This window comes from Citrobacter sp. Ce129 (assembly GCF_030334545.1).
Taxonomy (GTDB): Bacteria; Pseudomonadota; Gammaproteobacteria; order Enterobacterales; family Enterobacteriaceae; genus Citrobacter; species Citrobacter europaeus.
Window position 1 is genome coordinate 57,672 of the sequence record NZ_JAOWDS010000051.1, and the last position, 57,671, is coordinate 115,342.

53 protein-coding genes and 1 riboswitch (1 of these 54 only partly in view) are annotated in these 57,671 nt (G+C 53.8%); of the genes, 22 read left to right on the forward strand and 31 right to left on the reverse strand.

The genetic code is table 11. From position 1 onward, the window contains the following. Positions 1-97 carry the 3' portion of a mechanosensitive channel protein gene (gene ybiO, locus OGV77_RS02340; protein ID WP_043015694.1) on the forward strand. 2,141 nt of this gene lie to the left of the window's left edge, so 97 of the gene's 2,238 nt are visible here — the last part of the coding sequence; its start codon lies off the left edge, out of view; it ends in the stop codon at positions 95-97. Here the strand turns inward: ybiO and rlmF are convergent. Then, positions 94-1,020: a 23S rRNA (adenine(1618)-N(6))-methyltransferase RlmF gene (gene rlmF, locus OGV77_RS02345; RefSeq protein WP_043015693.1), complete on the reverse strand. Its 927-nt coding sequence runs from the start codon at positions 1,018-1,020 to the stop codon at positions 94-96. The genes ybiO and rlmF overlap by 4 nt on opposite strands. A 210-nt stretch (positions 1,021-1,230) precedes the next feature. Here rlmF and mcbA point away from each other — a divergent pair, with 210 nt between their 5' ends. The 5 genes from mcbA to ybiJ all read left to right on the forward strand — a co-directional run bounded on the left by mcbA (position 1,231) and on the right by ybiJ (position 5,695). Next, the gene (gene mcbA, locus OGV77_RS02350) at positions 1,231-1,491 is read left to right on the forward strand and encodes a DUF1471 family periplasmic protein McbA (protein WP_043015692.1); all 261 of its coding nucleotides are present in this window, start codon (positions 1,231-1,233) and stop codon (positions 1,489-1,491) included. 294 nt (positions 1,492-1,785) lie between these two features. Beyond that, positions 1,786-4,071 (forward strand): catecholate siderophore receptor Fiu, encoded by a 2,286-nt coding sequence (locus OGV77_RS02355; RefSeq protein WP_286502598.1) that lies wholly within the window; start codon positions 1,786-1,788, stop codon positions 4,069-4,071. 43 nt (positions 4,072-4,114) lie between these two features. Then, positions 4,115-4,792, forward strand: coding sequence for a PKHD-type hydroxylase YbiX (ybiX, locus tag OGV77_RS02360; RefSeq protein WP_080625523.1), 678 nt, complete (start codon positions 4,115-4,117; stop codon positions 4,790-4,792). A gap of 75 nt (positions 4,793-4,867) precedes the next feature. Next, positions 4,868-5,134, forward strand: coding sequence for a DksA/TraR family C4-type zinc finger protein (locus OGV77_RS02365; protein WP_003035233.1), 267 nt, complete (start codon positions 4,868-4,870; stop codon positions 5,132-5,134). A 300-nt stretch (positions 5,135-5,434) separates the two neighbouring features. Continuing rightward, positions 5,435-5,695 carry a DUF1471 family protein YbiJ gene (gene ybiJ, locus OGV77_RS02370; RefSeq protein WP_003831561.1) on the forward strand — a complete coding sequence of 87 codons (261 nt, stop codon included), beginning with the start codon at positions 5,435-5,437 and terminating at the stop codon, positions 5,693-5,695. Between the two features lie 96 nt (positions 5,696-5,791). Here the strand turns inward: ybiJ and OGV77_RS02375 are convergent, their stop codons facing one another. The 5 genes from OGV77_RS02375 to OGV77_RS02395 all read right to left on the reverse strand — a co-directional run bounded on the left by OGV77_RS02375 (position 5,792) and on the right by OGV77_RS02395 (position 13,173). Further along, on the reverse strand, positions 5,792-6,877 hold the full coding sequence (locus OGV77_RS02375) for a malate/lactate/ureidoglycolate dehydrogenase (protein ID WP_087051512.1): 1,086 nt from the start codon (positions 6,875-6,877) through the stop codon (positions 5,792-5,794). Between the two features lie 162 nt (positions 6,878-7,039). After that, on the reverse strand, positions 7,040-8,008 hold the full coding sequence (gene ybiB, locus OGV77_RS02380) for a DNA-binding protein YbiB (RefSeq protein WP_043015689.1): 969 nt from the start codon (positions 8,006-8,008) through the stop codon (positions 7,040-7,042). 29 nt (positions 8,009-8,037) lie between these two features. Beyond that, entirely contained in the window at positions 8,038-10,188 is a 2,151-nt protein-coding gene (gene dinG / locus OGV77_RS02385; protein WP_087051513.1) for an ATP-dependent DNA helicase DinG, read from the reverse strand. 177 nt (positions 10,189-10,365) lie between these two features. Then, complete coding sequence (locus tag OGV77_RS02390) at positions 10,366-11,787, reverse strand: DASS family sodium-coupled anion symporter (RefSeq protein ID WP_043015687.1); 1,422 nt, start codon at positions 11,785-11,787, stop codon at positions 10,366-10,368. A gap of 33 nt (positions 11,788-11,820) precedes the next feature. Continuing rightward, a complete protein-coding gene (locus tag OGV77_RS02395) occupies positions 11,821-13,173 on the reverse strand; it encodes a class-II fumarase/aspartase family protein (protein ID WP_043015686.1) in 1,353 nt (450 codons plus the stop codon). 202 nt (positions 13,174-13,375) lie between these two features. Between OGV77_RS02395 and OGV77_RS02400 the strand changes: the two genes are divergently transcribed. Further along, positions 13,376-14,110 carry a GntR family transcriptional regulator gene (locus tag OGV77_RS02400; protein WP_087051514.1) on the forward strand — a complete coding sequence of 245 codons (735 nt, stop codon included), beginning with the start codon at positions 13,376-13,378 and terminating at the stop codon, positions 14,108-14,110. A gap of 67 nt (positions 14,111-14,177) precedes the next feature. Here OGV77_RS02400 and rhlE read toward each other — a convergent pair whose 3' ends face one another. Continuing rightward, positions 14,178-15,518, reverse strand: coding sequence for an ATP-dependent RNA helicase RhlE (rhlE, locus tag OGV77_RS02405; protein ID WP_087051515.1), 1,341 nt, complete (start codon positions 15,516-15,518; stop codon positions 14,178-14,180). A gap of 221 nt (positions 15,519-15,739) precedes the next feature. Between rhlE and cecR the strand changes: the two genes are divergently transcribed. The 5 genes from cecR to OGV77_RS02430 are packed head-to-tail and all read left to right on the forward strand — an operon-like array spanning position 15,740 to position 21,381. Beyond that, the gene (gene cecR, locus OGV77_RS02410) at positions 15,740-16,417 is read left to right on the forward strand and encodes a transcriptional regulator CecR (RefSeq protein ID WP_003035216.1); all 678 of its coding nucleotides are present in this window, start codon (positions 15,740-15,742) and stop codon (positions 16,415-16,417) included. Then, positions 16,414-17,409 (forward strand): secretion protein HlyD, encoded by a 996-nt coding sequence (hlyD, locus tag OGV77_RS02415; RefSeq protein ID WP_047412484.1) that lies wholly within the window; start codon positions 16,414-16,416, stop codon positions 17,407-17,409. Before cecR ends, hlyD begins: the two co-directional genes overlap by 4 nt. Next, positions 17,402-19,138 (forward strand): ATP-binding cassette domain-containing protein, encoded by a 1,737-nt coding sequence (locus OGV77_RS02420; protein WP_043015683.1) that lies wholly within the window; start codon positions 17,402-17,404, stop codon positions 19,136-19,138. The genes hlyD and OGV77_RS02420 overlap by 8 nt, the downstream gene beginning before the upstream one ends. Continuing rightward, positions 19,131-20,264, forward strand: a complete 1,134-nt coding sequence (locus OGV77_RS02425; RefSeq protein ID WP_043015682.1) for an ABC transporter permease — start codon at positions 19,131-19,133, stop codon at positions 20,262-20,264. Before OGV77_RS02420 ends, OGV77_RS02425 begins: the two co-directional genes overlap by 8 nt. A 10-nt stretch (positions 20,265-20,274) precedes the next feature. Next, on the forward strand, positions 20,275-21,381 hold the full coding sequence (locus OGV77_RS02430) for an ABC transporter permease (protein WP_008784194.1): 1,107 nt from the start codon (positions 20,275-20,277) through the stop codon (positions 21,379-21,381). Here OGV77_RS02430 and OGV77_RS02435 read toward each other — a convergent pair. After that, the gene (locus OGV77_RS02435) at positions 21,343-21,753 is read right to left on the reverse strand and encodes a YbhQ family protein (protein ID WP_087051516.1); all 411 of its coding nucleotides are present in this window, start codon (positions 21,751-21,753) and stop codon (positions 21,343-21,345) included. The genes OGV77_RS02430 and OGV77_RS02435 overlap by 39 nt on opposite strands. A gap of 131 nt (positions 21,754-21,884) precedes the next feature. Between OGV77_RS02435 and OGV77_RS02440 the strand changes: the two genes are divergently transcribed. Genes OGV77_RS02440 through OGV77_RS02450 form a run of 3 tightly spaced genes read left to right on the forward strand, consistent with a single transcriptional unit; the run spans position 21,885 to position 24,846 of the window. Then, the gene (locus tag OGV77_RS02440; RefSeq protein WP_047412486.1) at positions 21,885-22,646 is read left to right on the forward strand and encodes an endonuclease/exonuclease/phosphatase family protein; all 762 of its coding nucleotides are present in this window, start codon (positions 21,885-21,887) and stop codon (positions 22,644-22,646) included. After that, on the forward strand, positions 22,643-23,884 hold the full coding sequence (clsB, locus tag OGV77_RS02445; RefSeq protein ID WP_043015680.1) for a cardiolipin synthase ClsB: 1,242 nt from the start codon (positions 22,643-22,645) through the stop codon (positions 23,882-23,884). Before OGV77_RS02440 ends, clsB begins: the two co-directional genes overlap by 4 nt. Continuing rightward, positions 23,884-24,846: a lysylphosphatidylglycerol synthase domain-containing protein gene (locus OGV77_RS02450; protein WP_087051517.1), complete on the forward strand. Its 963-nt coding sequence runs from the start codon at positions 23,884-23,886 to the stop codon at positions 24,844-24,846. The genes clsB and OGV77_RS02450 overlap by 1 nt, the downstream gene beginning before the upstream one ends. Before the next feature lie 90 nt (positions 24,847-24,936). Here the strand turns inward: OGV77_RS02450 and OGV77_RS02455 are convergent, their stop codons facing one another. From OGV77_RS02455 to moaA, 6 genes are all read right to left on the reverse strand, one after another. Beyond that, a complete protein-coding gene (locus tag OGV77_RS02455; protein ID WP_003831536.1) occupies positions 24,937-25,641 on the reverse strand; it encodes a Bax inhibitor-1/YccA family protein in 705 nt (234 codons plus the stop codon). Between the two features lie 41 nt (positions 25,642-25,682). After that, positions 25,683-26,135, reverse strand: coding sequence for a molybdopterin synthase catalytic subunit MoaE (gene moaE / locus OGV77_RS02460; RefSeq protein WP_043015678.1), 453 nt, complete (start codon positions 26,133-26,135; stop codon positions 25,683-25,685). Position 26,136: 1 nt separating this feature from the next. Further along, complete coding sequence (gene moaD, locus OGV77_RS02465) at positions 26,137-26,382, reverse strand: molybdopterin synthase sulfur carrier subunit (RefSeq protein WP_043015677.1); 246 nt, start codon at positions 26,380-26,382, stop codon at positions 26,137-26,139. Then, entirely contained in the window at positions 26,375-26,860 is a 486-nt protein-coding gene (moaC, locus tag OGV77_RS02470; RefSeq protein ID WP_003035188.1) for a cyclic pyranopterin monophosphate synthase MoaC, read from the reverse strand. The genes moaD and moaC overlap by 8 nt, the downstream gene beginning before the upstream one ends. Positions 26,861-26,862: 2 nt before the next feature. Beyond that, positions 26,863-27,375 (reverse strand): molybdenum cofactor biosynthesis protein B, encoded by a 513-nt coding sequence (moaB, locus tag OGV77_RS02475; RefSeq protein WP_043015676.1) that lies wholly within the window; start codon positions 27,373-27,375, stop codon positions 26,863-26,865. A gap of 19 nt (positions 27,376-27,394) precedes the next feature. Further along, positions 27,395-28,384 (reverse strand): GTP 3',8-cyclase MoaA, encoded by a 990-nt coding sequence (moaA, locus tag OGV77_RS02480; protein WP_043015675.1) that lies wholly within the window; start codon positions 28,382-28,384, stop codon positions 27,395-27,397. Then, positions 28,372-28,517, reverse strand: a riboswitch (molybdenum cofactor riboswitch). It overlaps the preceding gene by 13 nt. Before the next feature lie 329 nt (positions 28,518-28,846). Here moaA and yvcK point away from each other — a divergent pair. Next, positions 28,847-29,755, forward strand: a complete 909-nt coding sequence (yvcK, locus tag OGV77_RS02485; protein WP_286502599.1) for a uridine diphosphate-N-acetylglucosamine-binding protein YvcK — start codon at positions 28,847-28,849, stop codon at positions 29,753-29,755. Between the two features lie 154 nt (positions 29,756-29,909). Here the strand turns inward: yvcK and uvrB are convergent, their stop codons facing one another. Next, positions 29,910-31,931 (reverse strand): excinuclease ABC subunit UvrB, encoded by a 2,022-nt coding sequence (gene uvrB / locus OGV77_RS02490; protein WP_075144956.1) that lies wholly within the window; start codon positions 31,929-31,931, stop codon positions 29,910-29,912. A 769-nt stretch (positions 31,932-32,700) separates the two neighbouring features. On the opposite strand from uvrB, the gene OGV77_RS02495 reads away from it, so the two are divergent. Continuing rightward, complete coding sequence (locus OGV77_RS02495; protein WP_043015671.1) at positions 32,701-33,423, forward strand: ABC transporter ATP-binding protein; 723 nt, start codon at positions 32,701-32,703, stop codon at positions 33,421-33,423. Here the strand turns inward: OGV77_RS02495 and bioD are convergent. The 4 genes from bioD to bioB are packed head-to-tail and all read right to left on the reverse strand — an operon-like array spanning position 33,389 to position 37,013. Further along, positions 33,389-34,087, reverse strand: coding sequence for a dethiobiotin synthase (gene bioD, locus OGV77_RS02500; protein WP_043015670.1), 699 nt, complete (start codon positions 34,085-34,087; stop codon positions 33,389-33,391). The genes OGV77_RS02495 and bioD overlap by 35 nt on opposite strands. Next, positions 34,080-34,835, reverse strand: coding sequence for a malonyl-ACP O-methyltransferase BioC (bioC, locus tag OGV77_RS02505; RefSeq protein ID WP_087051519.1), 756 nt, complete (start codon positions 34,833-34,835; stop codon positions 34,080-34,082). Before bioC ends, bioD begins: the two co-directional genes overlap by 8 nt. Further along, entirely contained in the window at positions 34,819-35,976 is a 1,158-nt protein-coding gene (bioF, locus tag OGV77_RS02510) for an 8-amino-7-oxononanoate synthase (RefSeq protein ID WP_087051521.1), read from the reverse strand. Before bioF ends, bioC begins: the two co-directional genes overlap by 17 nt. Next, the gene (gene bioB, locus OGV77_RS02515; RefSeq protein WP_087051522.1) at positions 35,973-37,013 is read right to left on the reverse strand and encodes a biotin synthase BioB; all 1,041 of its coding nucleotides are present in this window, start codon (positions 37,011-37,013) and stop codon (positions 35,973-35,975) included. Before bioB ends, bioF begins: the two co-directional genes overlap by 4 nt. A 76-nt stretch (positions 37,014-37,089) precedes the next feature. On the opposite strand from bioB, the gene bioA reads away from it, so the two are divergent. Further along, positions 37,090-38,379 carry an adenosylmethionine--8-amino-7-oxononanoate transaminase gene (gene bioA / locus OGV77_RS02520; RefSeq protein WP_043015666.1) on the forward strand — a complete coding sequence of 430 codons (1,290 nt, stop codon included), beginning with the start codon at positions 37,090-37,092 and terminating at the stop codon, positions 38,377-38,379. A gap of 57 nt (positions 38,380-38,436) precedes the next feature. After that, complete coding sequence (locus OGV77_RS02525) at positions 38,437-38,913, forward strand: kinase inhibitor (protein ID WP_043015665.1); 477 nt, start codon at positions 38,437-38,439, stop codon at positions 38,911-38,913. A gap of 95 nt (positions 38,914-39,008) precedes the next feature. On the opposite strand, the gene hutH is transcribed toward OGV77_RS02525, so the two are convergent. The 5 genes from hutH to hutI form a co-directional block, all read right to left on the reverse strand. Next, entirely contained in the window at positions 39,009-40,529 is a 1,521-nt protein-coding gene (gene hutH / locus OGV77_RS02530; protein WP_087051523.1) for a histidine ammonia-lyase, read from the reverse strand. A gap of 1 nt (position 40,530) precedes the next feature. Next, complete coding sequence (hutU, locus tag OGV77_RS02535) at positions 40,531-42,216, reverse strand: urocanate hydratase (protein ID WP_087051699.1); 1,686 nt, start codon at positions 42,214-42,216, stop codon at positions 40,531-40,533. 212 nt (positions 42,217-42,428) lie between these two features. After that, positions 42,429-43,148 (reverse strand): histidine utilization repressor, encoded by a 720-nt coding sequence (locus OGV77_RS02540; protein WP_043015663.1) that lies wholly within the window; start codon positions 43,146-43,148, stop codon positions 42,429-42,431. An 87-nt stretch (positions 43,149-43,235) separates the two neighbouring features. Continuing rightward, positions 43,236-44,177 carry a formimidoylglutamase gene (gene hutG / locus OGV77_RS02545; RefSeq protein ID WP_043015662.1) on the reverse strand — a complete coding sequence of 314 codons (942 nt, stop codon included), beginning with the start codon at positions 44,175-44,177 and terminating at the stop codon, positions 43,236-43,238. Next, positions 44,174-45,397: an imidazolonepropionase gene (hutI, locus tag OGV77_RS02550; RefSeq protein ID WP_087051524.1), complete on the reverse strand. Its 1,224-nt coding sequence runs from the start codon at positions 45,395-45,397 to the stop codon at positions 44,174-44,176. Before hutI ends, hutG begins: the two co-directional genes overlap by 4 nt. Before the next feature lie 223 nt (positions 45,398-45,620). Here hutI and OGV77_RS02555 point away from each other — a divergent pair, with 223 nt between their 5' ends. Continuing rightward, positions 45,621-46,904 (forward strand): putative acyl-CoA thioester hydrolase, encoded by a 1,284-nt coding sequence (locus OGV77_RS02555; protein ID WP_087051700.1) that lies wholly within the window; start codon positions 45,621-45,623, stop codon positions 46,902-46,904. Between the two features lie 54 nt (positions 46,905-46,958). Here OGV77_RS02555 and OGV77_RS02560 read toward each other — a convergent pair whose 3' ends face one another. From OGV77_RS02560 to OGV77_RS02570, 3 genes are all read right to left on the reverse strand, one after another. Next, the gene (locus OGV77_RS02560; protein ID WP_087051525.1) at positions 46,959-49,220 is read right to left on the reverse strand and encodes a hydratase; all 2,262 of its coding nucleotides are present in this window, start codon (positions 49,218-49,220) and stop codon (positions 46,959-46,961) included. A gap of 68 nt (positions 49,221-49,288) precedes the next feature. Next, positions 49,289-50,722: an anion permease gene (locus tag OGV77_RS02565; RefSeq protein WP_087051527.1), complete on the reverse strand. Its 1,434-nt coding sequence runs from the start codon at positions 50,720-50,722 to the stop codon at positions 49,289-49,291. Between the two features lie 82 nt (positions 50,723-50,804). Beyond that, complete coding sequence (locus OGV77_RS02570; RefSeq protein WP_087051528.1) at positions 50,805-51,857, reverse strand: 4-oxalomesaconate tautomerase; 1,053 nt, start codon at positions 51,855-51,857, stop codon at positions 50,805-50,807. Positions 51,858-52,035: 178 nt separating this feature from the next. On the opposite strand from OGV77_RS02570, the gene OGV77_RS02575 reads away from it, so the two are divergent. Continuing rightward, on the forward strand, positions 52,036-52,986 hold the full coding sequence (locus tag OGV77_RS02575) for a LysR family transcriptional regulator (RefSeq protein ID WP_100194117.1): 951 nt from the start codon (positions 52,036-52,038) through the stop codon (positions 52,984-52,986). Between the two features lie 55 nt (positions 52,987-53,041). On the opposite strand, the gene pgl is transcribed toward OGV77_RS02575, so the two are convergent. Further along, complete coding sequence (gene pgl / locus OGV77_RS02580; protein WP_087051531.1) at positions 53,042-54,037, reverse strand: 6-phosphogluconolactonase; 996 nt, start codon at positions 54,035-54,037, stop codon at positions 53,042-53,044. A 165-nt stretch (positions 54,038-54,202) separates the two neighbouring features. Here pgl and OGV77_RS02585 point away from each other — a divergent pair, with 165 nt between their 5' ends. Beyond that, entirely contained in the window at positions 54,203-55,021 is an 819-nt protein-coding gene (locus OGV77_RS02585; protein ID WP_043015658.1) for a pyridoxal phosphatase, read from the forward strand. Here OGV77_RS02585 and modC read toward each other — a convergent pair whose 3' ends face one another. Genes modC through modA form a run of 3 tightly spaced genes read right to left on the reverse strand, consistent with a single transcriptional unit; the run spans position 55,022 to position 57,545 of the window. Further along, entirely contained in the window at positions 55,022-56,080 is a 1,059-nt protein-coding gene (gene modC / locus OGV77_RS02590) for a molybdenum ABC transporter ATP-binding protein ModC (RefSeq protein WP_043015657.1), read from the reverse strand. A 2-nt stretch (positions 56,081-56,082) separates the two neighbouring features. Further along, a complete protein-coding gene (gene modB, locus OGV77_RS02595; RefSeq protein WP_032942750.1) occupies positions 56,083-56,772 on the reverse strand; it encodes a molybdate ABC transporter permease subunit in 690 nt (229 codons plus the stop codon). Next, the gene (gene modA, locus OGV77_RS02600) at positions 56,772-57,545 is read right to left on the reverse strand and encodes a molybdate ABC transporter substrate-binding protein (protein WP_032942749.1); all 774 of its coding nucleotides are present in this window, start codon (positions 57,543-57,545) and stop codon (positions 56,772-56,774) included. The genes modB and modA overlap by 1 nt, the downstream gene beginning before the upstream one ends. Positions 57,546-57,671 lie beyond the last annotated feature (126 nt).

A 57,671-nucleotide genomic window follows, 5' to 3' on the forward strand; every position in this document is an offset into this window, starting at 1 on the left:
CGCCCCGGTACAAACGTATCAGGTCTTGCCTGCACCGGTGAATGGCCCTGTATCGACGGCAAGCGAACCGCTGCCGCCAACCGAGCCCACGCTTTAGCGTTTACGCGCCATAAAACGTCGGCGCTGATCGTTATCCATAAAGGTCCAGGCAATAAAGCGGCTCTGCTTTTGCCCCTGGGCCATCTCTTTCTTGACGACTTTCACCGCGCCCGCATCCGTTAATGCATGGTACAACGGCGGCAAATTCTCACCGCGCGAAACCAGCGTGGTGAACCACATCACCTGACGTCCAAAGGCCTGGCTTTCGGCGATCATTTTTTTGATGAACGCCACTTCGCCGCCTTCACACCACAGCTCCTGCTGCTGTCCACCAAAATTCAGCGCATCATCTTTATCCTGGCCCAAGTTACGGCGCTTGCGCTCGCTTCCGGCGCGGGCTGAGGCCGCAGAATCATGGAATGGCGGGTTACATAATGTGGCTTCATACTGCTCATTTTTGTGAATGATACCGTTGAAGATTGCCGTAACATCTTTCTGGCGACGCAGGCGAATAGCACGGGTTAACCCCGGATTGGCATTTACGATCGCCTGAGCGCTGTTAAACGCTTCGTTGCTGGTCTCACTCCCGGTGAATCGCCAGCCGTATTCATGCACGCCGATCAGCGGATAAATACAGTTGGCCCCTACTCCCACGTCCAGTACGCTCGCATTTGCCGGAATGGTTCCATTGGTTTCACCTAACAGATCGGCCAAATGGTGGATATAGTCTGCACGACCAGGAACCGGCGGGCACAGAAAACCGTCTGGAATATCCCAGTGTTTCACCGCATAAAAATGCGCCAGCAGTGCTTTATTGAGCGCCTTCACTGCCTGCGGATTCGCGAAATCAACACTCTGCTCGCCGCCGGGCGTGAGGGTGAGAAATTGCGTCAGCTCGGGCGTAACCTGGCATAAAGTCGCAAGATCATAACGGCCATTGTGGCGGTTGCGTGGGTGTAATCCCGGTTTCTGGGCGGACATAGCATTCTCCTTTTAACAGCGGCGTAAGATACCCGCATAACGCCACGCGGTAAACACACACAACAAGGAAATTTGATTTTTTACGCCTGTTTGACGCTTTGCTAATCGTTCAAAAAACAGACAGGTCATCACCAGTTTTTTGCGGTAAATGTCCTGTGCTGACGACCTAAACTTATCAGGCACACCTGTTGTTTTTCAGAGGATATCACTATGAAGAAATGCCTCACATTACTTGCCGCTACCGTCCTGACCGGCATGACATTTGCGTCCTTTGCTGCACAGCCCTACACCAGCCCTGCTACCGGTCAGCTACAGGCTTCCGGCACAGTTTTCGCTACCGGCGCCTCTAACCTGAGCGATCTCGAAGACAAGCTGGCTGAGAAAGCGAAAGAGCAAGGCGCCAAAGGCTTTGTCGTCAATTCTGCGGGCGGTAAAAACCAGATGTACGGCACCGCAACTATCTATAAGTAACCCCCTCATCTTAGCCCAACTGCATTCATCCCGAATGCAGTTTGCTGTCCGCAATTCACGTCATTCCCGGTGCGAATTGTAATCACCGTGTAGTAATTTTGAATCCAATGTAAACAAATGTATTTATTTTTGAAGTAATGAATGCTAAAACATCGCACTGATTAGTAATGCTTATCAAAATCATTATCAATTACAAGTCCACTTCCGCGAGGCCTGCAGGGTATAACATCCATAGAGATGTCCCTTCGCGCGAGTGAAACCGTTTACTCAAACAATAATAAGTCACTCATTAACATGGATAAAAATCGCAACTTGCCGTCCAGTAGTTTTCACTCACTGACTTTTTTTGCCGGTCTTTGCATTGGTCTGTCCCCGGTAGCTCAGGCTGTCGCCGCGGGCAATCAGGATAAAAAACAAGAAGACACTCTGGTTGTTGAAGCGGCCAAACCTTCGCTGTACGCCCCAACGCAGTCTGCCGATCCTAAATTCTCCCGCCCGGTGGCGGATACCACCCGCACTATGACGGTGATTTCTGAACAGGTGATTAAGGATCAAGGCGCAACAAATCTGACCGATGCGCTGAAAAACGTACCGGGCGTTGGCGCATTTTTTGCCGGTGAGAACGGAAACTCCAGCACAGGCGACGCGGTTTACATGCGTGGTGCGGATACCTCGAACAGTATTTATATCGACGGTGTTCGTGATATTGGCAGCGTCACGCGCGACACCTTCAATACAGAACAGGTGGAAGTGATCAAAGGTCCTTCCGGTACCGACTATGGACGTAGCGCGCCGACGGGTTCCATCAATATGATCAGCAAACAGCCGCGCACCGATTCCGGGATCGATGCGTCAGCCAGCGTCGGTAGCGCCTGGTTCCGTCGTGGTACGCTGGACATTAACCAGGTCATCGGCGAGACCACCGCCGCACGTTTAAACCTGATGGGTGAAAAAACCCATGATGCGGGTCGCGATAATTTTAAGAATGAACGTTATGGTGTGGCCCCCTCTCTCGCTTTTGGCTTAGGGACTGAGAACCGACTGTACCTGAACTATCTTCATGTCACCCAGCACAACACGCCGGATGGCGGTATCCCTACCATTGGCCTGCCGGGGTATTCCGCACCATCCGCGGGGACTTCTGCACTGAATCATTCAGGAAAAGTAGATACGCATAACTTCTACGGCACCAACGCGGATTACGACGATTCGACGACCGATACCGCAACGATGCGTTTTGAACATGACCTGAACGACAGCACCACTATTCGCAACACCACCCGCTGGTCGCGTATTAAACAAGATTATCTGATGACGGCGGTGATGGGCGGCGCGTCTAACATCACTCAACCAACCAGTAGTGTCGATACCTGGACCTGGTCACGCCTGGCAAATACCAAAGATGTCAGCAATAAAATCCTCACCAACCAGACTAATCTGACCTCAAAGTTTTACACGGGATCCATCGGTCACGACATCAGTACCGGCGTGGAGCTAACGCGCGAAACGCAAACCAATTATGGCGTGGCGCCGATCACCCCACCACCGGTGAATATCTATCATCCCGACAGCAATGTGAATATCGGCGGATTGTCGCGTAACGGCGCCAACGCTAACGGACAAACCGATACCTTCGGTATATACGCTTTTGATACGCTACAAGTTACCCGTGAGTTTGAGCTAAACGGTGGTATTCGCCTCGACAATTACCGCACTGAATATGACAGCGCCACCGCTTGCGGCGCCTCCGGGCGTGGCGCTGTCGCGTGCCCGACAGGTGTGGTCAAAGGTTCCCCGGTCACCACTGTGGATACAGCCAAATCAGGCAATCTGGTTAACTGGAAAGCGGGTGCGCTGTATCACCTGACCGATAATGGTAACGTGTATATCAACTATGCCGTTTCTCAGCAACCGCCAGGCGGCAGCAACTTTGCCCTTGCCCAGGGCGGCAGCGGTAACAGTGCGAACCGTACCGATTTCAAACCGCAGAAAGCGAAAACCAGCGAGATCGGCACCAAATGGGAGGTGCTGGATAAGCGCCTGCTGTTAACCGCCGCGATTTTCCGCACGGATATTGAAAATGAAGTTGAGCAGAACGACGACGGAACATATTCCCAGTACGGAGAGAAACGCGTTGAAGGCTACGAGCTCTCGGTAGCAGGCAACATCACCCCCGCATGGCAGGTTATTGGTGGCTACACCCAGCAACGCGCTACCATCCACAGTGGTAAAAACGTTGCTCAGGATGGGTCTTCATCCCTGCCGTATACGCCTGAACATGCGTTCACGCTGTGGAACCAGTATCAGGCTACCGATGATATCTCTGTTGGCGCGGGCGCTCGTTACGTGGGCAGCATGCATCGCGGTTCCGACGGTGCGGTCGGTACGCCATCCTACACTGAAGGTTACTGGGTCGCCGACGCCAAACTGGGCTATCGCGTGAATCGCAATCTCGATTTCCAGCTAAACGTCTATAACCTGTTCGACACCGATTACGTATCCTCCATTAACAAGAGCGGATACCGTTACCATCCGGGCGAGCCAAGAAACTTCCTGCTCACTGCAAATATGCATTTCTGATCTTTTACGTGGGGCGTCAGCCCCACTTTCAGGAGAAACACTGATGATGTACCACATTCCCGGCGTTCTGACAGCGCAGGATGTTGCCTGGTTTCGCGAACAGTTGGACGCTGCCGACTGGGTTGATGGCCGTGCAACCACCGGCGCTCAGGGCGCACAGGTTAAAAACAACCAGCAGGTGGATACGCAAAGTGCGAGTTATGGCGTTTTACAACAGGCGGTACAAACTGCGGTGAATAGCAGCGCACTATTCTTCGCCGCAGCATTACCGAAAACACTCTCCACACCGCTGTTTAATCGCTACCAGGACAACGAGACTTACGGTTTTCACGTTGACGGCGCGGTGCGTAGCCATCCGCAAAACGGCTGGATGCGCACAGATCTTTCCGCCACCTTATTCCTGAGTAATCCTGATGATTATGAAGGAGGAGAGTTGCTGGTCAATGATACCTACGGCCAGCATGCGGTAAAGCTGCCGGCGGGCGATCTGGTGCTTTACCCTTCCAGCAGCCTGCACTGCGTCACGCCGGTGACCCAAGGCGTTCGTGTGGCGTCATTTATGTGGATCCAGTCGATGATCCGTGACGACAAAAATCGCGCCATGCTTTTTGAACTGGATAAAAACATCCAGTCCCTGAAAACACGTCATGGGGAGAGTAGCGAGATCCTCTCGCTTCTCAATCTCTACCATAACCTGCTGCGCGAATGGTCTGAAATCTGATAGTGGTAACGCGTGGTCGTTTTTCAGCCATCACATTCGCTATACTTATTCTGTAGACATCAGCAGGAGGTAAGCATGGCATCCGGATGGGCAAATGATGACGCGGTTAACGAACAGATCAACAATACTATTGAAGATGCTGTAGCCCGCGCCCGCGGTGAATTACCGACGGGGGAAAGTCTGTATGAATGCGAAGAATGTGGCAATCCTATCCCTCAGGCCAGACGTGAGGCCGTGCCAGGCGTACGCTTGTGCATCACTTGCCAACAGGATAAAGATTCACATAGTGCGGCATTTTCAGGATATAATCGCAGAGGTTCAAAAGACAGCCAGCTACGCTGACTTATCTTTACCAAAAGCTTTAGCGTATACAATTTCCTTTACGAGCACGCTTTTTTGCACTCTGTGTAGCAAAATGTGCCGTTGTCGGTGTCTCTGTAAAGCGCAATGACAAGAACTGTAAATCCCTCTTTCGAATTTATTAATATTCAATAAGTTATTTGTCATTCAATTTTTTTGATTGATGCCGTCAATTCTATTCGATTTTATCTCGCATAAAAAAACGTGATACTTCTCACATCGACGAAACAACGTCTTCTTAAAGAATACTGACTAACAGAACAACCCTGCGAGAAATTAATCATGAAAAATATCAAATTTGCTGTTGCCGCCATCGCTCTGTCTACCCTGTCATTTGGCGTTTTCGCTGCCGAGCCGGTTTCCTCTACTCAGGCACAAAACATGAACAAAATTGGTGTGGTATCTGCTGACGGCGCCACTACGCTGGACGGCCTGGAAGCCAAACTCGCTGAGAAAGCAAATGCTGCTGGCGCAACGGGATACAGCATCACTTCCGCTATCGGCAAAGATAAAATGAGCGGCACCGCGGTTATCTATAAATAACCGAGAAATTACCTGTACGACCCAATGCTCCAACCCTCATTGACCCTGTTTGTTACCCTTTGTTTGCCCGTCCGCCACTGGACGGGCTTTTTTTGCTTAGTGTTCCAGTCGTTGACGGAACTCCTGTAACACGACGTCTGGCATCCCTATTTGCAGCGCCGCCTCGCAAATCGCTTTCCAGCTCCCGGCATCCAGCGGAATACCTTGCTCCAGCCGTTCCTCACGCGTATTCACCTCCCACTCCCCTGGTAACAGGATCGGGGCACCTTCAGCATGCGGAGACGCTTTCACCCACTCAGCAAATGCCGCAACCTGGTTATCACAGTCCGGCGCGCCGAACAGTTGAGGATTTATAATGATGGTCGTCATGCAGTTAATGATGGCATCCGCGCTGGTCTGCAGGCTTTCTTCATGTGTTGTTTTACCGCCAGAAAGCGCCCCGCCCATAATTTCGCACATCGCCGCCAGCGCATAACCCTTATGTTGGGCGAATGTCAGTAACGACCCCAGCGGAGAAACCTGCATTACGGTAGGATCGGTTGTGGGCACTCCATTTGCGTCAATCAGGCATCCAGGTGCAACCGGTTCGCCCTTATGCCATGCCACACGGGTTTTGCCAAACGCGATGGCGCTGGTCGCATAGTCCAACAACAACGGGAAAGTATTTTTACGCGGGAACACAACGCAGAAGGGATTGGTGCCAAAACGGCTATCGCGGCCATGAAACGGTGCGACCATCGGGATACCTACCACATTCACAAAGTGCACCGAAACAAAACCTGCCGCCGCACATTGTTCCGCCCAGTAGCCAATGCGTCCGATATGGTGCGAATTATGTAATGCCACGGCGGCGATACCGTACTGGCGCGCTTTTTCGATTCCATGCGTGATTGCCTCGTGCGCCGCCACCTGACCAAACGCACAGTCGCCGTCAAACGTTATCACCGCTCCCGCATCTTTGACCACTTTGGCATGACGGTTGATCTGCAGGTGCCCTTGTGAGAATGAGCGAATATAGCTTGGGATCATGCCGATGCCGTGGGAGTCGTGACCAGCAAGGTTAGAGGCTATCAGATGATCTGCCACCAGCCGCGCCTCCTGCTCATTGCTTCCCATCTGATGAAAAACGGCCTGGATAAAGGCGTGCAGCGTTGGCACATGGAAGCGATGTCCACTGTTCATTGTTATCTCCTGTTGTGTCGCGTGTTTGTTGTGTTTCTTATTTTTCAACAAACTATGCTGCGCCACGGCGCTCCGGAGGTCAATAAACGTGCAGAAATTTCACGTTGCTGAAATGAGAGAACCGACAGGCCTGGTAAATGGCCCGTCGGGATAACAAATTAGTTAGAAACTTTGCTCGACGCGGGCAAGTCCTTCAGCCAGTGAGGCGGATTCACCGGTTGCCACCAGGCAGCAGGCCATCTGGATTTTCAACGATGCCGGAACAGGCTCACTGCCCGCCAGACAACGCTCAATCCAGCGCGCGGTGGTTTCCGGGTCTTTTGCTACCGGTAGCGGTACCGGCTCATCAGGCATCTCGCTCTGTCGGTCCTGTAACACTCGCACACCGGATGAATCTATCAGACTTATCTGCGGGCAGCGCTGCGGGTTGGCATACACTTCGCCCTCGGTACCGTGCATCAACAGGCCACGCCCACCGATATCGCCGAAGAACTTCGCCACGCGCGAAACATATTCCGGGTGGGACACGCTGGAAAGACGCAGCGCGGCATCTTCAGCAAACGGCGTGGCTAATTTAGCCAGCGTGTGCGCACTGTTACGCACGCCCATTCGCCAGCGCATCGCCAGCTGTTTCTCCAGCGGAGGACACAGCGCGCTCACCGGGATAAACACCGGCTCATGACCATCCAGCTTTGCCTGCGCCTGCCCGGCATGCAGCGTCGGCGCAATTCCCATCAGCTCGAAAATGGTTTCTGTCAGCACGCGGGTTGGATCCTCGCTGACGCCATGTACCACCACCGGAAAGCCGAGCTTATGCAGTAAAATCGCCAGCAGCGGAGTCAAATTCGCCTGCTTGCGCGCGCCATTGTAACTGGGAATGACAATCGGCATGGGTTTCGCTACCGGCGGAGTCAGGCGAATGGTGTGGTTTTGCATCGCTTCGTAAAAGCCCAGCATCTCCGCTTCGCCTTCGCCTTTAATACGTAGCGCAATCAGTACCCCGCCCATTTCAAGGTCAGGTACGTCGCCGTTCATCATATGGGTATACAATCCGCGAGCAGTATCCTTATCCAGGTCACGCGCGTGATTTTTTCCTCGCCCAATCTCTTTAATGATTTTGCGGTAATCCATCGTTAACTCCTTGCCTATTGCTCGCGTCGTTAACGCCGACGGCGGCGTCTGGGTTTCGCTTTTTCTTTTGGTTTTACTATAACGTCTGGCACAGCAGGTTGCTCTATCGGAAATATGGGTAACGCATTCAGTAAACGCTTGCCATAGTTTTTGGTCAATAAACGCTTATCATAAATAACCACTTCTCCCCAGCAACTATGGCTACGGATGAGTCGCCCTACCTGCTGGATCAAATTGAACGACGCCGCGGGCAGGCTCTGCACCTCGAAGGGGTAGCGGTTCAGGCTTTTCAACCACTCGCCCTCGGTGATCACCACCGGGCTGTCGATAGGCGGAAAAGCAATTTTGTGAATATGCACCTGAGTCAGCAGGTCGCCTTTCAAGTCCAAACCTTCGGCAAAAGATTGCAGCCCAACCAGCACGCTACGCTCGCCGTTGGTCACCCGCTTGCGGTGCAGCTCCACCAGACGATAGCGCGGCTGGTCGCCTTGAACCAGCAACAGTAGGCGCAGATCGGTAACGTGCTCCAGAAAACGCTGCATCGCCCGGCCGCTGGCAAAGAGTACCAACATCCCCTGATGCTTCTTGCTTTCCAGCTGTTCGCGGAAATAGGCGGCCATTTCCGCGATATGCTGCTCTTCGTTTTCAATTAGCGGTTCGTAGCGCATCTGCGGAATGACGATTCTGCCCTGTTCAACGTGATTAAACGGTGAATCCAGCGCAACAAACCGGTCCCCTGCTTTTTCCTTCAGGCCGCTCATTTCCTGCAGACGCGAGAAGCTGTTGAGCGAGCGTAGCGTGGCGGAAGTGACAATAATATGCGGTACGCTGCGCCACAGCAGTCGTTCGAGCTGATCGCTCACGCGGATCCCCACGCAGTGAAACCAGACGTGGATCTGCCCGTCACGCACCTCGCGCGTCGCCCATTTACTCACCGGCGCGCCCGATGATTGCGCGAGCGATGCCAGCCGCCACAATTTGCTTTGTGCCTCAAACATGCCCAGCGCCCGATTCATCTGCAAAATAACCCGATGCAGACGCACAATATCGTGAGTGCCGGTTTTTTCGCTGAGATCGTTGAGGAACAGTTCCGCCAGACCGCGCAGCATTTCCGTTAGTTTTGCCAGACGCTGACAAATCTCCATCACTTCCGCAGGTAGCTCCCCCATCGCGAAGCGGTGTTCCGCCTCCTGAGTAGCGGGCATGTACAGATTAAGAATGTTATTGAGCGAGGAAATCAGCTCATACAGTTCCTCACAGTGACCATTCAGACGCTCGGCATTCGCCAACGGAGGCGTGGTTTTTGGCCGAAACTGCTCCAGGCAGGTAGCCACTAATTTGCAAAACAGATCCAACTGCAGTCGGTACCAGGGGGCGCTGATTTCTGCGCTCATCTCCAGCGCATCGCGCGCGACGTCGGGCAAATGGTGGCCTTCATCAAGCACCAATAGCAGGTTTTTCGGCTCCGGCAAAACGGCTTCGCTTTCCATGGCCGCCATCACCAGCGCGTGGTTGGCAACCACCACTTCGGCTTCCTGAATCTCCCTGCGGGCAACAAAAAAAGGGCATTCACGATAGTAGTGACAGTTACGGTTCAGACAGCTGGCTTTATCAGTGCTCAGGCGTTGCCAGAGTCCGTCGTCGATAGCGATATCGGTGTGATCGCGCAGCCCGTCCCACTTGTAGCTGTCGAGATCGCCTTTTAGCCTGGCGCAGCGCTTTTGTTCTTCCTGGTTATTGGGCGTCAGATCGTCGTCGAGAAAGGCCAGTAGATCCTGCTGATTGGGTTCGGTACTGGCCAGCGCCGCTAAGTTACGCGGACAGACATAGCGTCCGCGACCAAACGCGGCGGTAAAACGCAGGTCAGGGATAATTTTGCGTAGCAGCGGTAAATCTTTGCTGTAGATCTGATCCTGCAAAGCGACGTTGGCGGTACTAACCACCAGCGTTTTTTGTTCTTCACGCGCTATGGCAATACCGGGAATCAGATAAGACAGAGTTTTCCCCACCCCGGTCGGCGCTTCAATCGCCAGATGTCGCCCTTCTTCCCCGGAGAGTGTTTTCGCAACGTCAGCAATCATCTGCCGCTGCGGCGCACGGGGGATAAAGTCGGGGATCTGTTCCTGAAGCGCCTTATACCAGGCGGCGATTTGCGCTTTTAACGCAGCCGTTAGTGCCATGAGAAAACCTGAAGTACTGTATAAACAGCCACTATTGTGGCACATTTCAGTCGTTGAATGTACCTTTTTCCCCCATTCTGGAAAGCGCTTCGCAGCTTTGACTTAAATTTCCGGATGGCGGCTTACATGCTATCCGGCCTACAGCCAGGTTCATTGCAGGCCGAATAAACGTGTCGATTAATAGTACCCCAGCAGCTTCCACCACAGCATGCCCACGGCAAAAATGATGATCACATTTGCCGTCACCACGCAGAGGTTAATCTTGTAAAAGCGCGGCCGTTCAAAATAGCCCTGGGCAAAATAAATAGGGCCAGGTCCGCCGCCATACTCGGTATTCCCCCACATCAGGTTACTAAAGATACCGAAGCAAATAGCGACCATCATCGGCGGCGCACCTGCAGCGATCGCCGTGGCCGCGAAAGGGGCATACAGCGCAGCCACGTGCCCGGTAGCCGTAGCAAAGAGATAATGGACGTAAATGTAAAGGATCCCCAGGACAATAAAGGACTCGATCGCGCCAAACCCTTGAATACCGCTGCCTAGCTTTACGGTCATCCATTTAATAAAGCCCAGATCGGCAAGTCCGGTCGCCAGACTAATTATGACGCTAAACCAGATTACCGTATCCCATGCCGCATGGTCATTAAGCAGGCTTTTCCAGCTAACGGCACCCGAGGCGAACAGATAAGCAGCCAGCCCCAGTCCGACAGATGTGGCAGACAATCCTGTAATCAAGCTAGTGCCCCAGCCAACCAGCGCCAGCACAAACCCAAACGCAACCTTTTTCTCATTGCTGCTCATCGAACCGAGTTCACCGAGCGCCTGTTTACCCATCGCTTTTGCCTCTGGCGTACGCTTAAGCTCGGGATCCAATAACTTGTAAACCAGAAGTGGCATCAGGCAGAAACAGACCATCGCAGGGACCACTGCGGAAATAAACCATCCGCCCCAGGTTATCTCTATACCCAATGACGATTTAGCCAGACTGGCTACCAGCGGATTCGCCGCCATCCCGGTGAGGAAAATCGCCCCGGTAATCGGCGTAAACTGGAAGCACACCATGGTTAAGAAATCGCCAATGCGCTTGCCAGTAACCCCTGGTGCGGAACCCAATACATCATTGATTGAACGAGTGATGGGAAAAATAATGCCCCCGGACCGCGCGGTTACTGACGGCATTGCCGGGGCCATAATCAGATCGGAAACCCCCAGTGAGTAAGCGATACCCAGGCTGCTACCGCCAAAGAGCGATAACATTTTATACGCGATACGTTTCCCCAGTCCTGACGTTACAAACCCCAGAGACAAGACGTAGGCACAGAAAATGAGCCATACCGTACCGGACGCAAACCCTGACAGCGCCTTTGCCTCTGGTAATGTTTTGGTGAAAATAACCACACAAAGTGCAACCAACATCACCGCCCCCGAAGGGAGCGGCTGAGTAAGAATGGCGGCAATGGTCGCGGCAAATATCGCGAACATATGCCAGGCCTGAGGCGTCAGACCATCAGGTACGGGATAAAACCAAACGATCGCGCCTATCGCCAGCGGTATCAGGAACGACAGAATGGATTTTCCCGTGACAGAATTTGTTGACATAAAAATATCCTTATTCCGTTAGCCCGAGAACGTTCATTTCCGCGACATATATCTTGCTAATACCTGATCCACCATCGCCGGTGCCATTCCAAGGTAATTTGCCGGGTCGGTCAGTTTTTCAATCAACTGTGGGTCCAGTCGTTCAGAGACAGAGGGCATCGCATTCAGCACATCAGCCAATCGCCCACCCTGTTCGTTGACGATACGGCAGGCGTCGTACACCACGTCATGTGCATCCTGACGACCGATGTACGGGGCCAATCCCATCATGACTGCCTCAGCTACAATCAATCCGTTGGTCATACCGAGGTTACGTTTCATCGCCGCTTCATCGACCACCAGCCCCGCCAGCATAAAATTGGCCTGATGCAACGCCCCCGCGCTGAGAACGAAACTTTCCGGGATGGCAATCCATTCGGCATGCCACGGCCCGGTTGCACGCTCCAGATCTTGTACCATCGCATCAAGCATCAACCCTGCCTGTTGGCGAACACCTTTGGCACACGCCAGCATCAGCTCGCTGGAAATAGGGTTGCGTTTCTGCGGCATGGTACTGCTGGCGCCACGCCCTTTAACAAACGGCTCATACAGCTCACCAAACTCGTTAGCTGCCAGCAGCATTACGTCGTAGGCAATCTTACCCAGCGACCCGGTAATCACCGCTAACAGGTTCACCGCTTCGGCAAAACCATCACGCGCGACGTGCCAGGTGGAGGTTGGAACATTCAGACCAAGCTCTTCCATCATCGCTTTTTGTACCGCCAGCCCTTTATCCCCCAGCGATGCCAGCGTACCGGCCGCCCCCGCAAATTCGCCAACCAATACACGAGGACGCGCCTGGGTAAGACGTTCCGCGTGGCGTTCAAACATATCCAGCCAGATGGCCGCTTTGTAACCGAATGTCACCGGCAAAGCCTGTTGTAAATGGGTTCTCCCGGCCATCGGCGTATCACGGTAGCGGCGTGAAAGATCGGCCAGCGTGGCGCGGAGTTTGTCCATATCGGATTCAATGAGCGCAAAAGCATCACGAATTTGCAGGACCACTGCGGTGTCCATAATGTCCTGAGTGGTTGCCCCCCAGTGCACATAACCGCCGGACTCGCCAGCCTGTTTAGAAATCTGGTGGACCAGCGGTAGGATCGGATAACCCACAATTTCGGTTTCATGGCGCAATAAATCAAAATCGAGCGTGTCGGCATTACATTTTTCAGCAATTTCCACCGCAGCAGCCTCGGGTATCACACCGCAGCGTGCCTGGGCTTTGGCTAATGCCACTTCCACTTCCACGTATTTGCGCACCAGTTCGCGATCGTCAAACACCGCGCGCATCGCCGGTGTACCGAAAGAATCCCTGAACAGAACAGAATCAAGTACATTCGAAGCCATAAATCCCCCTGGAAAATCTGATAATGATAAGATGCGTGTTTACGGCAGTTTGTTGAATGTCCAAACGCCGCCATAATGTCCAGACATAACAAAATGTCCGTACATTTAAATGTACGGACATTTATAGTATTCATAAGAAATGTAGGGAATAGTCCGTACAAATTTTCGTGATAAAGATCACTAATATTTTGATGAAACTGCGATGAAAGAATCTCTGTACAAGCGAATAGCACGTGAACTGGCGCAGCAAATTGCGGTGGGAACCTTCGCCCCCGGCTCGCTGTTTCCTACGGAAATGGAACTGTGCGAAACATGGCAGGTCAGCCGCCACACCATGCGTGAGGCGTTAAGGGAATTATCAGAGCAAGGTCTGATTTCACGGCGTAAAGGTGCGGGTACTCGCGTTTGCGAACCTAAGGCGAACGGCGTCAATCACCCGCTATCGCATCTTGAGGATCTGTTGCTGCTGGCCAAAAACAATCTGCGCGTCATCAAGAAAATCGATGAGATTGTGGCGGACATAGAGTTGTCCCAGATGATTGGCTGCCCGCCAGGTTCTCGATGGCTGCACATTGCCAGCACTCGCGAAGATGCGCACAACCCCGACGCGCCAATCTGCTGGACGGACAGCTATGCCAGCACGGATTACGCCAAGTTGCGCACGTACATCCGTGACGATCCACACTCATTAATCAGCGATTTGATCGAAACGCATTACGGTATCAAAAGTCATGAGGTGCATCAGACCATTACGGCTGTCGGAGTGCCCAAAAAGGTGGCAAAGATTCTCAATGTAGCGCCTGATTCGCCAGCGATGAGAATTGTGCGTCGTTATCTTGACAGGGACGGGAAAGTATTTGAGACGACGATTTCGATTCACCCGGCAGGACGATATACCTGCTCGATCGTGCTGAAATCGCAAAGTTCGGGGGAGTGATTGACCTATCCGGCTTACACAGTGTGTAGACCGGATAGCGTGTTTATACAGCCATACAGTAAGGGAATTACTGCGCTGTAGACGGTTTGCGCGGACGGCGCGGTGGACGAGGCTTGTCGCCTGCCGGTTTGCCTTCGCCGCTACGCAGTTTCGCTTTTGGCGCACCGCCATCCTGACGACGCGGCTGTTGGCCACGCCCTGCTCCACCCTGACCACGGCCGCCGCCACGCTGCTGGCGACCATTCTGGATCGGCTCGGCTTTGATGGACGGGTCTGGCTCATAGCCTGGCGTTGCAATACGCGGGATCTCTTTTTTCAGCAGCTTCTCGATGTCGCGCAACAGCTTATGTTCATCGACGCACACCAGAGACAACGCTTCGCCAGTAGCGGCCGCACGACCGGTACGACCAATACGGTGCACGTAATCTTCCGGGACGTTTGGCAACTCGTAGTTCACCACATGCGGCAATTCTTCAATGTCCAGGCCGCGCGCGGCAATGTCGGTCGCCACCAGCACGCGAATATCACCGGATTTAAAATCAGCCAGTGCACGCGTACGCGCTCCCTGAGATTTGTTGCCGTGGATCGCCGCGCTGCGGATACCGTCTTTATTCAGCTGTTCCGCCAGATGGTTCGCACCGTGTTTGGTACGGGTAAACACCAGCACCTGCTGCCAGTTGCCCTGACCTATCATCTGCGACAACAGTTCGCGTTTACGCTTCTTATCTACGAAATGAACGTGCTGAGTCACCTGCTCGGACGCGGTATTACGACGCGCCACTTCGATTTCCAGCGGATTGTGCAGCAGCTTTTCGGCCAGCGACTTGATATCGTCAGAGAACGTGGCTGAGAACAGCAGGTTCTGACGTTTTGCCGGCAATTTCGCCAGAACGCGACGAATGTCGTGAATAAAGCCCATATCCAGCATGCGGTCAGCTTCATCCAGCACCAGGATTTCAACCTGATCCAGTTTCACCGCATTCTGGTGCTCCAGATCGAGCAAACGACCCGGAGTGGCAATCAGCACATCCACGCCGCCACGCAGCTTCATCATCTGCGGGTTAATACTGACGCCGCCGAAAACCACCAGCGAGCGAATATTCAGATACTTACTGTAATCACGGACGTTTTCGCCAATCTGGGCTGCCAGTTCGCGGGTTGGCGTAAGGATCAGCGCACGAACCGGACGACGGCTTTTACCATGCGGCTGATGAGTAATCAGGTGCTGCAACAGCGGCAGGGTAAAACCTGCCGTTTTCCCCGTGCCGGTCTGGGCGCTGGCCATCAGATCGCGGCCTTCCAGCACGGCAGGGATCGCCTGCTGCTGAATAGGGGTAGGTTCACGGTAACCCTGCTCGGCAACGGCACGTAAAATATCAGGGTTTAAACCAAGGGAATCAAAAGACATAACAACTCCGAACCACCCTGACCGTTACCGGTGTCGTTTTCAGGGAGATACATATAATAGAGATGACAAAAACCACAATGTCATGAAGGGGCGGAGTGTAGCAGTTTTTGTGATGTGCCGCATAAATTATCCCTGTCCAGGAAAATAACGGTCTGGACTGGACAAGGTTGCACATCAGTCATAATCTTAATCAATCGATTGATTAAGATTAGAGTTGTGCCATGAATACACCCACCATGACAACCAAAGGTGAACAGGCGAAAAATCAGCTCATTGCCGCCGCGCTGGCGCAGTTTGGCGAGTATGGTCTACATGCCACCACGCGCGATATCGCCGCTCAGGCCGGGCAAAATATTGCGGCCATCACCTACTATTTTGGCTCAAAAGAGGATTTATATCTCGCCTGCGCCCAGTGGATTGCAGATTTTATCGGCTCACAGTTTCGCCCGCACGCTGAAGAAGCCGAGCGTCTGTTTGCGCAGCCGGAGCCTGATCGCGGCGCTATGCGCGAACTGATCCTGCGCGCCTGCAAAAATATGATCATGCTGTTAACTCAGGACGACACCGTTAACCTGAGCAAATTTATCTCGCGTGAACAGCTTTCCCCCACCGCGGCTTATCAACTGGTGCACGACCAGGTTATCAATCCGCTGCATACACACCTGACACGCCTGATTGCCGCCTATACCGGCGGCGATGCCAACGATACCCAAATGATTCTGCACACCCACGCCATACTCGGCGAAGTGCTGGCCTTTCGTCTGGGGAAAGAAACCATTCTGTTGCGTACGGGCTGGTCACAATTTGATGAGGATAAAACCGCGCTGATTGACCAAACGATCACCTGTCACATCGATCTTATTCTGCAAGGTTTAACGCAAAGGAGTCTGGAGTCATGAAAAAACCTGTCGTTCTCGGGCTGGTCATCGCGGCCCTCGTTGCCGTGATTGCCGGTGGAACGTGGTGGTATCAAAGCCGGCAAGATAACGGCCTGACGCTGTACGGCAATGTCGACATCCGTAGCGTCAACCTGAGTTTTCGCGTCGGCGGCAGGCTGGCCTCGCTGGCTGTTGACGAAGGCGATGCGATTACCGCCGGTCAGGTGCTGGGCGAACTGGATCGCGCGCCGTATGAAAACGCATTAATGCAGGCAAAAGCCAATGTTGCCGCTGCGCAGGCGCAATACGATCTGATGCTGGCAGGATATCGCGAAGAAGAGATCGCGCAAACCGCGGCGGCTGTCAAACAGGCGCAGGCGGCCTATGATTACGCGCAGAACTTTTACAATCGGCAGGTAGGATTGTGGAAAAGCCGCACCATTTCCGCCAACGATCTGGAAAACGCCCGTTCATCACGGGATCAGGCGCTGGCCTCACTGAAATCCGCGCAGGATAAGCTCACGCAATATCGCAGCGGTAATCGTGTACAGGACATCGAACAGGCAAAAGCCGCGCTCGAACAGGCCCAGGCCGAGCTGGCGCAGGCAGAGCTTAATTTGCATGACACCACGCTGACCTCGCCGTCAGATGGCACGCTTCTCACCCGTGCGGTTGAACCCGGCAGCATGCTGAACGAAGGGGGCACGGTACTGACGCTGTCGCTCACGCGTCCGGTATGGGTTCGCGCCTACGTTGACGAACGAAATCTGAGCCAGGCGCAGCCAGGACGAGAAATCCAGCTCTATACCGATGGTCGCCCGGACAAACCGTATCACGGTAAAATCGGCTTCGTATCCCCTACCGCCGAGTTTACGCCGAAAACGGTTGAGACCCCTGACCTGCGCACCGACCTGGTTTATCGACTGCGAATTGTCGTCACCGACGCGGACGATGCGCTACGCCAGGGAATGCCGGTAACAATTAAGTTTGCCGATGAGGCACGGCATGAATGACGCCGTCATTACGCTTAAAGGGCTGACGAAAAACTTTGCCGGAATGGAAAAACCGGCTGTCGCCCCACTCGACTGCACCGTCCATGCGGGCTACGTGACCGGACTTGTCGGACCCGACGGCGCGGGCAAAACTACGCTGATGCGAATGCTGGCGGGGTTGTTAAAACCCGATGCCGGAAGTGCTGCGGTGATTGGTTTTGATCCCATCAGAGACGACAGCGCGCTGCATGCAGTGCTCGGCTATATGCCGCAGAAATTTGGTCTGTATGAAGATTTGACGGTCATGGAGAACCTCAATCTCTATGCTGATTTGCGCAGCGTCACCGGTGAAACGCGAGAAAAAACCTTTGCCCGGCTACTGGAATTCACCTCGCTGGGGCCGTTTACCGGACGACTGGCTGGCAAGCTTTCCGGTGGCATGAAACAGAAGCTCGGGCTTGCCTGTACGCTGGTCGGCGAACCCAAAGTATTGCTGCTGGATGAGCCAGGCGTCGGCGTCGACCCTATTTCCCGTCGCGAACTGTGGCAAATGGTCCACGAACTGGCCGGGGACGGCATGCTGATCCTCTGGAGTACATCCTATCTGGATGAGGCTGAACAGTGTCGTGATGTGCTGCTGATGAACGAAGGGGAATTATTATACCAGGGCGATCCCACTCAGCTTACGCAAACCATGGCGGGTCGCAGCTTCCTGATGAGCAGTCCGCAGGAAAACAACCGCCGGCTGCTGCAACGCGCATTAAAACTGCCGCAGGTCAGCGATGGGATGATTCAGGGGAAATCAGTCCGTTTAATCCTGAAAAAAGAGGCTACAGCTCAGCAGATTCAACGCGCTGACGGCATGCCGGAGATAACCATCAACGAAACTGCGCCGCGCTTCGAAGATGCTTTTATCGATTTACTCGGTGGGGCCGGAACATCAGAGTCCCCGCTGGGGGCTATCCTGCATACCGTGGAAGGCACGCCTGGCGAAACGGTGATCGAGGCCAAAGCGCTGACCAAGAAATTTGGCGATTTTGCCGCTACCGACCACGTAGACTTTGCCGTGCAGCGCGGCGAGATTTTTGGTCTGTTAGGACCCAACGGCGCCGGTAAGTCTACCACGTTTAAAATGATGTGCGGCCTGCTGGTCCCCACTTCCGGCAAAGCGCTGGTGCTGGATATGGATCTGAAAGTCAGCTCCGGCAAAGCGCGTCAGCATCTGGGCTATATGGCGCAGAAATTCTCCCTGTATGGCAACCTGACGGTTGAACAGAATCTGCGCTTTTTCTCCGGTGTCTACGGCCTGCGCGGTCGGGCGCAGAAAGAGAAAATTGACCGTATGAGCGAGGCATTCGGCCTGAAGAGCATCGCCTCCCACGCCACCGACGAATTGCCGCTGGGCTTTAAGCAGCGTCTGGCGCTGGCCTGCTCACTGATGCATGAACCCGACATTCTGTTCCTTGATGAACCCACTTCCGGGGTCGATCCCCTCACCCGCCGCGAGTTCTGGTTGCATATCAACAGCATGGTGGAAAAAGGCGTCACGGTGATGGTGACCACCCACTTTATGGATGAGGCGGAATACTGCGATCGCATCGGGTTGGTGTATCGCGGCAAACTGATTGCCAGCGGTACGCCGGACGACCTGAAAGCTCAGGCTGCCGACAGCGACACGCCGGATCCGACCATGGAGCAGGCGTTTATTACGCTAATCAATGACTGGGATAAGGAGCATACGCATGAGTAACTCCGCTCTCTCCTGGCGTCGCGTACGTGCGCTGTGCGTAAAAGAGACGCGCCAGATCGTCCGCGATCCCAGCAGTTGGCTGATTGCGGTGGTGATCCCGCTGCTGCTGCTGTTTATCTTCGGCTACGGGATCAACCTCGACTCCAGCAAGCTGCGGGTAGGGATTTTGCTCGAACAGCAAAGCGAAGAGGCGCTGGATTTTACCCATACTATGACCGGTTCGCCCTATATTGACGCCACCATCAGCGATAACCGTCAGGAACTGATTGAGAAAATGCAGGCCGGACGCATTCGCGGGCTGGTGGTGATCCCGGTGGATTTCGCCCAGCAGATGGCGCGGCCCAACGACGTGGCGCCGATCCAGGTGATTACCGACGGCAGTGAGCCGAATACCGCCAACTTTGTGCAGGGTTATGTCGAAGGCATCTGGCAAATCTGGCAGCAACAGCGGGCGGAAGATCGTGGAGAATCGTTCAAGCCATTGATCGATGTGCAGACCCGCTACTGGTTTAACCCGGCGGCCATCAGCCAGCACTTTATTATTCCTGGGGCAGTAACCATCATAATGACGGTCATTGGCGCCATCCTCACCTCATTAGTGGTGGCACGCGAATGGGAGCGCGGAACCATGGAAGCGCTGCTGTCTACCGAAGTCACCCGCGTCGAACTCCTACTGTGCAAACTGATCCCGTATTACTTTCTGGGCATGCTGGCGATGCTGCTGTGTATGCTGGTATCGGTGTTTATTCTTGGCGTGCCCTATCGTGGCTCGTTGCTGATCCTGTTTTTCATTACCAGCCTGTTTCTGCTCAGTACGCTCGGTATGGGGTTGCTTATTTCCACCATCACTCGCAACCAGTTTAACGCCGCGCAGGTCGCGCTGAATGCCGCCTTCCTGCCCTCGATTATGCTGTCGGGTTTTATCTTCCAGATAGACAGCATGCCCGCGATTATTCGGGCGGTGACCTACATTATTCCGGCTCGTTATTTCGTCAGCACCCTGCAAAGCCTGTTTCTGGCGGGAAATATTCCGGTAGTGCTGATTGTCAACGTGCTGTTTTTAATCGCTTCGGCAGTAATGTTTATCGGCCTGACGTGGCTTAAAACCAAACGTCGGCTGGATTAAGGGGACGGGCATGTTTCATCGATTATGGACATTAATTCGCAAAGAGCTGCAATCGCTGTTACGCGAACCGCAGACGCGAGCCATTCTGATTTTACCGGTGCTGATTCAGGTTATCCTGTTCCCGTTCGCGGCAACGCTGGAAGTCACCAACGCGACTATCGCTATCTATAACGAAGATAACGGTAAACATTCGGTGGAGCTCACCCAGCGCTTCGCCCGCGCCAGCGCCTTTACGCATGTTCTGCTGCTGAAAAGTCCGCAGGAGATCCAGCCCACCATCGACACGCAAAAAGCCCTGCTGTTGGTGCGTTTCCCGGCTAACTTTTCGCGTAATCTGGATACCTTCCAGCAGGCTCCCATGCAGATTATCCTCGACGGACGTAACTCCAACAGCGCGCAAATTGCCGCTAATTACCTGCAGCAAATCGTTAAGGAGTATCAGCAGGAGCTAATGGACGGCAAGCCGAAGCCGAATAACAGCGAGCTGGTAGTGCGTAACTGGTATAACCCGAATCTGGATTATAAATGGTTTGTGGTTCCGTCGCTGATCGCCATGATCACCACTATCGGCGTAATGATCGTCACCTCGCTCTCGGTTGCCCGCGAGCGCGAGCAAGGCACGCTGGATCAACTGCTGGTTTCCCCGCTTACCACCTGGCAGATTTTCATCGGCAAAGCGGTGCCTGCGTTAATTGTGGCAACTTTTCAGGCCACCATTGTGCTGGCGATCGGCATCTGGGCTTATCACATCCCATTTGCCGGTTCACTGGGGTTGTTCTATTTCACGATGGTAATTTACGGGCTGTCGCTGGTCGGCTTTGGTCTGCTGATTTCATCGCTGTGCGCCACCCAGCAGCAGGCGTTTATCGGGGTGTTTGTGTTTATGATGCCAGCGATTTTACTCTCGGGCTATGTTTCACCGGTCGAAAACATGCCGGTCTGGTTGCAGAATCTGACGTGGATAAACCCAATCCGTCATTTTACGGACATCACCAAACAAATTTACCTGAAGGATGCGAGTCTGCAGATTGTCTGGGGAAGTTTGTGGCCGCTATTAGTGATAGCGGCCACGACCGGCTCAGCGGCGTATGCGATGTTTAGACGCAAGGTGATGTAGCTTTTTGTCTTTCGCCAGCAGCGAGACCACGGCGGGTCCGGCAAGGATCACCAGCCCCGCCAGTGCCAGCAAGACGTTATTTTGCAACACACGCGACAGCAGCCACAGTACGATCATCGCGGCACCGAAATACCACGTGGTAGTCAGCTCTTCCAGCACGTCAGCGACGTCGAGCCAGCGCTGTTCATGGTGACGTTGCAAGGCCAGCATTAATAAAACCGTTACGCCGTAAACGACGCATAATCCCAGGCCGACGCGCACCAGCGTGCCGCTCATCCAGCCCATTACCAGCAACGCCACTACCAGTAAATGCAACACTATCTGCCAGCAACTTAGACCCGTTGCGACACGAACACGTTGTTGCCACCTCATGGCTATTCTCCTGAAGGATTTTCGACTAATTGTTCAGAGTACCGGACTTTACGGAAAATTCCGCAACACCGCATCTTTTTGTGACGACGACTACACTATTTTATTTAGGAAGTGACGCCATCGGGAGGCTCATGAGCGGATCGGGAGTTCAATTTTCATTCAATGTGCTCACCATTAATACTCACAAAGGGTTCACCGCCTTCAACCGGCGTTTTATTTTGCCTGAGCTACGGGAGGCTGTCAGAACGGTTGGTGCAGACATTGTGTGTCTGCAGGAAGTCATGGGCGCGCACGAAGCTCATTCGTTGCATATTGAGAACTGGCCGGATACCAGCCACTACGAATTTCTGGCGGACACGATGTGGAGCGACTTCGCCTACGGGCGTAACGCCGTATACCCGCAGGGACATCACGGTAATGCGGTGCTGTCGCGGTATCCCATTGAGCATTATGAAAATCGTGATGTTTCCGTCGGCGCGAGTGAAAAGCGCGGGGTCCTTTACTGCCGAATCGTACCGCCAATGCTCTCCCACCCCATCCATGTGATGTGCGTGCATCTCGGTTTGCGTGAAGCTCACCGCCAGGCCCAGCTCGCTATGCTGGCAGACTGGGTCAACGCCCTGCCCGACACGGAGCCCGTGGTGATCGCCGGAGATTTTAATGACTGGCGGCAAACGGCCAATCGCCCGTTGAAAGCCAGGGCCGGCCTTGATGAGATTTTTACCCGCGCCCACGGTCGCCCGGCGCGAACCTTTCCGGTGCAGTTTCCCCTGCTGCGTCTGGACAGGATCTACGTGAAAAACGCCAATGCCAGTACCCCAACGACGCTGGCGCTGCGCCACTGGCGACATTTGTCCGATCATGCCCCACTGAGTGCGGAGATTCATTTATGAAATATGGCTGGCGTGAAGGCAATCAAATACAACTGCTGGAAAACGGCGATCAATTTTATCCCGCCGTCTTTGAGGCCATTGAGCAGGCGCAGCAAAAAATTATCCTCGAAACCTTTATCTGGTTTGAGGATGCGGTCGGAAAACAGCTGCATGCCGCGCTACTCGGGGCCGCCCAGCGAGGAATCAAAGCAGAGGTGCTGCTGGATGGCTACGGCTCGCCGGATCTTAGCGACAGTTTTGTCGAAGAGCTCACCGTAGCCGGCGTTGTTTTCCGCTACTACGATCCGCGTCCACGTTTGTTTGGAATGCGCACCAATCTCTTTCGCCGTATGCATCGCAAAATTGTGGTCATTGATGATCGTGTTGCCTTTGTCGGCGGCATCAATTACTCCGCTGAACATATGTCTGATTACGGCCCTGAGGCCAAGCAGGATTACGCCGTGCGTGTTGAAGGTCCAGTCGTTGCTGACATTCTGAATTTTGCACTGGAAAACCTGCCCGGGCAAAGCGCCGTACGCCGCTGGTGGCGACGTCATCACCGGGCAATCGACAATCATCGTCCCGGCGAAGCGCAGGCGCTGTTCGTCTGGCGCGATAACGAAGAGCATCGCGATGATATTGAACGCCATTATCTGAAAATGCTGACCCAGGCCCGGCGGGAAGTGATTATCGCCAATGCCTATTTCTTTCCCGGATATCGCCTGCTGCATGCCCTGCGTAAAGCAGCGCGGCGCGGCGTTCGGGTAAAGCTCATCGTGCAGGGCGAACCGGACATGCCGATTGTAAAAGTGGGCGCCCGCCTGTTGTATAACTATCTGGTCAAGGGCGGCGTCCATGTCTATGAATACCGTCGTAAACCTCTGCATGGCAAAGTAGCGCTGATGGACGATCACTGGGCGACGGTGGGCTCCAGCAATCTCGATCCGCTGAGCCTGTCGCTGAATCTGGAAGCAAATCTGATTATTCATGACCGCACATTTAACCAGACCCTGCGTGACAACCTGAATCCCATTATTGCCAAGGACTGCAAGCGGGTTGACGAATCTATGCTGCCAAAACGCACCTGGTGGAACCTGACAAAGAGCGTACTGGCCTTCCACTTCTTACGCCACTTCCCGGCGCTGGTCGGCTGGCTGCCGGCGCATACCCCGCTTCTGGCCGAGGTAGAGCCGCCCGCACAGCCCGCTCTGGAAACCCAGGACCGTATACAAACTGAGGATGCAGGAGGGAAAACCTGATGACAAAAAACCACCGACGCTGGCGGTCAGCGAAAAAGATCCTCACATGGCTTTTTTTTATTGCGGTGATCGTATTGCTGGTCGTTTATGCCAGCAAGGTCAACTGGCAGGAAGTGTGGACGGTAATCCGCGATTATAACCGGATTGCCCTGCTCAGTGCCGTGGGGCTGGTGATCGTCAGTTATTTACTTTACGGCTGTTATGACCTGCTCGGGCGCTACTACTGTGGGCACAAGCTGGCAAAACGCCAGGTCATGCTGGTGTCGTTTATCTGTTACGCCTTCAACCTGACGTTAAGCACCTGGGTGGGCGGTATTGGGATGCGCTATCGGCTCTACTCACGTCTCGGGTTGCCGGGGAGCACAATTACCCGAATTTTTTCACTGAGCATTACCACCAACTGGCTGGGCTATATTCTGTTGGGCGGTTTTATTTTTACTTTCGGCGTCGTCGAACTGCCCGCGCACTGGTATATCGATGAAGGTACGCTGCGTATCTTAGGCATTGCGCTGCTGTTGATAATTGGCGTTTATCTGTGGTTTTGCGCCTTCGCTAAACATCGCCACATCACCATCAAGGGCCAAAAACTGGTGCTACCCTCCTGGAAATTTGCCCTCGCACAAATGGCAATATCCGGGGCTAACTGGATGGTAATGGGGGCGATTATCTGGTTGTTGCTGGGTCAGAATATTAACTATTTCTTCGTGCTGGGCGTGCTACTGGTGAGCAGTATTGCCGGCGTTATCGTACATATTCCGGCGGGAATTGGCGTGCTGGAGGCGGTGTTTATGGCGCTGCTGGCAAGAGAGGACACGTCTCAGGGCACGATCATTGCCGCGCTGCTCGCGTATCGCGTGCTGTACTATTTTATTCCGCTACTGCTGGCGCTGGTGTGTTATTTGCTGCTGGAGAGTCGGGCGAAAAAGCTGCGGGTAAAAAACGAGAAGGCGATGGCGAAATGATTTGCCGGATGCGGCTTAACGCCTTATCCGGCCTACTTTCGATACACAACTGTAGGCCGGATAAGCGCAGCGCCATCCGGCAACAGACGATTAACGACGATTGCCGAAAATACGCAGCAGCATCAGGAACAGGTTGATGAAGTCCAGATACAGCGTTAGGGCTCCAAGAATCGCGTATTTACGCAGATTGGAGCTGTCGCGCAGGTCGATCTGCTCACCGATATTTTTCAGCTTCTGCGTGTCATAGGCGGTCAAACCAACAAACACAATCACCCCGATATAGGTTACCGCCCACATCAGCGCTTCGCTCTTGAGCCAGAAGTTAACCAGCGAGGCCAGCACAATACCGATCAGCGCCATGAACAGCATATTGCCGAAGCCGCTCAAATCGCGTTTGGTGGTGTAGCCATACAGACTCATGATCCCGAACATCCCGCCGGTGACCACGAAGGTGCTGGCGATAGACGAGTAGGTATAGACGATAAAAATGCTTGATAGCGTCAAACCGGTTAATGCCGAATAGAGCATAAACAGCGTTGTCGCCATACCTGCGCTGAGCCTTTGCACCATGCCGGACAGGACAAACACCAGCGCCAGTTGAGCGATGATCAGGCCAAAGAAGGTGATTTTGCTGGAGAAGACAAACATCATCACCGCGGGCGTATTTGCCGCATACCAGGCGATAAACGCCGTCAGCAACAGTCCGCAGGTCATCCAGCCGTACACCTGCGCCATATACGTTTGCAGGCCGGAACGGGCCTGTACAATAGAATCGGATCGTGGGAATCGGTCCATGACAATCTCCTGAATCAGTATGAGCCTACAACAATTGTACTCTACCAGCGTTTTGCTGCTAGCTTATCACTGTCGCGGGCATCAACCCAGCGCTCACCTTCCGGCGTAGCCTCGCGCTTCCAGAACGGCGCGCGAGTTTTCAGGTAATCCATAATGAACTGCCCGGCATCAAACGCGCTGCTGCGATGCGCACTGGTCACGCCAACAAAAACGATTTCGTCACCCGGCCACAGTTCGCCAATGCGATGAATTACCGTCACCCGACCCAGCGGCCAGCGCGAACGCGCCTCGTCGACAATCTCCGCCAGCGCTTTTTCAGTCATTCCCGGATAGTGTTCCAGCGTTAACGCCCGCACGCTATCACCGAGATTGTGATTGCGCACTTTACCGGTGAAAGTGACGACCGCGCCGTCTTCATCACGCTCGGCCAGCCAGGGATACTCATCCCCAACGCTGAACGGCGCAGGGCCAACAACAATTCGCGTTTCAGCCATCTTAGCCTCCGGTTACCGGCGGGAAGAAAGCCACTTCGTCACCCGCGTTAAGGGGATGGTCAAAACTGACCAGCGTCTGGTTTACCGCCGCCAGCAGCTTACCGTCTTCCAGGGCTAGCGCCCAGCGATCGCTTTGCGCTGCCAGATGCTGGCGCAGGGCTTCTACCGTTGCAAACCCGGCAGCAACCTCTAACGCATCCGTATTCACCAGTTCCCGTACCTGAGCAAAGAAAAGAACCTTAATCATGCGCATCCACCTTAAAATCGCCCGATTTTCCGCCGCTTTTTGCCAGCAGACGCACCGGTCCAATCACCATATCCTTTTGCACCGCTTTGCACATATCGTAGATGGTCAACGCCGCCACGGAGGCCGCCGTTAACGCTTCCATTTCAACGCCGGTTTTACCGGTCAGGCGACACAGCGTTTCAATGCGTACGCGGTTATGTTCCGGTTCAGCGTGCAGATTGACTTCAACCTTGCTCAGCATCAGCGGATGACACAACGGGATAAGATCCCAGGTGCGTTTGGCAGCCTGGATACCGGCAATACGCGCCGTGGCGAAAACGTCGCCCTTATGGTGGCTGCCGTCGATAATCATCGCCAGCGTTTCGCTACGCATGGTCACGAATGCTTCTGCACGCGCCTCGCGTACGGTTTCCGCCTTGGCGGAGACATCCACCATATGCGCTTCGCCAGCGGCGTTAATATGAGTCAGTTGCGACATACTTATTTCTTCAAATGTGGGTGGAAATTACACGGACGCGTACGGGCATCGAGCTGCGGCGCAATGATATTTTCCCAGGCGGTACGACACGCTTTCGTCGACCCTGGCATGGCGAAAATCAGCGTTTTATTGGCTACTCCGGCAATCGCCCGGGATTGCAGCGTCGCGGTGCCAATCTCTTCAAACGACAGCATACGGAATACTTCACCAAACCCTTCGACTTCTCTGTCGAACAGCGGCTGCAGCGCTTCTGGCGCCTGGTCCCCTTCGGTTAACCCGGTGCCGCCGGTAATAAGCACCACCTGAACATCGTCACTGGCAATCCAGGCAGAAACCTGGGCACGGATGGCGTAGCGGTTCTCTTTGACAATCGCCTTGTCGACAATCTGATGACCCGCTTCTTGCGCCGAGTCACGCAGATAATGGCCGGAGGTATCATCCTCTTCGCCGCGACGGCTTGAAACGGTAAGAATAGCAATGCGTGTCGGGATAAATTCAGCGCTTACCTGACTCATGAAAAACTCCTTTTAGCGATCAGCCGCCAATGTAAGATAAGTTTTGCGTAATACCGGTATTGTTCTGATGCAGGAAATGGGTCTGCTTTTTCTCCAGCAGCGCGGCTGAAATGCGTTCTTCCAGCGCTGGCTGCTGAGCGTCGTTTTCCAGCAAATCTCGCAGGCTTACGCCGCCTTCACCGAATAAACACAGATGAAGCTTGCCGACAGATGAAACGCGCAGACGGTTGCAGGTGGCGCAGAAGTCTTTCTCATAAGGCATGATCAGACCAATTTCGCCGGCATAGTCAGGATGACAGAAAACCTGAGCCGGGCCGTCGCTGCGCTGTCGAATCTGGTGGATCCAGCCGCGACGCAGCAGCTCATCGCGCAGTACCTGGCCTGAAATATGGTGTTTACGGAAGAGAGAACTGCCCTCGCCCGTTTCCATCAGTTCAATAAAGCGCAGTTGGATAGGACGGGGCTGAACCCACGCCAGGAAGGTGTCCAGTTGATGATGATTCACGTCGCGCATCAGCACGGTGTTGACTTTCACTTTTTCAAAACCGGCTTCAAAGGCGGCGTCAATGCCCGCCATCACCTGCTGAAATTTGTCCTGCCCGGTAATGGCGTGAAACTGGCGGGCATCGAGGCTGTCGACGCTGACGTTAAGCGCGGTCAGTCCGGCATCGCGCCAGGCAGCAGCATCGCGCGCCAGACGATAACCATTGGTGGTTACCGCAATCTGACGGATGGCGTCGTTTTCGCGCACGGCGGCGATAATGTCAGTGAAGTCGCGACGAAGAGACGGTTCGCCCCCCGTCAGACGCACTTTTTCCGTTCCCAGGCTGGCGAATGCGCGCGTAACGCGGCGAATTTCATCAACGGTCAGAAAGCCGTTATTGGTGACCCCACCGGGCTTATAGCCATCCGGCAGGCAGTAGGTGCAACGAAAGTTACACACATCGGTAATCGACAAACGTAAGTAGTAAAACTTACGTGCGAAAGCATCGGTAAGTTGAGAGCCCATGTACACCTTTCCAAATACGGGAGACGTAGTCATTTCTTCCTGCGCCCTGGTGACAAACTTTTTCAAGTATTGTCACGGCCAAAGCACCGTATCATTTGACCCAGGTGCAGAGGCTAGAGTGTTTATACTCGTCATACTTCGTGTTGCAGATGCGTTGGCTTTCGGCAACTCAAATTATTTAGAGTACTTAGTGGTTATGCCGATACTAGCGTGTAAATGACGTTTTTGCCATGTACACTTTCGCTATATAAATACATACATAACGACATGATCGTGCAATTTCGCTACAGAATAAGCAAAAACCACAGTTTTGCATTGATATACATCATCTTGCCGTCAGGTGGATCTCGTCAGAAAGGAGTAGATGGCAGAAAAAAATTACGGCAGATGTCGACTGGATAATTGCTGAAAACACGCTATTTACGTTACTGTAGCGCCGATTAATTGATATCAGGAAAATTTATGCGCACTCGCACGCTGGCAGATCTGGACCGCGTTGTCGCTCTCGGCGGAGGGCATGGACTGGGACGCGTTCTCTCCTCTCTTTCCCCTTTAGGTTCGCGCCTGACGGGTATCGTCACCACGACCGATAACGGCGGGTCGACAGGTCGTATTCGCCGCTCTGAAGGCGGGATTGCCTGGGGAGACATGCGTAACTGTCTGAACCAGTTAATCACTCAACCCAGCGTTGCATCCGCCATGTTTGAGTATCGTTTTGGCGGTAATGGCGAACTTTCCGGGCATAACCTCGGAAACCTGATGTTAAAGGCGCTCGATCACCTCAGCGTGCGGCCTCTGGAGGCTATCAATTTAATTCGTAGTCTGTTGAAAGTTGACGCGCATTTAATTCCGATGTCGGAGCTGCCGGTAGATCTGATGGCTATCGACGATCAGGGGCATGAAGTTTATGGCGAAGTGAATATCGATCAGCTTACCATCCCACCTCAGGAACTGATGCTGTCGCCAAAAGTTCCCACCACGCGGGAGGCGGTAGAAGCTATCGCTGAAGCGGATTTGATTCTGATAGGTCCCGGCAGTTTTTACACCAGCCTGATGCCGCTCCTGCTGCTCGACGAACTGGCGCAGGCATTACGTCGCACTCCCGCTCCGATGGTGTACATCGGCAATCTGGGCCGCGAGTTAAGCCTGCCAGCAGCCCGCCTGACACTTAACGATAAGCTGGCAATCATTGAACAGTATGTTGGCAGAAAAGTGATTGATGCGGTGGTTGTGGGCCCGAAAGTAGATGTATCCACCGTTTCCGACCGCGTGGTTATTCAGGAGGTGCTGGAAGCCAGCGATATTCCCTACCGCCATGACCGCCAGCTATTGCACAACGCGCTGGAGAAAGCGGTACAGGCGTTAGGTTGAACGTATTTGCCTGATGCGTTGCGCTTATCAGGCCTACAAAACGAATTGCTCCGGCATCAAACAATGCCTGATGCGCTTTGCTTATCAGGCCTACAAAACGATTTGCTCCGGCATCCGGCCTACGAATGCTATCCACCCCGCATCCGACACCGCCTTACGATGCCGCAATAAACAACTCGCGCAGTTGATGCAACTGGTCGCGGATCGTCGCTGCCTCTTCAAATTCGAGATTCTGCGCGTGCTGCATCATCTGCCCTTCCAGCTCGTGAATCTTCTGCTGCAGCGCTTTTGGCGTCATATCCAGCTCGACAACTTCAGACTTCGCGCCTGCGCGTGACTTCCCTTTGCCTTTCGCTTTGGTCTTCGCGATATTCTGACCCAACGCCAGAATATCGACCACTTTCTTGTTCAGGCCCTGCGGCGTAATACCGTGTTCTTCGTTGTAGAGTTGCTGTTTCTCACGACGACGTTCGGTTTCACCAATCGCTTTGGCCATTGAGGCGGTAATTTTATCGCCGTAGAGAATCGCCTTACCGTTGATATTACGCGCCGCACGACCGATGGTCTGGATAAGCGAACGTTCAGAACGCAGGAACCCTTCTTTGTCTGCGTCCAGAATCGCCACCAGTGAGACCTCAGGCATGTCCAGACCCTCACGTAACAGGTTGATACCCACCAGCACGTCAAACTCACCCAGACGCAGGTCACGAATGATTTCCATACGTTCCACGGTATCGATGTCAGAGTGCAAATAACGCACCCGTTCACCGTGCTCTTCGAGGTACTCGGTGAGATCCTCCGCCATCCGTTTGGTGAGCGTGGTGACCAGCACACGTTCGTTAATCGCCGCACGAATGCGGATCTCAGACAGCAGATCGTCGACCTGCGTCGCCACCGGACGCACCTCAATAACCGGATCCAGCAGGCCGGTCGGTCGTACGACCTGATCGACCACTTCATCACCGGATTTCTCCAGCTCATAGTTGCCCGGTGTCGCTGAGACGTAGATGGTCTGCGGTGCCAACGCCTCGAACTCTTCAAATTTAAGCGGACGGTTATCCAGCGCCGACGGCAGACGGAAACCGTACTCGACCAGAGTCTCTTTACGCGCCCGGTCACCGCGGTACATGCCGCCAATTTGCGGAATAGTGACGTGGGATTCATCCACCACCAGCAGACCATCGGCAGGCAGGTAATCAAACAGCGTCGGCGGCGGCTCGCCGGGGCCACGCCCGGAGAGATAGCGGGAATAGTTTTCAATCCCCGAGCAGTAACCCAGCTCGTTCATCATTTCCAGATCGAACTGCGTACGCTGGCTGAGCCGCTGCTCTTCGAGCAGTTTGTTATTTGCCAGCAGAATTTTACGCCGCTCTGCCAGTTCAACTTTGATTTCTTCCATCGCCTGCACGATACGTTCACGCGGCGTCACATAGTGCGTTTTAGGATAAATGGTGTAGCGCGAAATAGTGGATTCGACCTGCCCGGTTAGCGGGTCAAACAGCGATAAACGTTCGACCTCTTCATCAAACAGTTCCACACGCAGCGCGATGTCGTCGGATTCTGCCGGGAAAATGTCGATCACTTCACCGCGCACGCGGAAGGTTCCGCGCTGGAATGCCTGATCGTTGCGGGTATACTGCAGTTCCGCCAGGCGGCGCAGGATCGCGCGCTGGTCGATAATCATCCCCACCGTCAGATGCAGCATCATTTTCAGATACAGATCCGGGTCACCCAGACCATAGATAGCGGAAACCGACGCCACAACAACGACGTCACGACGTTCCAGCAGCGCTTTGGTCGCCGACAGACGCATCTGCTCAATGTGTTCGTTGACCGAGGCATCCTTCTCGATGAAGGTGTCAGAACTTGGCACGTAGGCTTCCGGCTGATAATAGTCGTAGTAGGAGACGAAATACTCAACCGCGTTATCCGGGAAGAATTCTTTCATCTCTCCATACAGCTGCGCGGCAAGCGTCTTATTGGGCGCCAGCACCATGGTAGGACGCTGCAAGTCCGCAATCACGTTAGCGATGGTGAATGTCTTCCCCGACCCTGTCACCCCCAGCAGCGTCTGATGCGCCAGACCATCCTCCAGCCCTTCTTCCAGACGACGAATTGCCTCAGGCTGATCGCCAGAGGGTTTAAAAGCGGAATTTAGTTTGAACGGTTTACTCATGAGCAGCTACCTGAAGCAATGGGCGGGCAGGTGTGTAATTTTACTCGCAGTGGTATATTTTGCCAGTAAAATATACTGGATGAAAAAACAGTAACGCGCCATAATATTTCTGATACGCCATCAGAACGGCCGTGACGGTCGACTAAAATTTGGCCTCAGGCGAGATAAAACACCAGTAAAAATGCGTTATCCCCAAAGCAATGACTTTTTTAACATTTGTCAAGCCACTCGATGAAAGTTTTGTGGCAACGCATGACACTTCTGCGACAGCCATTGATTTTATCTAACATCCTGTAATTTAATGACTATTATCCCGAGCCGTCTTTCGCACCAATTTAGTCGCAGGCCGCGTCTTCTCTCGCTTACATTGTGTTTTCTAACTCTAATACACAAGGTTATCCACAGGAATAGTGGATAACTGCCTCCAGCCCGTATGGACTGTAGCCTGGCAAAAACGCCCTTACTCCCTTTTCCGATGGCATAAAAAAAAATTATCGCTATTTTTTGATATTTATCAGCTAACGAAGCGGCCTGGAATGGCCGGGATCTTGCTCGCATTTTCATCATTTTCCTGCCTGCACCATCACGGCACCGCCAGGCACTGGTAATGTGCACAAAACAGCGCTCTCCTTCTGACAAACCAGATATTTCGACCCACTTAGCATGTTATCCCACTGTTTTTGTCCCGAAGCCCTCTTCTGGCAAGAGAATTGCAGTTTTCTGCCGACGACCTGTCCGTGTGCCGGATAACATCATGATGGAGAAATCTATGTTGAGTCTTCGCGCAGTGAATCACTATTACGGCAATCAGCACTCATTGTGGGATGTGGATCTCGACCTGCTGCCCGGCAAATGTACCGGCGTGCTGGGGCTTCCGGGGATGGGAAAGACTACGCTGGCCAATTGCATCATCGGCAACCTACCGATCGAAAGCGGCACCATGTTCTGGCATCAGGCAGGCGCGCCGCCACGCGATCTGAGTCCGATCCCGGCGGCAAATCGCATTGCGCTGGGTATTAACTCCGTTTCACAAGAAAGACGGATTTTTTCGCAACTGACGGTCGAGGAAAATCTGCATATTGCCCGCCAGGCTGTTGAAGAAAGCGAAACGATGAACAGTAGCGACATTTACCGCCTGTTTCCACAGCTGTTTGTACTACGTCAGGCCAAAGGAGCGGCATTATCAGAGGATAATCAGCACCAGCTTGCGCTCGCCAGCGCGCTGGTCACTCGCCCGCGCCTGCTGATCCTCGATGAGCCCACGCGAGGCAGTGGCCAGGCGTATATCCACAAGTTGGGAAACCTGATTGTGAGGCTAAGCCAGGAGCTTGGCATCGCCATTATGCTCGCGGAGCAGAGCCTGCCGTTTATTCGTCGGGTCGCCGACTGCTACTGCTTGTTACACCGGGGGCGCAACGTGGCTCAGGGGGAAATAACACCGTTCGGCGACCCGCTAATCAATGACTGGGGGACGCCAGAGATAAAACGCTAAGATCGATATAACGCCCTGTCGATGCCTGCTCCGGCTCTTCTGCCAGCCAGGGAATTTCCCCCAGCATTGGAGCCGCAAGTACACGTCTGAGCGTTGCCATATATTCAGCATGACGCTTGCCGGGTGGCGTCACATCATTGGCAACCCATCCGGCAAGTTTCAGCCCGGCCTGCTGCACCGCCTGGGCGGTCAGCATAGCGTGGTTGATGCACCCGAGCTTAACGCCAACCACCAGAATCACCGGCAGTTGCTCTGCTGTTACCCAGTCAGCAAAACTCAGCGTTGGCGAAAGCGGCGTAAACCACCCGCCAGCGCCCTCCACCAGCACCCACTCAGCCTGCTCTTCCAGCGCGCGTAAACCTGCAGATATCACTGAGGCCTGAATCGGGCGGCCTTCGTCAGCGCTGATGATATGCGGTGAGGTAGGTTCTGCGAAGGTATAGGGGTTGATAGCCGCATAATCCACCGGCACAACGCTGTTGCGCTGTAATGCCAGGGCATCGCTATTACGCAGACCTTCAGTCGTCATTTCACTGCCTGACGCCACGGGTTTATAACCAACGGTTCGTAACCCCAACTGTCCCGCCGCCTGAAGCAGCGCACAGCTGGCGATAGTTTTACCCACCTCAGTATCCGTCCCGGTGACAAAATAGGTGTTAGTCACGTTGAATCACTCCCAAAAATAGTTGATAAGTCAGCGGATATTTCCCCTGCTGACAGGGCCAGGCTAGCTGTAGCTGACGCAACTGCGAACGGGTAAGCACGCGCTGCTCGCGTCCATCATGCAAATGCGTCGCGCCGATGCCTTTTAGCGAGCGCATGGCGCTCAGCGCATCATCAAACCACAGCGTGACGGCATGAGACTGGTATTCCGCATCCCAGCCATGCAGCGCGTTTTCCAGTTGTTCCACGGGCAAAAAACGGTTGGCATGCTCCCGATCGTCAACCGCCTGCCAGGCCTGACGAAGCTCCGGCATTGAACCCTGCGCCAGAGTACTAAACGCCACCACCCCGCAAGGGCGCACCACCCGGTAAAGCTCGCTTAATGCGCCTCGAAAGTCGCTGCACCACTGTACGGCCAGATTGCTCCAGGCCAGGTCGAAAGTACCGGCGGCCTGCGGAATGGCTTCGATATCCGCCAGCAGATAGCGGTGGGCGACATCATGACGCTGCGCTTGCGTCAGCATTTGCGCCGACAGATCCAGCGCGCAGACCTCACTCCCCTGCTCCCGCCAGTAACGACTCATACGGCCTGGCCCACAGCCCGCATCCAGTACCTGAGAGAACACCCGACCATCGAGTCGCGCCAGTAACGCATCGGCGCTCTGACGCTGAAGCTCAGCGTGTTGCTCATAGTGCGTGGCCGCACGACCAAACGCCGCGGCAATCGCCTGCTTATTGACCTGCGCCATGCAGCACCTCCAGTAAGCTGTCGATATCCTGGGCTTCATGCGCCTGGGTCAGCGTAAGCCGCAGCCTGGCCGTACCCGCCGGCACCGTCGGTGGACGAATCGCCGTCACCCAGCATCCCTGTTGCCGTAACGTCTGTGCCAGTTGCAAGGCCTTATGGTTATCGCCAACGATCAGCGGCTGAATAGCGCTGTCTGAATGCGCCAGCGTTAAGTCCGGCGTATTAATCCCAGCACGAAAACGCTGGATCAGCATCGCCAGCTTTTCTCTGCGCTCATCGCCTTCGCGGCTGCGGATCACCGCCAGCGCGGCGCGCAAGGCCTGAGCCTGTGCCGGGGGCATACTGGTGCTGTAGATCAGATGCCGGGCAAACTGCAGCAGATAATCGGCTACGCTATCGGAACACAGGATTGCTGCGCCGCTAACGCCAAACCCTTTGCCAAACGTCACCACTAACAGCTCAGGTTTTACCTGCTGTCGAGAGCAGGAGCCGCGCCCTTCCTCGCCGCACACGCCGATCCCGTGTGCGTCATCCACCAGCAGCCACGCGTTATGCCGTTTCGCCACCGCGTGAATTTCAGCCAGCGGCGCGCTGTCGCCGTCCATGCTGAACACGCCTTCAGTCACCACGAGCTGCTGCCCCGGACAGGGAGTAGTCAGCAGACGCTCCAGATGTTGCGAGTCGTTATGGGTAAAGCGACGTAACACGGCGGGGCTAAGGCTGGCAGCTTCCAGCAGCGAAGCATGGCTGAGCCGGTCTGCAACAATCCGATCCTCTTTTCCCATCAATGCGGCAATGACCGCCTGATTAGCGGCAAAACCGGAGATAAACAGCAGCGCCCGGGAATAGCCGAGCCACTGCGCCAGCTCTTCTTCCAGTGCCTGATGAGCGACGGAATAACCGCTGACATGGCCCGAGCCGCCGCTACCGACGCCAAAACGCTCAGCACCCTGCTGCCACGCGCAGATAATCTGCGGATGGTGGCTCAAGCCAAGGTAGTCGTTGCTGGAGAAATTCAGATACTGGCGACCATCAGCCTGCAGCCAGCGACCGGCGCCCTGCGTCACCGCATAGCGCTGACGCCACGCATCAGCACGACGACGCGCCGTTAGCGCATCGTCTATTTTTTGCTGCCAGGTCATACGGTTGCCGCGTTGTAGTAATCGTCAGTATCCGGAGTACGCAGCACCTGCTCCAGGCGTTGCTGCTGTTCGTTATCGCCCGCCAGTACCGCCGTTTGCTGCGGATTAAGGCCCAGCTTGCGAAACAACAGTAAATCTTTGTCTTCGTTCGGATTGGGTGTAGTAAGCAGTTTGCAGCCGTAGAAAATCGAGTTGGCCCCGGCCATAAAGCACATTGCCTGGGTTTGTTCGTTCATTTGCTCGCGCCCGGCAGAAAGACGCACGTACGAGGTCGGCATCATGATGCGCGCCACGGCAATAGTACGAATGAAATCAAAGGCATCTACGTCGTCATTATCGGCGAGCGGCGTGCCCTTCACTTTTACCAGCATATTGATCGGCACGCTTTCCGGCGGCGTCGGCAGATTAGCTAATTGCAGCAGTAAACCCGCGCGATCGGTCACCGTTTCCCCCAGCCCCACAATTCCGCCGGAACAGACTTTAATGCCCGCCTCACGCACTTTATCCAGCGTATCCAGGCGCTCCTGGTACGAACGGGTGGTGATAATATTGCCGTAGAATTCCGGCGAGGTGTCGAGGTTGTGGTTGTAGTAGTCCAGACCCGCATTGGCCAGGCGCTGGGCCTGAGTTTCGTCCAGCGTGCCCAGCGTCATACAGGCTTCCAGCCCCAACGCTTTCACGCCCTGAACCATCTGTTCCAGGTAAGGCATATCGCGTTCGTGAGGGTTCTTCCACGCCGCGCCCATGCAAAACCGCGTTGAACCGGCCTGTTTCGCCTTACGCGCCGAGTCCAGTACCTGTTCAACCTCCATCAAACGCTCCGTTTCCAGACCGGTTTTATAGCGGGAACTTTGCGGGCAGTATTTGCAGTCCTCTGGGCAAGCGCCGGTCTTAATCGACAGCAGCGTACTGACCTGAACCTGCTGCGGATCGAAGTGCTGGCGATGAACCTGCTGCGCTTCAAATAGCAGATCCAGCAGCGGTTTTTGAAATAATTCGGTGACTTGCGACATTGTCCAGCGAGAAGAATGAGCCATATTGGTATACGTTTCGTTGTTAGTTTGGTGTAGACTCGTAAACCTAAATCTTTTTAATTTGGTTTACAAGTCGATTATGACAACGGACGATCTTGCGTTTGACCAACGCCATATCTGGCACCCTTATACCTCCATGACCTCCCCGCTGCCGGTTTATCCGGTGGCGCGTGCCGAAGGCTGTGAATTGATTTTAGCCAGCGGTGAGAAGCTGATTGACGGCATGTCGTCCTGGTGGGCGGCTATCCACGGTTACAATCACCCACAGCTGAACGCCGCGATGAAAACGCAGATTGATGCCATGTCGCATGTGATGTTTGGCGGCATTACCCATGCCCCGGCCATTGCGCTGTGCCGTCAGTTGGTGGCGATGACGCCAGAGGCGCTGGAGTGTGTTTTTCTCGCGGATTCAGGGTCGGTCGCCGTAGAAGTCGCAATGAAAATGGCGCTGCAATACTGGCAGGCTAAAGGCGAATCCCGTCAGCGTTTCCTGACGTTTCGTAACGGCTACCATGGCGATACCTTCGGCGCGATGTCGGTCTGCGATCCCGACAACTCGATGCACAGTCTGTGGAAGGGATATCTGCCGGAAAACCTGTTTGCACCCGCCCCGCAAAGCCGCATGGGCGGCGAGTGGGACGAACTGGATATGGTGCCTTTTGCCCGCCTGATGGCCGCGCATCGCCACGAGATTGCGGCGGTGATCCTTGAGCCAATCGTACAGGGCGCTGGCGGTATGCGCATGTATCATCCCGAATGGTTAAAGCGCATCCGTAAAATGTGCGACCGTGAAGGGATCCTGCTGATTGCTGATGAAATCGCCACCGGATTTGGCCGTACAGGTAAGCTGTTTGCCTGCGAGCACGCCGACATCACTCCGGACATTTTGTGCCTGGGTAAAGCGTTAACCGGTGGGACAATGACTCTTTCAGCAACCCTGACCACGCGTCAGGTCGCAGAAACCATCAGCAACGGCGAAGCGGGCTGCTTCATGCACGGCCCAACCTTTATGGGCAATCCGCTGGCCTGCGCCGTCGCCTCCGCCAGCCTGTCGTTACTCGAAACCGGCGAGTGGCGCTCGCAGGTCGCGGCCATTGAAGCGCAGCTGTGGGCAGAACTTGCCCCGGCGGCGGATTCCAGTTGGGTAGCGGACGTACGCGTACTCGGCGCCATCGGCGTCATCCAAACCACCCATCCGGTGAATATGGCGGCGTTACAGAAGTTCTTTGTCGAACAGGGCGTCTGGGTACGACCATTTGGTAAACTGATTTATCTGATGCCGCCGTACATTATCAAGCCCGATCAGTTGCGTCGCCTGACCCTGGCCGTGAACGAGGCTGTGCGCAGTGCAACATTTTTTAGCGATTAATCAGCGGTAAGCTCCACGGTTTCTGGCTACACTTTTTGGCTAACGAGAGGAGTCAGCATGAAACTAATCAGTAACGATCTGCGCGATGGCGATAAGCTTGGACATCGCCACGTCTTTAACGGCATGGGGTATGACGGGGATAATATTTCCCCACATCTGGCGTGGGATGACGTGCCCGCAGGAACCAAAAGCTTTGTCGTGACCTGCTTTGATCCTGATGCGCCAACTGGCTCCGGCTGGTGGCATTGGGTGGTGGTAAATCTGCCGGCTGATACCCGCGTACTGACGCAAGGATTCGGCTCCGGGCTGGTTGCAGTGCCGGATGGCGTGATTCAGACCCGTACGGATTTTGGTAAAGCCGGTTATGGTGGAGCAGCCCCGCCGAAGGGGGAAACCCATCGCTATATCTTCACGGTTCACGCGCTGGATGTGGAGCGTATTGATGTCGATGAAGACGCCAGCGGCGCGATGGTCGGATTTAACGTTCACTTCCATTCGCTCGCCAGCGCCTCGATTACGGCGATGTTTAGCTAAGCTTTGTTGTGCCGGATGTCGGCTTCGCCTCATCCGGCCTACAAAGCAGACAGTAGGCCTGATAAGATGCGTCAGCGTCGCCATCAGGCAATTTTCTACAGAAATTCAGGCAACAATTTCAGCAACGTTCCTTGCGCTAACAATTCGGTCGCGCACTCAATATCCGGGGCGAAAAAGCGGTCCTGGGTATAGTGGGCAACTTGTTCACGTAATGCCTGACGCGCCTGCTCCAGCAGCGGACTTGAGGTTAACCCTTCGCGCAGGTCGATCCCCTGGCACGCCGCCAGCCACTCCACGGCAATCACGCCGCGCGTATTCGCCGCCATCTCCCACAATCTGCGACCCGCCGCAGGCGCCATAGATACGTGATCTTCCTGGTTGGCGGAGGTCGGCAAGCTGTCCACGCTGTGCGGATGCGCCAGCGCTTTGTTCTCGCTCGCCAGCGCGGCCGCGGTTACCTGAGCAATCATAAAGCCGGAGTTAACCCCACCGTTTTTCACCAGGAACGGCGGCAACTGCGACATATGTTTGTCCATCATCAGCGCAATGCGCCGCTCTGATAACGCGCCGATTTCCGCAATCGCCAGCGCCAGGTTATCTGCCGCCATCGCCACCGGTTCGGCATGGAAGTTGCCGCCTGAAATCACATCGCCCTCTTCGGCAAACACCAGCGGGTTGTCGGAAACCGCGTTAGCTTCCACCAGCAGGACATCCAATACCTGGCGCATTTGCGTCAGACACGCCCCCATCACCTGCGGCTGACAGCGCAGTGAATACGGATCCTGCACTTTTTCACAGTTATGATGCGACTGGGAAAGCGCGCTGGTGTCGGTCAACACATGGCGATAAAGTGCTGCGGCATCAATCTGTCCACGCTGTCCTCGCGCCGCATGAATGCGGGCATCAAACGGGCGGCGGGAACCGAGCACAGCTTCGGTGGTTAACGCCCCACACACCGTCGCAGACGCGAACAGCTCCTGAGCTTCAAATAACCCGCGCAGGGCAAAGGCGGTGGACGCCTGAGTTCCGTTGAGCAGTGCCAGCCCTTCTTTCGCTTCCAGCGTTATCGGCTCCAGCCCGGCCTTTTTCAGCGCTTCGGTCGCCGGGAGCCATTCCCCCTGCCAGCGCGCTTTACCTTCACCCAGCAACGTCAGAGACATATGCGCCAGCGGGGCCAAATCGCCTGAAGCGCCCACCGATCCTTTCGCCGGGATCAGCGGATACACCTCAGCATTTACCAGCGCAATCAGCGCCTCAATCACGCTCAAGCGAATGCCGGAAAAACCACGCGCCAGACTGTTGATTTTCAGCACCATAATCAGGCGAACCATCGCGTCGTCCAGCGCCTCGCCAACGCCTGCCGCATGGGAAAGCACCAGCGAACGCTGTAAATTCTGTAAATCTTCCGTGGCGATACGGGTTTGGGCCAGCAGGCCAAAGCCGGTATTAATGCCATATGCCGTACGGCCTTCAGCGACAATATTATTGACGCAGGCGACGCTGGCGTTGATAGCATCAATCGCTCCGGCATCCAGGCTCAGTTTAACCGGCTGCTGCCAGATGTCGCGTAGCTGGGTAAAACTCAGATGGCCCGGCGTGAGTGTCATGGCGTTCATATCAGCGTTTCTCCTGCGTCGCAGCAACCATCGGCAAATTCAGCCCTTCTTCGACGGCGCACTCAACCGCAATATCATACCCGGCGTCAGCGTGACGCATTACTCCAGTGGCCGGATCGTTATGTAATACCCGGGCGATGCGCGCGGCGGCTTCATCGGTGCCATCGCAAACAATGACCATCCCGGCATGCTGGGAGAAGCCCATGCCGACCCCGCCGCCATGATGCAGCGATACCCAGGTCGCGCCGCTGGCGGTGTTAAGCAGCGCGTTCAGCAGCGGCCAGTCGGATACGGCGTCTGACCCGTCGCGCATAGCTTCGGTTTCGCGGTTCGGGCTGGCAACAGAGCCGGAGTCCAGATGATCGCGACCAATAACAATCGGCGCAGATACTTCACCACTGCGCACCATTTCATTAAACGCCAGCCCCAGTTTCTGACGCCACTCCAGGCCGACCCAGCAGATACGCGCCGGTAAGCCCTGGAAGTTAATCCGCTCACGCGCCATATCCAGCCAGTGATGAAGATGCTTATCATCAGCCACGATCTCTTTCACTTTGACATCTGTCTTATAAATATCCTGCGGATCGCCGGACAGCGCCACCCAACGGAATGGCCCTATGCCGCGACAGAACAGGGGGCGAATATAAGCAGGTACGAAGCCGGGGAAATCAAAGGCGTTTTCCACGCCCATCTCTTTGGCCATCTGGCGAATGTTGTTGCCGTAATCAAACGTCGGCACGCCCATTTTGCTGAAAGCCAGCATCGCCTCGACGTGCGTTGCCATTGAACGTTTCGCCGCCTGTACCGTGCCCTGAGGATCGGACACTGCTTTCGCCTGGTATTCTTCCCAGCTCCAGCCGGACGGCAGATAACCATGCAGCGGATCGTGGGCGCTGGTCTGGTCGGTGACCATATCCGGGCGCACACCGCGTTTCACCATTTCCGGTACAACGTCGGCGGCGTTAGCGCACAGTGCAATAGAGACCGCTTTACCCTCACGGGTATACTTGTCGATACGCGCCAGCGCGTCGTCAAGCGATGTCGCCTGCTCGTCCACGTAGCGGGTACGCAGACGGAAATCGATTCGGCTTTGCTGGCATTCAATGTTCAGCGAACAAGCGCCTGCCAGCGTAGCGGCTAACGGCTGCGCCCCGCCCATACCGCCCAGTCCGGCGGTCAGTACCCAGCGTCCGCTCAGATTCCCCTGATAATGCTGACGCCCGGCCTCAACGAAGGTTTCATAAGTCCCCTGCACTATGCCCTGGCTGCCGATGTAGATCCAACTACCGGCGGTCATCTGGCCGTACATCGCCAGCCCTTTGGCGTCCAGTTCGTTGAAGTGTTCCCAGGTAGCCCAATGCGGCACCAGGTTGGAGTTAGCAATCAGCACGCGCGGCGCATTGTCATGAGTTTTGAACACGCCAACCGGTTTACCGGACTGGACCAGCAGGGTCTCATCGGTCTCCAGTTTGGTCAGCGCGTTGACGATGGCGTCATAGCACTCCCAGTCCCGCGCCGCACGACCGATCCCGCCGTAAACCACCAACTCATGGGGATTTTCCGCCACGTCGGGATCGAGATTGTTCATTAACATGCGCAATGGCGCTTCGGTCAGCCAGCTTTTGGCCGTTAAGGTGGTGCCACGTGGGGCACGAATATCCTGCTGACGATATTTGCTATGGGACATGACAGAAAACTCCTCAGGCTGAATGTAGGCCGGATCAGGCGTGTACGCCGCCATCCGGCACAGCGCCTGATGGCGACGCTAACGCGTCTTATCAGGCCTACGATTAACGGTCACATTAGCTAAAAGTATATACTTGTCTATACAATTAAACGCAAGATCGCAGTTAACAACTGAGCTACATTTTTGCCATACTGCGGCAGCAATCACGATTTTCAGGACATGAAGCGCCCTTGCAGACGATAGCGGGAACCCGGGAACAGCAAACGGGCATGAGATACAATGGATGACGCAGACCAGGTTTTACGACGGATTAGCAGGCAGGGATCGTGTTCTTTGATATTCAGCAGTACACATTCTTCGGCGCTGGCACGCACCGCTTCAACAATATGTTCACCTTCCGTTAAAGGGGCTATCAGCGACAGGTAAGCGTGCGGCGTGGTCTGGCTGTAATCCTGCGCCAGATACTCCGGCACAATTTCGGCATTCACGCAGCGATCCTCAATCTGCACTGGCAAATCGTTCTCGAAGTGCACCATGACAGAGTGAAAAATGGAGGTGCCTTCTTTGACGTTTAACACCAAAGCCTGCTGCGCGTTTGCCTGGGTTCTTTCCAGCGTCAGCACTTCGCACCGGTGCTGATGCTGACGGGCGTTGATTTCATCCGCGATGCTGCGGATTTCAAACAGCGCGGACTGGCCTTTTGGTTCGGCGACAAACGTCCCCACGCCCTGTAAACGCACCAGTAGACCTTCATCCGTTAACTCACGCAGCGCACGGTTGATGGTCATGCGGCTGAAACCATACTGCGCCACCAGCTCAGCCTCAGACGGAATGCGATCGTGAGGTTGCCAGATACCACTGGCAATTTTTTCGCTGATCTCCTGTTTGACCTTTTCGTAAAAAGGAGCCGGAGCAGAACGGGATGGGAGCATGCGTGAGCCTTCCTTAAGCTGAGAATGTGAGTGGGTACAGTTTACAGGCATTACCCGAACCTGATAAGCGCAACGCCATCAGGTATGTCAGTGCCACCAGTGCGCGATTTGCCAGCCTAATCGCGCCGCAACCCGCGCCGCCCTGCCATCATCGTCAAAGCGTGGATTAAATTCAACCATATCCACCGCCTGTAGTTTACCGCTACGGCACAGGGGCTCAATCAGTCTCAGCAGCGTCGCCAACGGTACGCCAAGCGCGGCGGGGGCCGACACGCCGGGCATTTCCCATACTGGCATCACGTCGAGGTCGATAGTCAGATAGACGACATCCAGGTTGGCGGCAAACTGCGCCAGCTGAGCCTGCGCCGTATCACAATGCAGATCCTCCACTACGGTCACACCGAGTCGCTGGGCTTCATCCCATAGCGCCTGGGTATTTGCCGCCCGGCTGACGCCGATACAGGCATAGTGAAATTCACGCTGCTGTTCGTCGCACAGTTGCGCCAGTTGGCGAAACGGCGTACCGGACGTGGCCTGCCCGGCATGGCGCAAATCGAGATGCGCATCGAAGTTGACTATCCCCACTTTCGCCTGCGGGAACGCATCCAGTACGCCAGCGCCGTGCGCAAAGGCGGTTTCGTGTCCTCCACCCAGAACGAAGGTACGCATGTTCTCCTGCTGACAGCGCTGTACCGCATTGCGTAACGCCTGCTGCGCGCCCTCAAGATCGGGAGCCTGCGCCACAATATTTCCCAGATCCACCAGCCGATGATGCCCATCGTGGCTGGCTAAATTTGCCAGCGCCTTGCGCAGTACATCGGGCGCACCGGCGGCTCCCGTGCGCCCCTGATTACGTTTCACGCCTTCGTCACAGGCAAAACCAAGCAGTGCTATCTGCTCGCGATACATTTCCGGGCTAAACGTCGGGCTCAGGGTGATAGTCTGAAACAGGCGCAGCGCATTCGGCGATTCGGCGCGGTCATCACGTCCCTGCCACAGCGCAGGTGAAGCAGGTTGCCAGTTAGTCATGCTATTTGTCCTTTGAATATGCGTTGGTAGAGCGGGTTGCGTCCGGGTTCATACAAGATCTCGACCGGGAGAGTTGCGTCCCACACCACAAAATCGGCCACAAACCCGGCCTTCAATTGACCGTGGGTGGCATGACGCCCCAGTGCCCGAGCCGCATGACGGGTTACGCCCGCCCATGCTTCTTCCGGCGTTAGGCCAAACTGAACACAGGCCATATTCATCGCCCAGTGCAGGCTAATAAACGGACTGGTACCGGGGTTAAAATCTGTCGCTACCGCCATCGGTACCTGATATTGTCGCAGCAACGCTACCGGTGGGCGCTGCTGCTCTTTGAGGAAATAGAACGCGCCGGGCAGCAGCACGCCGACCGTACCGCTTTGGCTCATCGCCGCCACGCCCGCTTCATCAAGGTATTCAATATGATCGGCGGATAGCCCGTGGTAGCGGCTTACTAATTGCGCACCACCAAGCAATGACAGTTGTTCGACATGACCTTTAATCGGGATGCCCAGCGCCTGCGCAGCCTGAAACACCCGCTCACTCTGCGCCAACGAAAAACCAACGCTTTCACAGAACAGGTCGACGGTCTCGAAAAGCCCTTGTTCCCACAACTGCGGCAAAATGGTCTCGCAAACCAGCGTAATATAGCCGTCAGGGTCATCACGGTATTCCGCTGGAGTCGCATGCGCAGCCAACAGCGTCGGGCTGATTTCAACGATATTCTCTGCCGCCAGCGCCGCCGCCACGCGCAATATTTTCTCTTCTGTCTGTAAATCCAGGCCGTAACCCGATTTTATTTCCAGCAGCGTAACGCCTTCTTTGATCAACTGTTCCATCCGCTGATGGGCTACGTGTAAGAGTTGTTCATCCGTGGCGCTGCGGGTCGCCGACACGGTGGCATTAATCCCCCCGCCCTCGGCGCTTATCTGCTGGTAGGAGACACCGTTTAGCCGTTGCTCCCATTCACCTGCGCGGTTTCCGCCAAAAACCAGATGCGTATGGCAGTCAATCAGGCCAGGCGTAATCAATCTGCCCTGCATATCAAAGGTATTATCATGAGTCAGATATAACGATGACTCCGGGACGATATCGCGAATCTTACCCTGGCGGACGATCAGCGCATGGCCATCCACCAGCCCATACGGGGTGCCTCGTTCAGGATCCATAGTCGCCAGACGAACATTGCGCCAGATAACATCATCAGGGAAGAATTGCTGCATTCGACTCACCACTTGTCATAGGTTGTATAGACATTTATTTTTGATTATAGGGATGTTGTCAACCTGAAGGACCGTAATTGTTATGTATTTGTGATATAAGGACTCTCCGCGCCGGGCTTTGTGGTGATAAAAACAACTTTTTACCTTTTAACCTTCCCGTTTCGCTCAACTTAGTATAAAAAAGCAGGCTTCAATGGATAACTTTCAAAGCCCGGAGCAACCTGTGAACATATCATCAGTTTCCCGTCTGGCGCTGGCTATGGCTTTTGGCGTGACGCTGACCGCCTGTAGCTCTACGCCGCCCGATCAAATTCCTTCCGATCAGACCGCGCCAGGCACCTCTTCGCGCCCGATCCTGTCGGCCAATGAAGCGAAAAACTTCGTTGCTGCGCACTATTTTTCCGCACTGACGCCAAACACCGCGCCGTGGAGCCCTTCTGCTATTTCTTTGCCTGCGCAGCCTGACTTCGTCGTTGGCCCGGCAGGCACTCAGGGCGTCACCCATACCAGCATTCAGGCTGCGGTTGATGCGGCAATCATCAAACGTACTAACAAACGTCAGTACATCGCGATTATGCCGGGCGAGTATCAGGGTACGGTATACATTCCGGCAGCAACGGGTAGCCTGACGCTGTACGGTATGGGCGAAAAACCGCTGGATGTAAAAATCGGCCAGGCCATTGACGGTGACATGAGCACCGCAGACTGGCGTCGTACGGTGAACCCGGGCGGTAAATACATGCCGGGTAAACCTGCGTGGTATATGTTTGATAATTGCCAGAACAAACGTGGCGCAAATATTGGCGTGATGTGTTCCGCCGTCGTCTGGTCGCAAAATAACGGTCTGCAATTGCAAAACCTGACCATCGAGAACAACCTCGGTGACAGCGTTGATTCGGGCAACCACCCGGCCGTTGCGCTGCGTACCGATGGCGATAAAGTGCAGATTAACAAGGTTAACATCCTGGGCCGCCAGAATACCTTCTTCGTGACCAACAGCGGCGTGCAAAACCGTCTGGAAAACGATCGTCAGCCGCGTACGCTGGTTACCAACAGCTACATTGAAGGCGATGTGGATATTGTGTCCGGTCGCGGTGCAGTGGTGTTCGATAACACCGAATTCCGTGTAGTGAATTCCCGTACCCAGCAGGAAGCCTATGTGTTCGCACCGGCTACCCTGTCAAACATCTACTACGGTTTCCTGGCTATCAATAGCCGCTTCACGGCAAGTGGTGATGGCGTGGCGCAACTGGGCCGCTCGCTGGATGTCGATTCCAACACTAACGGTCAGGTCGTGATTCGTGACAGCGTAATTAACGAAGGCTTTAATATGGCAAAACCATGGGCTGACAGCGTCATCGCAAAACACCCGTTTGCCGGAAATACGGGTGCAAAAGATGATAAAGGTGAAATCCAGCGTAACCTGAACGACACCAATTTCAACCGCATGTGGGAATACAACAACCGCGGTATCGGTAGTAAAGTGGTAGCAGAACCGAAGCAGTAATGACTGAAAAACAAAAAGGTCGCCAGCTTGAAACTGGCGACCTTTTTTATGACGTTATACCAAACGTGACTTATTAAAGTTAATCAAACTCCCTGCCTTAATAATTTCACGTTCTTCCCCGGTCAGGCTTTCCATATACACGCTGATTTCACTCACCGCACCATCATCGTGAAGCACGTAGGCTTTGATAGCGCTACTGCACTCATCCAACGCGCGGCGAATACCGGGAATAAAGATGTAGTCACCCACCTCAAATGAGGGTTGCTCTGCCATCTGGAGCGGTAGCATTCCCCAGTTGATAACATTGGAGCGGTAACGCTTGGTGGCATATTCCTGGGCGATATTTGCCAGTCCGCCAATCACTCGCTGACAGCTCGCCGCCTGCTCGCGCGCTGAACCATCCCCAGGCTTGACGGCGTAAATCATGCTGCCAATCTCAGTATCCAGCGGTTGCACATTTTCCTGACCGGTAATCTGTTGGATACGTTCGAAAACCGATGCCAGCTCGCTAACATCACCCGCCATACGCCGTTTTTCCAACTCCGACGTCGCTTTACTTCTTGCCACATACCCCGGATCTCGTCGTGACAGCGTAAATTCCGCCAGCCCCAGTGGATTAGAACGATACGAAGAGGTCTCTCCGGACGGGATAAGCTCATCCGTCGTTGTCACGTCATCAAGGATCTTCGAGGCCACTTTCAGCAGAATATTTTCCGTTAATGCGCCCAGTTCCGGCCAGTCTTTAATGTTCGGGCCGTAAATGAGCGGCTGCTGCGTGGCCCCTTTCACGAATCCCTGGTATACGCGACTCTTATAAGGCGCAGGGTTAAACGCATAGTCTGGCAGCGTATGCCAGCACTCCAGTTCCGTTGCGGCAGTGAGGAATCCCCCGCTAGCTGCCGTAGCTGCAATCGAGCGCGCATCCATCAGCGCAACGGCTGACATTTGACCATTGCCCGGCTTCGAGCCTTCACGGTTGGGGAAATTACGCGTGGTATGACGAATGCTAAGACCATTGTTGATTGGCGTATCGCCCGCGCCAAAGCATGGACCGCAGAATGCGGTTCTGATGACGGCCCCCGCTCCCAGCAAATCCGTAACGACACCTTTCTGCGCTAAATCCATAAACACCGGCTGTGACGAAGGGTAGACCGCCAGCGAGAAAGCATCATTGCCGCAGGATTGACCGCGTAATGCCTGCGCTGCGGCAATCACGTTTTCATAGTTGCCCCCCGAGCATCCGGCAATGATCCCCTGCTGTACTTTTAAGCGGCCATTTTCTACTTTGTCCAACAACGAGAGGCTGGCTTTACACTGCGCGATACGTGCAGATTCAACTTCAATCTCCCGGAGAATATCCGTGAGATTCTCATTGAGAGTATCAATCTCATAGACATTACTTGGATGGAATGGCAGCGCAATCATCGGCTTAATCGCACTCAAATCGACATAAATACAACCGTCGTACCAGGCCATCGGCTGCGGACTGAGCTGGCGATAGTCTTGTTCGCGCCCATGCAATGCCATCCAACTGCGAGTTTCATCATCTGTTTGCCAGACGGAGCTCAGACAGGTGGTTTCGGTGGTCATCACATCAACGCTGTTGCGAAAATCCGTTGAGAGATGGCGAATGCCAGGGCCGACAAACTCCATGACCTTATTTTTGACGTAGCCATTTTTAAATACCGCGCCAATGATCGCTAACGCCACATCCTGTGGGCCAACGCCCGCAACAGGCTTGCCGGTCAGATAAACGGCAACCACGCCGGGATAATCAATATCCCAGGTATCGTTTAGCAGTTGTTTGACCAGTTCACCGCCCCCTTCTCCTACCGCCATCGTGCCTAACGCGCCGTAACGAGTATGGCTGTCTGAGCCAAGGATCATTTTGCCGCCACCCGCCATCATTTCACGCATATATTGATGGATGACAGCAATATGTGGCGGCACAAAGATTCCGCCATAACGCTGCGCCGCAGACAGACCAAACATATGATCGTCACCGTTAATGGTCCCCCCTACCGCACATAATGAATTATGGCAGTTAGTCAGAACATACGGCAGTGGAAACCGCTCCATACCCGATGCTTTTGCGGTCTGAATAATACCGACAAAGGTAATATCGTGTGAGGCTAATGAATCAAACTTAATTTTAAGCTTATCCATATCACCGGACGTATTATGCGCGGCGAGAATCGACCACGCGATGGTTCCTTTTTTCGCGTCCTCTTTGCAGATATGCGCAGGCAATGACTCCTCAGCTATAATTTCATTATTATCGGAGAGATAAATTCCTTTTTCATACAACGTAATCATTTGATACTCCGTAGTCCTGTGCTTACATAAGCGCACAGTCAATTAATAATTTAAATCTGGCTTATGGTTTACAGCATGTTCCAGTTAATCAACATATTCCACCACCACACGCCGAGGGTGATATGGACAATAAAGGTTAGTAAGGTCAACATGGCGCCCACCAGCCACCACGATTTAATATCGTTATATCCGACGCCAAAAATAACCGGACCCGCAGCACCGCCGTAGTGGGTGACCATTCCGCCATACGAGTTTGAGAAAAGTAGCGCCAGCGCCGTTAACATCAGTGGGGCCCCGGACACATTCGCCAACATGGCAAACACCGGCATCATTGCCACAATATATGCGCTGCCAGAGGCAAAGAAGTAACGAACGATAATGCTCAGGAACAAAATAACGAAGAATGCCACATTGCCGTGATTACCAAAGTCGAGATTGTTTTTGAACAGTTCGGCTAACCAGTCGAAGAATTTCACTTTCGATAATAGCGAACTTAAACCGATAATACCGCCGTACCAGATTAAGGTATTCCAGCCGCCCTTATTTTTGACCACATCATCCCAGGTGACGACACCAAACAACAGCATCGTACCCATAACGACTATCGCTACCGTTGATTCATCAACGCCGAGGCTTTTACTGAAGATCCATCCCAATAACGCGAGAACGAAAATGCCCAGCAGCATTTTTTCACGCCCCTTCATTGGTCCTAAATCCTGAAGCCCAGCCTTCGCAATAGTTTTGTTATCAACCTTTTTGATTTCAGGTGGATACATAAAATAGATAACGAGCGGCGTCAGCAACAGCATAACCATTCCAGGCAATCCTGCAGCAAGTGCCCATCCGCCCCAGCTCAACTGCAGGTGACAGATATCATTGATCATTTTCAACGCCAGTATGTTTCCCGCCATCGCGGTAAAAAACATATAGCTGGTTGTTTTAGTGACCATATAGACCGACATCATCAGGTAATGGCCGACACGGCGTGGACTTTTGTCAGGCTCAGAGCCCAACGCCACCGCCACGCTGTTGATGATGGGTAATACGATTCCTCCCGCTCGCGCCGTATTTGATGGTGTTGCCGGGGCTAATACCAGGTCAAGAAATACGGTCACGTAGCCCAGGCCAAGCGTAGTATTACCTATTTTACCGATCAGAATATAGGCAATACGCTTGCCCAACCCCGTCGTCACAAAAGCAGCGCTTAAGGTAAACGCTGAGAAAACCAGCCACGTCGTACCGGAAGCATAACCGCTCAGCACGCTGCTGGTTTTAAGTACGCCGCTACCTAAATTTCCTACAACCACCATAGAGGCGGCAACCGCAATCAATAAGACTACCGGTTCAGGAAACGGTTTGATCACCAGTCCGACAATCGCAGCAAGATAAATACCAAACAGCACCCATGCCAGTTCACTTAATCCCGCAGGTGCTGGAATGAGACCGATAAGACAAGGGATCGCTAATATTAAAATTAGTTTCCATAATGATTTAACGTTCATTTTTGAGTCCTGGATAATCTGTACATCAAATACAGAATATTTTTCGATTTTCCGTAATCACAGCAAATTGAGGTCAATGCTGTCAGGGAAGGTAAACGTCACCGGAAAATATCTTTCTGGCAGTACGAATAACCGAAGCTCTGATGGTTGCGGGTTCATCCCCTTTGTTGATTAAATGAATATCAAGTGCGCCGCCAGGATGTTCGATATTGATATTCCCGTAATGCGCACCAGCCGTTACCTGACGCGTAACGGTACCATTAATGACACAACTGCTGGCGATAGCTATCGCCCCGGTAATCGCCAGCGCTTTATGGCAGGAGTGCGGCATAAAATAACGAACATTAATTTCGCCACCGTGTTGAGGAGCCGAGATAAGAATTGGCTTTGGGATAACCTTATTAGTGACATCACCCAGGCCCATAGCGTCACCGGCCTGTAAACGAATAGATTCAATGCGCGACATTAATGCGCTGTCTGCATCTAAATCCTCCGCTGATTCATAGCCCGTTTTGCCCAGGTATTCTGCAGGAATAATCACAACAGGCGTCGCCATATCCATGCAGGTCACCGGAATCGAGTCGATATAATCGATCTGCTGACCTGTCGGGAAAATAAGTCCGGTTTTGGAACCCGCGGCATTGAGAAACGTCAGCGCAACAGGCGCAGATGTTCCTGGTACACCATCAATTCTCGCTGTTCCTTCATACTCAACAACGCCGTACGGAGTTTGTATATCGGCCTCGATAAACGTGCTGGTGTTTACATTGCGAATGCGGACGCGAGTAGTCGGTATTGTGGCTGCAATCAATCCCTTTTCAATAGCAAACGCGCCAACGGCGGAAAGCATATTGCCACAGTTGGGTGTGGTATCGACTCGTTGCTCATGTACCAGTACCTGAGCAAATAAATAATCGATATCAGCGTTGGGATCGTTTGAACGACTAATAATCGCTACTTTACTGGTTAACGGATTGCCACCGCCGATACCGTCTATTTCCAGCGCATTGCCGGAACCCATAATTTTAATCAATATTTCATCACGTCGTTTTACTTCTTCAGGTAGATCTTGTGCCAATAAAAATGCGCCTCTGGAAGTTCCTCCGCGCATCATAACGCAAGGTATTTTTTTCATGACAATGCTCTCAATATTATTCCCACTGAGTACATGGTTGCATGTCATGAATAGGGTGGCTAATGACTTTGTTTGTGTGATTAGTGATTTATTTTTATTAATTAAAATTTAAGAATTGCAGATACACTGGACGCTTTCATCTTAGACAGGGGCCTCCCTGATTGAGTCCGGAGTCAGAATGAAACATGAATTATCGAGCATGAAGGCATTTGTCACGCTGGCAGAGTCCGATTCTTTTAACAATGCCGCCAAGTTACTTAATATTACGCAACCTGCGTTAACGCGCAGAATTAAAAAAATGGAAGAGTATTTACACACTCAACTCTTTGAAAGAACAACTCGCAAAGTCACATTAACAAAAGCGGGAAAAATGCTATTACCAGAAGCCAGAGAATTAATTAGAGCTTTAGATGAAACCATTTTTAATATTAGTGAAATGAATATTCATCATCACGGCATGGTGACATTGTCCTGCATTCCTACCGCGGTTTTCTATTTCTTACCGTTGGCAATAGGAAAATTTAATGAGCGGTATCCCAATATCAAGGTACGAATAATTGAACAAGGTACGAATAATTGTATGGAATCCGTACTTTGCAACGAGGCTGATTTTGGAATAAACATGAACAACATCACAAATTCCTCTATCGAGTTCACTCCGCTGGTTAACGAACCGTTTGTTCTGGCCTGTCGGCGCGATCATCCGCTCGCCAATAAACAGTTAGTGGAGTGGCAGGAATTGCTGAATTACAAATTGATAGGCGTTCGCTCGTCAAGCGGTAACCGATTGTTGATTGAACAGCATTTGGCAGATAAACCATGGAAATTGAACTGGTTTTACGAAGTTCGGCATCTGTCCACCTCGCTGGGCCTGGTAGAAGCCGGACTCGGCGTTTCCGCGTTACCCGGACTGGCAATGCCGCAAACGCCACACCCAACGCTGACAGGGATCCCATTGGTTGAGCCTGTCATTAGACGTACGCTGGGGGTTATTCGGCGTAAGGATGCTATTCTTTCACCTCCCGCTGAACGCTTTTTCTCTCTACTGCTTAATTTATGGGCTGACGATAAAGATAGTCTTTGGAAATCTGTTGCTGAACGTCAGGACAATCTACCGTTCATTAAATAAACAAAAAAATCCGCAATCTGAAAAGATTGCGGATCGTTTATAACGCCTGCACGTTTTAATACGCGTTAACCACGACCCACATTGGGCCCTGACCTACTGCATAACGTCCTTTCTCTGTCAGCAGCCCTTGCTCGCCTGCAATCTCGTACACCGCGATATGGTGCGATTTTTGCCCGGCGGCAATCAGGTATTTACCACTGTGGTCGACATTAAAACCGCGCGGCTGAGTTTCGGTAGGCTGGAAACCCTCTTTGGTCAGCACGCTGCCATCTTCAGACACGCTAAAGACCGTAATCAGGCTGGCGGTGCGATCGCAGGCATACAGATGACGCCCATCCGGCGTGATGTGAATATCTGCGGCCCAACGGGTATCAGCGAAATCAGCAGGCATCATATCCAGCGTCTGCACGCACTCGATCTTACCGTACGGATCTTTCAGCTCCCAGACGTCAACGGAGCTGTTCAGTTCATTCACACAGTAGGCATATTGTTTATTCGGATGGAACGCCATATGACGTGGGCCCGCACCTTCAACGGTGTTTACTTCAGCCGGTTCCTGCGCGACCAGATGACCATCATCGCTTACCTCAAACAGGCAGATACGATCCTGCTTCAACGCAGGAACCCACAGAATACGGTTATCCGGAGAGATGTTGGCCGAGTGACAGCCATCCAGACCTTCAACCACGTCAACCAGTTCCACCGGCAGACCATCTTCCAGACGCGTGACGCTCACGCTGCCAGCGTTATAAGAGCCAACGAACACGAAACGTCCCTGATGATCGGTAGAAATATGCGTCGGGCTGCCCGGCAGCGCAGACTCCGCCGTGAAGGTCAGCGCACCGTCATCAGGCGCAATACGGTAAGCCAACACGCGAAACTCCGGGCGCACGCCTACATACAGGTAGCGCTTATCCGGGCTGACGACCATCGGCTGTACCTGACCCGGCACATCAACCACCTGCGTCAGCGTCAGAGAACCATCGTGATTCAGGCTCCAGACGTGGATTTGCTGACTTTCAGGGCTGGCGGTATAAACGGTTTGCTTCATGAATACTCCTTTGCTTTTTGGCAGGTGGCTGCAATTGCCTGACACACGCCTAAGGTAGACGCTTTTAACGGTGAATGCTTAATTAAGGCTCAGAATTTTGTCCGGCTCCCGTCTCGGTGTACCATTCCAGCAGACGAAATTCTCAACCTTAATCTGGAAAAAACTATGACCGCACGCGTGATTGCCCTGGATTTAGACGGTACCCTGTTGACCCCGAAAAAAACCTTGCTGCCATCCTCTCTGGAAGCGCTCTCGCGCGCCAGAGAAGCAGGCTACCAACTTATCATTGTCACAGGTCGCCATCACGTTGCTATTCATCCTTTTTATCAGGCACTGGCGCTGGATACACCTGCAATTTGCTGTAACGGCACCTACTTGTATGATTATCAGGCAAAAAAGGTACTGGATTCCGATCCTCTTCCGGTAGACCAGGCATTACAGCTGATCGAAATGCTGGATGAACATCAGATCCACGGGCTGATGTATGTCGATGAGGCCATGCTGTATGAGCGCCCGACCGGGCATGTAGTACGTACCGCTAACTGGGCGCAAACTCTGCCGCCGGAACAGCGCCCAACCTTCACCCAGGTGCCTTCGCTGGCACAGGCCGCACATGACGTTAACGCCGTCTGGAAATTTGCGCTGACCGACGAAGATATTCCGAAACTGCAGCAGTTTGGTCAGTACGTCGAGCAACAGTTGGGGCTGGAGTGTGAATGGTCCTGGCACGATCAGGTCGACATTGCCCGTAAAGGCAACAGCAAAGGACGACGCCTGACCCAATGGATTGAAGCACAGGGCGGGTCAATGGAAAACGTGATTGCCTTTGGTGATAACTTCAACGATATCAGCATGCTGGAAGCCGCAGGCACTGGCGTGGCGATGGGCAATGCGGATGACGCGGTCAAAGCCCGCGCCAACATCGTGATTGGTGACAACACCACCGACAGCATCGCGAAATTTATTTACTCGCACCTGCTGTAATCAGGCGGTAATCGACACGCTCTTAATTTGCGCGTACAGCCACAGGCCAGGTTTGATACCCAGTTCATCCCTGGCCCATGGGCTAATCCTCGCCCACAGCGTCCTGCCGCCCACTTCAAGCTGAACTTCCACCTGGCCGTTATCGTCATAGCACTGCGCGACTTTCGCCCGGAGAACGTTACGAATACTGGTCTGCTGCGGCGGTTGGAGCACCAGTGAAACATCAGATGCCTGAATACGAATACGCAGCGCGGTTTGCAGCGGTTGATCCAGCTTATTGACCCACAAATGCTGATCGCCAAGCGCCAGCGCGGTCATCGCGTAGTGTGGATGATGTTCCAGCACGCTGACTTTCAGAATACTGCTTTGCTGTTCCTTAGGCAGCCAGGGGTGCATCACGCTGCTGCCCCAGACATCTTCCAGCGAACCAAACGCTTTGACCTGCCCGTTTTCCAGTACCATCACTTTGTCCGCCAGGTGCAAGATTTCATCGAGCGAGTGGCTGACGTACAGCATCGGAATATTGATTTCTCGCGCCAGGCGTTGCAGATAAGGCAGCAGTTCGCGCTTACGCGGAATATCCAGCGAGGCTAACGGCTCATCAAGCAGCAACAGTTCCGGCGCGGTAAGCAACGCCCGGCCGATCGCGACGCGCTGCTTTTCGCCACCAGAAAGACCGCCGGGCAGACGGTCAAGCAGCGGCTCAATGCCCAACAGCGCCACCAGCTTGTCAAACTGTCCGGCCATGCTTTTCGCCATTCCATAACGCAGGTTACCGCGTACTTTATAATGCGGGAACAGGCGCGCATCCTGGAAAACATAGCCCACCCGGCGTTTTTCAGGCGTTAAACAGACACCGTTCTCGACGTCGTTTAAGACCCGACCGTTGAGCACGATACGCCCGGACTGCGGCTGGGTCAGACCGCTGATGGCGTTAATCAGTGAGGTTTTTCCCGCGCCGGAAACACCGAAAATAGCGGTGATCCCGCTGGCTGGCAGCGTTTCGTTGAGCGTCAGGCAATGCGTTCCCAGCGTCTGAGAGAAATTAAGTTCCAGCATGGTTATCGCCCCGTCCGTTCACGGCTAATACGCGCCAGCCATTCAGAGATCAGCAGTGAAATCAGCGCTAACACAATAGAAATAATACATAACCTTGCCGCCGCGCTTTCGCCGCCGGGGGTCTGGATCAAGGTATACATCGCCGAAGGGATAGTGCGGGTTTCGCCAGGAATATTGGAGACAAAGGTAATTGTTGCGCCGAATTCCCCGAGGGAACGCGCAAACGCCAGCACCGTACCGACAATAATGCCGGGTAGCATCAGCGGTAGCGTAATGGTCATAAATACGCGCCAGCGTCCGGCTCCCAGCGTGCGGGCCGCCTGCTCCAGTTTGACGTCAACACCTTCCAACGCCAGACGAATAGCCCTTACCATCAGAGGGAAAGACATCACCGCTGCGGCCAGCACCGCACCGCGCCAGCTAAAGGCAAAGGTGATGCCAAACCAGTCGTACAGCCATTCGCCAATGAATCCGCGCCGCCCCATAGCAATCAACAGCAGATAGCCCACCACCACCGGCGGCAGAACCAGCGGCAAATGCAGAACGCTGTCGAGCAGAGCTTTGCCCGGGAACTTGCATCGCACAAGCAGCCAGGCAAAGAAGATCCCAAACGGCAGGCTAAACAAGACGGCCAGGGAAGAAACTTTCAGGCTCAGTATGACGGCCTGCCATTCAGGATCGGTCAGTATCATTACTTGGTCGTAAATCCATAACGTTTAAAGATTTCAGCAGCCTGCGGTCCTTTCAGGTAATCATAGAACGCGCTAACCGTTGCGTTTTTGTGCCCATCAACAATCGCGATAGGATATTCCACTTTTTTGTGCGAATCTTCCGGGAAAGTCGCAACGACTTTTACGCCCTTGCTGGCGACGGCATCGGAACCATAGACGATACCCAGTGGCGCTTCGTTACGCTCTACCAGCGCCAGCGCACCGCGCACATCTTCAGCAGGTGCCAGTTTCGGGGCCAGGGTATCCCATGCACCCAGTTTTTGCAGCGCTTCTTTGGCATAAATGCCCGCCGGAACATGTTCCGGATCGCCAACGGCCAGACGTCCACCGTTCAACAGGCTGGTCCAGTTGGTTTTGCTGTCAATAGTGAAGTCTTTCTGTGCACTGGCTTTCGGCGCGACCACCACCAGGCTGTTACCTAACAGCGTTGCACGCGTTGCGGTATCAATCGACTTTTTGTCTACCGCGTAATCCATCCATTTCTGATCGGCAGAAATAAACAGATCGGCCGGTGCGCCTGCTTCAATCTGACGCGCCAGTGTGGATGAAGAGGCAAAAGAGGAGACAACATCAACGTTCTTCTCTTTTTTGTATTGCGTCGCAATGTCCTGCATCGCGTTGGTCAGTGAAGCCGCGGCAAACACCGTAATTTTGCCTTCATCCGCCAGCGCATGCCCGGCAACGGTAAGAGAAAGTGTTGCCCCTGCAAACAAGCGTAACCATGTACGTGCCATCTGTAACTCCTTTGCGTTTCGTTATGTAGGCGCAAATATAACGAGTAAATCAGGATTTTCCCAGAGGTTATTGATACCAATTAGAGGTTAGACAAAGAAAATATCGGCAGGGAAAGCAGGATCTTG

Bases quoted from the DNA above. Each gene is read 5' to 3' on its own strand.
- hutH (WP_087051523.1), bottom strand. From the start codon at position 40,529: ATGAACGCCATGACACTCACGCCGGGCCATCTGAGTTTTACCCAGCTA.
- modB (WP_032942750.1), bottom strand. From the start codon at position 56,772: ATGATACTGACCGATCCTGAATGGCAGGCCGTCATACTGAGCCTGAAA.
- OGV77_RS02435 (WP_087051516.1), bottom strand. From the start codon at position 21,753: ATGAGGTGGCAACAACGTGTTCGTGTCGCAACGGGTCTAAGTTGCTGG.
- bioF (WP_087051521.1), bottom strand. From the start codon at position 35,976: ATGACCTGGCAGCAAAAAATAGACGATGCGCTAACGGCGCGTCGTCGT.
- moaA (WP_043015675.1), bottom strand. From the start codon at position 28,384: ATGGGCTCTCAACTTACCGATGCTTTCGCACGTAAGTTTTACTACTTA.
- OGV77_RS02540 (WP_043015663.1), bottom strand. From the start codon at position 43,148: ATGCTCCCATCCCGTTCTGCTCCGGCTCCTTTTTACGAAAAGGTCAAA.
- moaB (WP_043015676.1), bottom strand. From the start codon at position 27,375: ATGAGTCAGGTAAGCGCTGAATTTATCCCGACACGCATTGCTATTCTT.
- dinG (WP_087051513.1), bottom strand. From the start codon at position 10,188: ATGGCACTAACGGCTGCGTTAAAAGCGCAAATCGCCGCCTGGTATAAG.
- ybiX (WP_080625523.1), top strand. From the start codon at position 4,115: ATGATGTACCACATTCCCGGCGTTCTGACAGCGCAGGATGTTGCCTGG.
- OGV77_RS02570 (WP_087051528.1), bottom strand. From the start codon at position 51,857: ATGAAAAAAATACCTTGCGTTATGATGCGCGGAGGAACTTCCAGAGGC.
- pgl (WP_087051531.1), bottom strand. From the start codon at position 54,037: ATGAAGCAAACCGTTTATACCGCCAGCCCTGAAAGTCAGCAAATCCAC.
- OGV77_RS02495 (WP_043015671.1), top strand. From the start codon at position 32,701: ATGTTGAGTCTTCGCGCAGTGAATCACTATTACGGCAATCAGCACTCA.
- bioA (WP_043015666.1), top strand. From the start codon at position 37,090: ATGACAACGGACGATCTTGCGTTTGACCAACGCCATATCTGGCACCCT.
- uvrB (WP_075144956.1), bottom strand. From the start codon at position 31,931: ATGAGTAAACCGTTCAAACTAAATTCCGCTTTTAAACCCTCTGGCGAT.
- OGV77_RS02430 (WP_008784194.1), top strand. From the start codon at position 20,275: ATGTTTCATCGATTATGGACATTAATTCGCAAAGAGCTGCAATCGCTG.
- moaE (WP_043015678.1), bottom strand. From the start codon at position 26,135: ATGGCTGAAACGCGAATTGTTGTTGGCCCTGCGCCGTTCAGCGTTGGG.
- moaC (WP_003035188.1), bottom strand. From the start codon at position 26,860: ATGTCGCAACTGACTCATATTAACGCCGCTGGCGAAGCGCATATGGTG.
- hutU (WP_087051699.1), bottom strand. From the start codon at position 42,216: ATGTCCCATAGCAAATATCGTCAGCAGGATATTCGTGCCCCACGTGGC.
- moaD (WP_043015677.1), bottom strand. From the start codon at position 26,382: ATGATTAAGGTTCTTTTCTTTGCTCAGGTACGGGAACTGGTGAATACG.
- modC (WP_043015657.1), bottom strand. From the start codon at position 56,080: ATGCTGGAACTTAATTTCTCTCAGACGCTGGGAACGCATTGCCTGACG.
- ybiJ (WP_003831561.1), top strand. From the start codon at position 5,435: ATGAAAAATATCAAATTTGCTGTTGCCGCCATCGCTCTGTCTACCCTG.
- OGV77_RS02355 (WP_286502598.1), top strand. From the start codon at position 1,786: ATGGATAAAAATCGCAACTTGCCGTCCAGTAGTTTTCACTCACTGACT.
- OGV77_RS02420 (WP_043015683.1), top strand. From the start codon at position 17,402: ATGAATGACGCCGTCATTACGCTTAAAGGGCTGACGAAAAACTTTGCC.
- hutI (WP_087051524.1), bottom strand. From the start codon at position 45,397: ATGCAGCAATTCTTCCCTGATGATGTTATCTGGCGCAATGTTCGTCTG.
- OGV77_RS02425 (WP_043015682.1), top strand. From the start codon at position 19,131: ATGAGTAACTCCGCTCTCTCCTGGCGTCGCGTACGTGCGCTGTGCGTA.
- OGV77_RS02390 (WP_043015687.1), bottom strand. From the start codon at position 11,787: ATGTCAACAAATTCTGTCACGGGAAAATCCATTCTGTCGTTCCTGATA.
- OGV77_RS02440 (WP_047412486.1), top strand. From the start codon at position 21,885: ATGAGCGGATCGGGAGTTCAATTTTCATTCAATGTGCTCACCATTAAT.
- OGV77_RS02400 (WP_087051514.1), top strand. From the start codon at position 13,376: ATGAAAGAATCTCTGTACAAGCGAATAGCACGTGAACTGGCGCAGCAA.
- mcbA (WP_043015692.1), top strand. From the start codon at position 1,231: ATGAAGAAATGCCTCACATTACTTGCCGCTACCGTCCTGACCGGCATG.
- OGV77_RS02585 (WP_043015658.1), top strand. From the start codon at position 54,203: ATGACCGCACGCGTGATTGCCCTGGATTTAGACGGTACCCTGTTGACC.
- OGV77_RS02525 (WP_043015665.1), top strand. From the start codon at position 38,437: ATGAAACTAATCAGTAACGATCTGCGCGATGGCGATAAGCTTGGACAT.
- bioC (WP_087051519.1), bottom strand. From the start codon at position 34,835: ATGGCGCAGGTCAATAAGCAGGCGATTGCCGCGGCGTTTGGTCGTGCG.
- rlmF (WP_043015693.1), bottom strand. From the start codon at position 1,020: ATGTCCGCCCAGAAACCGGGATTACACCCACGCAACCGCCACAATGGC.
- ybiB (WP_043015689.1), bottom strand. From the start codon at position 8,008: ATGGATTACCGCAAAATCATTAAAGAGATTGGGCGAGGAAAAAATCAC.
- modA (WP_032942749.1), bottom strand. From the start codon at position 57,545: ATGGCACGTACATGGTTACGCTTGTTTGCAGGGGCAACACTTTCTCTT.
- hutG (WP_043015662.1), bottom strand. From the start codon at position 44,177: ATGACTAACTGGCAACCTGCTTCACCTGCGCTGTGGCAGGGACGTGAT.
- OGV77_RS02375 (WP_087051512.1), bottom strand. From the start codon at position 6,877: ATGAACAGTGGACATCGCTTCCATGTGCCAACGCTGCACGCCTTTATC.
- OGV77_RS02365 (WP_003035233.1), top strand. From the start codon at position 4,868: ATGGCATCCGGATGGGCAAATGATGACGCGGTTAACGAACAGATCAAC.
- rhlE (WP_087051515.1), bottom strand. From the start codon at position 15,518: ATGTCTTTTGATTCCCTTGGTTTAAACCCTGATATTTTACGTGCCGTT.
- yvcK (WP_286502599.1), top strand. From the start codon at position 28,847: ATGCGCACTCGCACGCTGGCAGATCTGGACCGCGTTGTCGCTCTCGGC.
- hlyD (WP_047412484.1), top strand. From the start codon at position 16,414: ATGAAAAAACCTGTCGTTCTCGGGCTGGTCATCGCGGCCCTCGTTGCC.
- bioB (WP_087051522.1), bottom strand. From the start codon at position 37,013: ATGGCTCATTCTTCTCGCTGGACAATGTCGCAAGTCACCGAATTATTT.
- OGV77_RS02560 (WP_087051525.1), bottom strand. From the start codon at position 49,220: ATGATTACGTTGTATGAAAAAGGAATTTATCTCTCCGATAATAATGAA.
- OGV77_RS02565 (WP_087051527.1), bottom strand. From the start codon at position 50,722: ATGAACGTTAAATCATTATGGAAACTAATTTTAATATTAGCGATCCCT.
- OGV77_RS02395 (WP_043015686.1), bottom strand. From the start codon at position 13,173: ATGGCTTCGAATGTACTTGATTCTGTTCTGTTCAGGGATTCTTTCGGT.
- clsB (WP_043015680.1), top strand. From the start codon at position 22,643: ATGAAATATGGCTGGCGTGAAGGCAATCAAATACAACTGCTGGAAAAC.
- OGV77_RS02455 (WP_003831536.1), bottom strand. From the start codon at position 25,641: ATGGACCGATTCCCACGATCCGATTCTATTGTACAGGCCCGTTCCGGC.
- OGV77_RS02575 (WP_100194117.1), top strand. From the start codon at position 52,036: ATGAAACATGAATTATCGAGCATGAAGGCATTTGTCACGCTGGCAGAG.
- cecR (WP_003035216.1), top strand. From the start codon at position 15,740: ATGAATACACCCACCATGACAACCAAAGGTGAACAGGCGAAAAATCAG.
- OGV77_RS02450 (WP_087051517.1), top strand. From the start codon at position 23,884: ATGACAAAAAACCACCGACGCTGGCGGTCAGCGAAAAAGATCCTCACA.